The 57,671-nt window shown below is 37.8% G+C and carries 46 protein-coding genes, 1 tRNA gene and 1 rRNA gene (1 of these 48 running past the window's edge); 9 read left to right on the top strand and 39 right to left on the bottom strand.

Going from position 1 to position 57,671, the window contains the following annotated elements:
- A protein-coding gene (gene uxaC / locus J6O61_RS19110) for a glucuronate isomerase (protein ID WP_292215902.1) crosses the window boundary here: on the top strand, nucleotides 1-423 show its final stretch. 996 nt of this gene lie to the left of the window's left edge; only the last 423 of its 1,419 coding nucleotides appear in the window; the start codon falls outside the window, past its left edge; the stop codon is at nucleotides 421-423.
- A 6-nt stretch (nucleotides 424-429) separates the two neighbouring features.
- Nucleotides 430-1,452 carry a LacI family DNA-binding transcriptional regulator gene (locus J6O61_RS19105; protein WP_292215901.1) on the top strand — a complete coding sequence of 341 codons (1,023 nt, stop codon included), beginning with the start codon at nucleotides 430-432 and terminating at the stop codon, nucleotides 1,450-1,452.
- Between the two features lie 120 nt (nucleotides 1,453-1,572).
- On the opposite strand, the gene J6O61_RS19100 is transcribed toward J6O61_RS19105, so the two are convergent.
- The 3 genes from J6O61_RS19100 to mscL all read right to left on the bottom strand — a co-directional run bounded on the left by J6O61_RS19100 (nucleotide 1,573) and on the right by mscL (nucleotide 3,945).
- A complete protein-coding gene (locus J6O61_RS19100) occupies nucleotides 1,573-2,028 on the bottom strand; it encodes a DUF2798 domain-containing protein (RefSeq protein WP_330613834.1) in 456 nt (151 codons plus the stop codon).
- A 223-nt stretch (nucleotides 2,029-2,251) separates the two neighbouring features.
- Nucleotides 2,252-3,340, bottom strand: coding sequence for a tRNA 2-thiouridine(34) synthase MnmA (mnmA, locus tag J6O61_RS19095; protein WP_292215899.1), 1,089 nt, complete (start codon nucleotides 3,338-3,340; stop codon nucleotides 2,252-2,254).
- Nucleotides 3,341-3,462: 122 nt separating this feature from the next.
- Nucleotides 3,463-3,945 (bottom strand): large conductance mechanosensitive channel protein MscL, encoded by a 483-nt coding sequence (mscL, locus tag J6O61_RS19090; protein ID WP_292215898.1) that lies wholly within the window; start codon nucleotides 3,943-3,945, stop codon nucleotides 3,463-3,465.
- A 213-nt stretch (nucleotides 3,946-4,158) separates the two neighbouring features.
- Between mscL and J6O61_RS19085 the strand changes: the two genes are divergently transcribed.
- A tRNA-Gly gene (locus tag J6O61_RS19085) sits at nucleotides 4,159-4,229 on the top strand.
- A gap of 151 nt (nucleotides 4,230-4,380) precedes the next feature.
- Here the strand turns inward: J6O61_RS19085 and J6O61_RS19080 are convergent.
- From J6O61_RS19080 to J6O61_RS19020, 13 genes are all read right to left on the bottom strand, one after another.
- Nucleotides 4,381-6,876 carry an ABC transporter substrate-binding protein gene (locus tag J6O61_RS19080; RefSeq protein ID WP_292215897.1) on the bottom strand — a complete coding sequence of 832 codons (2,496 nt, stop codon included), beginning with the start codon at nucleotides 6,874-6,876 and terminating at the stop codon, nucleotides 4,381-4,383.
- Nucleotides 6,877-6,889: 13 nt separating this feature from the next.
- A complete protein-coding gene (locus J6O61_RS19075) occupies nucleotides 6,890-8,161 on the bottom strand; it encodes an ABC transporter permease (RefSeq protein WP_292215896.1) in 1,272 nt (423 codons plus the stop codon).
- Complete coding sequence (locus J6O61_RS19070; RefSeq protein WP_292215895.1) at nucleotides 8,161-9,759, bottom strand: HlyD family efflux transporter periplasmic adaptor subunit; 1,599 nt, start codon at nucleotides 9,757-9,759, stop codon at nucleotides 8,161-8,163. Before J6O61_RS19070 ends, J6O61_RS19075 begins: the two co-directional genes overlap by 1 nt.
- A gap of 25 nt (nucleotides 9,760-9,784) precedes the next feature.
- A complete protein-coding gene (locus J6O61_RS19065) occupies nucleotides 9,785-10,699 on the bottom strand; it encodes a carbohydrate ABC transporter permease (RefSeq protein WP_330613833.1) in 915 nt (304 codons plus the stop codon).
- 6 nt (nucleotides 10,700-10,705) lie between these two features.
- Entirely contained in the window at nucleotides 10,706-11,608 is a 903-nt protein-coding gene (locus J6O61_RS19060; protein ID WP_292215894.1) for a carbohydrate ABC transporter permease, read from the bottom strand.
- Between the two features lie 24 nt (nucleotides 11,609-11,632).
- Complete coding sequence (locus J6O61_RS19055) at nucleotides 11,633-13,801, bottom strand: DUF6449 domain-containing protein (RefSeq protein ID WP_292215893.1); 2,169 nt, start codon at nucleotides 13,799-13,801, stop codon at nucleotides 11,633-11,635.
- A complete protein-coding gene (locus J6O61_RS19050) occupies nucleotides 13,773-14,678 on the bottom strand; it encodes an ABC transporter ATP-binding protein (RefSeq protein ID WP_292215892.1) in 906 nt (301 codons plus the stop codon). Before J6O61_RS19050 ends, J6O61_RS19055 begins: the two co-directional genes overlap by 29 nt.
- Nucleotides 14,671-15,066, bottom strand: a complete 396-nt coding sequence (locus J6O61_RS19045; RefSeq protein WP_292215891.1) for a GntR family transcriptional regulator — start codon at nucleotides 15,064-15,066, stop codon at nucleotides 14,671-14,673. The genes J6O61_RS19050 and J6O61_RS19045 overlap by 8 nt, the downstream gene beginning before the upstream one ends.
- Nucleotides 15,067-15,166: 100 nt before the next feature.
- Nucleotides 15,167-15,409 carry a GIY-YIG nuclease family protein gene (locus J6O61_RS19040; RefSeq protein WP_292215890.1) on the bottom strand — a complete coding sequence of 81 codons (243 nt, stop codon included), beginning with the start codon at nucleotides 15,407-15,409 and terminating at the stop codon, nucleotides 15,167-15,169.
- Nucleotides 15,410-15,646 (bottom strand): hypothetical protein, encoded by a 237-nt coding sequence (locus J6O61_RS19035; RefSeq protein WP_292215889.1) that lies wholly within the window; start codon nucleotides 15,644-15,646, stop codon nucleotides 15,410-15,412.
- Nucleotides 15,647-15,770: 124 nt separating this feature from the next.
- Nucleotides 15,771-17,213 carry an APC family permease gene (locus J6O61_RS19030; RefSeq protein ID WP_292215888.1) on the bottom strand — a complete coding sequence of 481 codons (1,443 nt, stop codon included), beginning with the start codon at nucleotides 17,211-17,213 and terminating at the stop codon, nucleotides 15,771-15,773.
- A 118-nt stretch (nucleotides 17,214-17,331) separates the two neighbouring features.
- A complete protein-coding gene (locus tag J6O61_RS19025; protein ID WP_022773504.1) occupies nucleotides 17,332-17,598 on the bottom strand; it encodes a hypothetical protein in 267 nt (88 codons plus the stop codon).
- A 14-nt stretch (nucleotides 17,599-17,612) separates the two neighbouring features.
- On the bottom strand, nucleotides 17,613-19,994 hold the full coding sequence (locus J6O61_RS19020; RefSeq protein WP_292215887.1) for a helix-turn-helix transcriptional regulator: 2,382 nt from the start codon (nucleotides 19,992-19,994) through the stop codon (nucleotides 17,613-17,615).
- Nucleotides 19,995-20,195: 201 nt separating this feature from the next.
- On the opposite strand from J6O61_RS19020, the gene J6O61_RS19015 reads away from it, so the two are divergent.
- Nucleotides 20,196-21,755 carry an ABC-F family ATP-binding cassette domain-containing protein gene (locus J6O61_RS19015; protein WP_292215886.1) on the top strand — a complete coding sequence of 520 codons (1,560 nt, stop codon included), beginning with the start codon at nucleotides 20,196-20,198 and terminating at the stop codon, nucleotides 21,753-21,755.
- A gap of 49 nt (nucleotides 21,756-21,804) precedes the next feature.
- On the opposite strand, the gene J6O61_RS19010 is transcribed toward J6O61_RS19015, so the two are convergent.
- On the bottom strand, nucleotides 21,805-23,304 hold the full coding sequence (locus J6O61_RS19010) for a tagaturonate reductase (protein WP_292215885.1): 1,500 nt from the start codon (nucleotides 23,302-23,304) through the stop codon (nucleotides 21,805-21,807).
- A gap of 193 nt (nucleotides 23,305-23,497) precedes the next feature.
- On the opposite strand from J6O61_RS19010, the gene J6O61_RS19005 reads away from it, so the two are divergent.
- On the top strand, nucleotides 23,498-24,301 hold the full coding sequence (locus J6O61_RS19005; protein ID WP_292215884.1) for an alpha/beta fold hydrolase: 804 nt from the start codon (nucleotides 23,498-23,500) through the stop codon (nucleotides 24,299-24,301).
- Nucleotides 24,302-24,424: 123 nt separating this feature from the next.
- Nucleotides 24,425-26,209 carry an Rqc2 family fibronectin-binding protein gene (locus J6O61_RS19000; protein WP_292215883.1) on the top strand — a complete coding sequence of 595 codons (1,785 nt, stop codon included), beginning with the start codon at nucleotides 24,425-24,427 and terminating at the stop codon, nucleotides 26,207-26,209.
- 134 nt (nucleotides 26,210-26,343) lie between these two features.
- On the opposite strand, the gene J6O61_RS18995 is transcribed toward J6O61_RS19000, so the two are convergent.
- The 10 genes from J6O61_RS18995 to J6O61_RS18950 all read right to left on the bottom strand — a co-directional run bounded on the left by J6O61_RS18995 (nucleotide 26,344) and on the right by J6O61_RS18950 (nucleotide 39,398).
- Nucleotides 26,344-27,270: a DUF2156 domain-containing protein gene (locus tag J6O61_RS18995; RefSeq protein ID WP_292215882.1), complete on the bottom strand. Its 927-nt coding sequence runs from the start codon at nucleotides 27,268-27,270 to the stop codon at nucleotides 26,344-26,346.
- A gap of 186 nt (nucleotides 27,271-27,456) precedes the next feature.
- Nucleotides 27,457-29,181, bottom strand: a complete 1,725-nt coding sequence (locus tag J6O61_RS18990) for a hypothetical protein (protein WP_292215881.1) — start codon at nucleotides 29,179-29,181, stop codon at nucleotides 27,457-27,459.
- A gap of 267 nt (nucleotides 29,182-29,448) precedes the next feature.
- Entirely contained in the window at nucleotides 29,449-30,495 is a 1,047-nt protein-coding gene (locus J6O61_RS18985) for a M42 family metallopeptidase (protein WP_292215880.1), read from the bottom strand.
- A gap of 98 nt (nucleotides 30,496-30,593) precedes the next feature.
- Nucleotides 30,594-32,255 carry a putative polysaccharide biosynthesis protein gene (locus J6O61_RS18980; RefSeq protein WP_292215879.1) on the bottom strand — a complete coding sequence of 554 codons (1,662 nt, stop codon included), beginning with the start codon at nucleotides 32,253-32,255 and terminating at the stop codon, nucleotides 30,594-30,596.
- 8 nt (nucleotides 32,256-32,263) lie between these two features.
- The gene (glgA, locus tag J6O61_RS18975; protein ID WP_292215878.1) at nucleotides 32,264-33,709 is read right to left on the bottom strand and encodes a glycogen synthase GlgA; all 1,446 of its coding nucleotides are present in this window, start codon (nucleotides 33,707-33,709) and stop codon (nucleotides 32,264-32,266) included.
- Nucleotides 33,709-34,803, bottom strand: coding sequence for a tryptophan--tRNA ligase (gene trpS / locus J6O61_RS18970; RefSeq protein ID WP_292215877.1), 1,095 nt, complete (start codon nucleotides 34,801-34,803; stop codon nucleotides 33,709-33,711). Before trpS ends, glgA begins: the two co-directional genes overlap by 1 nt.
- An 86-nt stretch (nucleotides 34,804-34,889) precedes the next feature.
- Nucleotides 34,890-36,068, bottom strand: coding sequence for a cobalt-precorrin-5B (C(1))-methyltransferase (locus J6O61_RS18965; RefSeq protein WP_292215876.1), 1,179 nt, complete (start codon nucleotides 36,066-36,068; stop codon nucleotides 34,890-34,892).
- Between the two features lie 268 nt (nucleotides 36,069-36,336).
- Nucleotides 36,337-36,648, bottom strand: a complete 312-nt coding sequence (locus J6O61_RS18960; RefSeq protein ID WP_292215875.1) for a hypothetical protein — start codon at nucleotides 36,646-36,648, stop codon at nucleotides 36,337-36,339.
- Nucleotides 36,649-36,951: 303 nt separating this feature from the next.
- Nucleotides 36,952-38,751 (bottom strand): C1 family peptidase, encoded by a 1,800-nt coding sequence (locus tag J6O61_RS18955; protein WP_292215874.1) that lies wholly within the window; start codon nucleotides 38,749-38,751, stop codon nucleotides 36,952-36,954.
- A 14-nt stretch (nucleotides 38,752-38,765) separates the two neighbouring features.
- A complete protein-coding gene (locus J6O61_RS18950) occupies nucleotides 38,766-39,398 on the bottom strand; it encodes a C39 family peptidase (RefSeq protein ID WP_292215873.1) in 633 nt (210 codons plus the stop codon).
- Between the two features lie 245 nt (nucleotides 39,399-39,643).
- Between J6O61_RS18950 and J6O61_RS18945 the strand changes: the two genes are divergently transcribed.
- Nucleotides 39,644-40,957, top strand: a complete 1,314-nt coding sequence (locus J6O61_RS18945; RefSeq protein ID WP_292215872.1) for a putative bifunctional diguanylate cyclase/phosphodiesterase — start codon at nucleotides 39,644-39,646, stop codon at nucleotides 40,955-40,957.
- A gap of 84 nt (nucleotides 40,958-41,041) precedes the next feature.
- On the opposite strand, the gene J6O61_RS18940 is transcribed toward J6O61_RS18945, so the two are convergent.
- Entirely contained in the window at nucleotides 41,042-42,148 is a 1,107-nt protein-coding gene (locus tag J6O61_RS18940; protein ID WP_292215871.1) for a cation diffusion facilitator family transporter, read from the bottom strand.
- A 132-nt stretch (nucleotides 42,149-42,280) separates the two neighbouring features.
- Between J6O61_RS18940 and J6O61_RS18935 the strand changes: the two genes are divergently transcribed.
- Both J6O61_RS18935 and J6O61_RS18930 read left to right on the top strand, forming a co-directional pair.
- A complete protein-coding gene (locus tag J6O61_RS18935; RefSeq protein ID WP_292215870.1) occupies nucleotides 42,281-44,155 on the top strand; it encodes a TaqI-like C-terminal specificity domain-containing protein in 1,875 nt (624 codons plus the stop codon).
- A gap of 97 nt (nucleotides 44,156-44,252) precedes the next feature.
- A complete protein-coding gene (locus J6O61_RS18930) occupies nucleotides 44,253-45,281 on the top strand; it encodes a 3-deoxy-7-phosphoheptulonate synthase (RefSeq protein WP_292215869.1) in 1,029 nt (342 codons plus the stop codon).
- 110 nt (nucleotides 45,282-45,391) lie between these two features.
- On the opposite strand, the gene J6O61_RS18925 is transcribed toward J6O61_RS18930, so the two are convergent.
- The 11 genes from J6O61_RS18925 to J6O61_RS18875 all read right to left on the bottom strand — a co-directional run.
- Nucleotides 45,392-46,702 (bottom strand): aminotransferase, encoded by a 1,311-nt coding sequence (locus J6O61_RS18925; protein WP_292215868.1) that lies wholly within the window; start codon nucleotides 46,700-46,702, stop codon nucleotides 45,392-45,394.
- A gap of 25 nt (nucleotides 46,703-46,727) precedes the next feature.
- Nucleotides 46,728-47,621, bottom strand: a complete 894-nt coding sequence (locus J6O61_RS18920) for a tyrosine-type recombinase/integrase (RefSeq protein WP_292215867.1) — start codon at nucleotides 47,619-47,621, stop codon at nucleotides 46,728-46,730.
- 82 nt (nucleotides 47,622-47,703) lie between these two features.
- Nucleotides 47,704-49,422: a DUF6020 family protein gene (locus tag J6O61_RS18915; protein ID WP_292215866.1), complete on the bottom strand. Its 1,719-nt coding sequence runs from the start codon at nucleotides 49,420-49,422 to the stop codon at nucleotides 47,704-47,706.
- Nucleotides 49,423-50,712, bottom strand: a complete 1,290-nt coding sequence (locus J6O61_RS18910; protein ID WP_292215908.1) for a diaminopimelate decarboxylase — start codon at nucleotides 50,710-50,712, stop codon at nucleotides 49,423-49,425.
- Between the two features lie 77 nt (nucleotides 50,713-50,789).
- Nucleotides 50,790-51,467, bottom strand: a complete 678-nt coding sequence (locus J6O61_RS18905; RefSeq protein WP_292215865.1) for a uracil-DNA glycosylase — start codon at nucleotides 51,465-51,467, stop codon at nucleotides 50,790-50,792.
- Nucleotides 51,468-51,489: 22 nt separating this feature from the next.
- Nucleotides 51,490-52,251 (bottom strand): imidazole glycerol phosphate synthase subunit HisF, encoded by a 762-nt coding sequence (hisF, locus tag J6O61_RS18900; RefSeq protein WP_292215864.1) that lies wholly within the window; start codon nucleotides 52,249-52,251, stop codon nucleotides 51,490-51,492.
- A gap of 11 nt (nucleotides 52,252-52,262) precedes the next feature.
- The gene (gene hisH, locus J6O61_RS18895) at nucleotides 52,263-52,880 is read right to left on the bottom strand and encodes an imidazole glycerol phosphate synthase subunit HisH (protein ID WP_292215863.1); all 618 of its coding nucleotides are present in this window, start codon (nucleotides 52,878-52,880) and stop codon (nucleotides 52,263-52,265) included.
- 44 nt (nucleotides 52,881-52,924) lie between these two features.
- Nucleotides 52,925-55,246, bottom strand: a complete 2,322-nt coding sequence (locus tag J6O61_RS18890; RefSeq protein ID WP_292215862.1) for a hypothetical protein — start codon at nucleotides 55,244-55,246, stop codon at nucleotides 52,925-52,927.
- A complete protein-coding gene (locus J6O61_RS18885; RefSeq protein WP_292215861.1) occupies nucleotides 55,243-56,061 on the bottom strand; it encodes a hypothetical protein in 819 nt (272 codons plus the stop codon). Before J6O61_RS18885 ends, J6O61_RS18890 begins: the two co-directional genes overlap by 4 nt.
- 129 nt (nucleotides 56,062-56,190) lie before the next feature.
- Complete coding sequence (locus tag J6O61_RS18880; protein ID WP_292215860.1) at nucleotides 56,191-57,096, bottom strand: chemotaxis protein; 906 nt, start codon at nucleotides 57,094-57,096, stop codon at nucleotides 56,191-56,193.
- A 434-nt stretch (nucleotides 57,097-57,530) separates the two neighbouring features.
- Nucleotides 57,531-57,671: ribosomal RNA gene (locus J6O61_RS18875) — 23S ribosomal RNA — on the bottom strand; the annotation flags it as partial.

Here is a 57,671-nt window from a genome sequence, read left to right as displayed (position 1 = left end):
CTCAATGCTCTTCATGTAAAGAACTCTCTTCCAAAGACTATTCTTTACAGTCTCAACCCAAGTGATAACAAAATCATCAACACTACTCTTAATGCATTTAATGAAGGTCCTGTTGTTGCCAAAATTCAGCAGGGACGCGCTTGGTGGTTTAACGATACAAAGCTTGGTATGGAGCAGCAGCTTGAATCAGTTGCAGAGTCAGGAAATCTTTCCGGTTTCGTTGGAATGCTTACAGATTCAAGAAGCTTTACTTCCTACACAAGACATGATTATTTCCGCAGAATACTTTGCAATTATCTTGGAAGCCTTGTTGAGAACGGTGAATATCCGGAATCAGATCTTGATATTCTTGGCGAGATTGCTGCTGATATCTCCTACAACAACGCTGTAAGATATTTCAAATTTCCATTAGAAACGAGATAAACTTTTATGAGTAACCAGATGACTATTTATGACATATCCAAAAAGGCCGGTGTATCTATTGCTACCGTTTCTAGAGTTTTAAATGGAAGCACCAATGTTAAACCGAAAACCCGAAAAAAGGTCATGGATATAATTGAACAATATGGTTATAAGCCCAATGCATTTGCAAGAGGTCTTGGCCTTAACTCAATGAAGACTATCGGTATTCTCTGTGCAGATGCTTCAGACCTTTATTTGGCCAAAGCTTTATACTATATTGAACAGAACCTTAGAGAAAACGGTTATAATTCTGTTCTTTGCTGTACAGGATATGAGATGGATTCAAGAAAAGATTCTCTCAATCTCCTACTTTCACAGCATGTTGACAGTGTCGTAATGGTCGGATCAAACTTTATCATGAATAATCCTGAGGACAACCAGTATGTGAACGAAGCTGCCGCTTCTGTTCCCATTATGCTGCTCAATGCCGATTATGACTGCAATAATGTGTATTGTACCTTATGTGATGATCACAAAGCTACTCAGGATGCTACAGAAAAGATGCTTAATGCAGGACTTAAAAATATTTTGTATCTTTACAACAGCAATTCATATTCAGGTTTGAAAAAACTGGCAGGATATCAGAATGCTCTTCTATCTCATGATATCCCGGTAAAAAAAGAGCTGCTTCAGTGTTTCAAAGGATCCAACGAAGATATAGACGGTGTTAAGAATTTTATCGATAAGCTTTATAATAAAGGCGTAAAATTTGACGGAATAATAGCAAGCGATGATTTTCTTGCTGTCGGAGCCATGAATTTTGCAAGAGCCAACAAGATTAAGGTTCCAAGTGAGCTTCAGATCATTGGCTATAATAATTCAATTCTGACACATTGTTCCGAGCCGCCAATTTCTTCTATCGACAATCGTCTTGAAGATATGTGCATACAACTTGTTAAGACCCTTATCGGAACTCTTTCACAAAGTGAAATGCCACAAAAAACTATTTTTTCCGGTGAACTTATTGAAAGAGGTTCCACAAAACTATAATAAATAAAAAATATCCTCCTTATAGCCTAAAAACTATAGGGAGGATATTTTTACTACTGATGCACCGGATAATAAATACCCGATGCATCATTGATAATTATTTTCGTTGTACCGGAAATATTAAGCTGCCTTTTGAGCTTTTTTAATATTGTCCTTAAAAAATGTCTTCATAATAAATCCAAATACATTTCTTACAAATGGTCCTGCAAAGAAAATCTGCCAGCAAAGCGCCATTGGGAAATTAAAAGCTGTAGTCTGAAGCCATACACTTACAAATTCACTTCCTGCATTCTTAAAAAGAATTGTAGCTGCAAGACTCATAAGTGGGCACATAAGGCAAACAGACATTGATGAAATTGCAAGTATCATCATAATCATAGGATCTTTACCCGGAGTTACAAACCTGAAAGCAAGAATCTGCGCAAGTTTTCCTACAAATAAAAGTTCAAGTACAACAGCTATAGGCCACATAATAATAATTTCTCCAAATGCAGCAAGGAAAACAAAGTTCTGAAGTCCTCCTACACTTAGTGATATGTTGTAAACTATCATGGCATAAACCATGACAAATGCCATTAAGGCAGTAAAAAACACATCCTGTAATTTGCTCTGTGGTAACATAAAAAGGGTTCCTCTCTTTCTTAAATAGGGAAGACCTCCGTGTTGTTCGTTATCATCTGGCAAAGGATGTGCGTTTCCAATAATACCTTGAAATCTTCTATTATATTTTTTCAGCAAGTTCAGATTATAACAGATTCCAAGGTATTATGTAAGTATTTTTTGTCATAAAATTTATTCATTATTCATTGGAAATTATTCCACCGCCCAAAACATAGTCGCCATCATATAAAACAGCTGACTGCCCGGGAGTTATGGCTCTTTGCGGTTCATCAAAGGTAAATACCGCACTTCCATCATCCTTTATAATACATACTCCCGGCTGCTCCTTATGTCTGTATCTTATCTTGGCGCTGCACCTAAACTCGCCCTTTGGTGGTTCGCCGGTAATCCAGTGAAAATCTCTGATATTTACTTCTCTTTTAAACAAATCTTCATTATCTCCGAGAATAACCCGGTTTTTATTTACATCAAGTTTGGTTACATAAAGCCTCTTCTTGTCAGGAATTCCAAGTCCCCTTCTCTGCCCAATCGTATATCCTATAATTCCGTTGTGCTGACCTAATACATTACCATTTGTATCAACAAAATTGCCCTTAGGATAGTCCTTCCCCCTGTATCTTTTTATCATTGCGGCATAGTCGCCATCCGGAACAAAGCAGATATCCTGACTTTCGCTTTTATGGGATGTTACAAACTTTTTTCCTTCAGCAATTTCTCTCGCTTCTGCCTTGGTATATTCACCAAGAGGAAAGAATGTATGAGAAAGCTGCTCTTCCGATAAATCGTAAAGAACATAGCTCTGATCCTTATTTATATCTTTTGCCTTAAGAAGGTAAAAATGTCCGTCCTTTTCCTCTATTCTGGCATAGTGACCTGTCACAATATAGTCAAAGCCCATATCTCTGCCCTTTTGATATAGGATATCAAACTTAAGATATTTATTGCATCTAATACATGGGTTAGGCGTCTCGCCTCTCTCATAACTGCAAACAAAGGGTTCTATTACATTTTCTCTAAATTCAGCCTCATAATGATATATCTGATAATCTATACCAAGTCTGTCACAAACAGCCCTTGCATCCTGAGTATCGGCAAGGCTACAGCATGTATCAAATAAATCCTTGCCCACCATATCATTTTCGTAAAGTCTCATGGTGCAGCCCATGCAGTCATACCCTTTGTCTACCATAAGTGATGCAGCAACCGATGAATCAACTCCACCGCTCATTGCAATCAGTGCTTTTTTATTAAAACTAGTCTTAGACATATATTTTTCCTTATAAATATTACTTAATTGGCCTTTACTCTTTTCCTGGAAAAAAGTAAACCCTTATACTCGAAGGTACAAGGGCTACGATACTACATTTTTCAGCAAAAGACAAACATAAATTATAACTCAGATGTGCAGTGTGGGCATCTTGTCGCTTCAATGTTGATTTCACTCTTACAACGAGGGCAAATCTTCGTTGTAGCAGGCGCCTGCTCCTCTTCCTTTTTAATCTTGTTGCTTACAGAATTCATAAACTTAACAAGAAGGAATATTACAAATGCCATAAGTATAAAGTTTATGACTACTGTAATAAAAGTTCCATAGTTAAGAGTTGCTGCCCCTGCTTCCTTAGCAGCATCAAGTGTAGCGTACTGTGATCCATCAAGGCTTACAAACATGTTGTTGAAATCAATTCCGCCTGTCAGAAGACTGATTACAGGCATGATAATGTCATCTACAAGTGATGTAATGATCTTCTGGAAGGCGCCACCGATGATAACACCGACTGCCATATCCAATACATTACCACGCATGATAAATTCGCGGAATTCCCCGGCGAGGCTTTTCCCCTTGCCAGCAACTTTCTTAATATCCTCTGTCATTTGTTTTCCTCCTCCAATACCGCCAGTTTATTATCTGACTTACTCCGGTCGGATGCAGATACCGTAACTTAACAAAAAGGCTTCGAACGGTATCTTGCTCCCATACAATACCTTTTTCAGTTATAAAAAAATTATATCACTAAAAATAATGCTTAACCACTTGAAATTATCAGTTAATACGAGTAAACTAAAATAGTTGTTGGTAAACAATATGCAGGATTAGTACATCGGTAGTATATTAGCTTCCCAAGCTAAGGAGGCGGGTTCGATTCCCGTATCCTGCTTATATCAAGCGATGCAATAAAAAGGGCAAGTAAATTTTCATGTTTACATGAATAAATTTATTTGCCCTTTTTATTATACCGCGCGAAAGCGCGGATGAGGATTGCGAAGCAATCCTCATATGCATCATTTGATATAAGCTACATCGTTTGATCATGAATTTTCATTTACATATATAGACAATCTGCTTTGTATGATATTTGCCACCTCTTCGGCACTCTTCTGACCGCTAAAGAAAGCTGATGCTTCTTCCATAATAATATTATTTACATTGGCATTGTAAGTCATAGGCTCGCTTAAAGAATAAACAAAGTTCTCAACAAACTGCACATCTTCCTTGGTCAGATTTGGAAGTTTTACTTCCTGATCTCCAATCCAGTAATACTCTATTTCTTCCTGTTTATCACCATTTTCATCAGTATAGTACTTCGTCTCCATAGATTCTTTGGCTTTTTTTTCAAAAGCTGATTTTGTGACAGGGAAGTTAAATTCAATATTATTTTGGTACTCATCAAGATAGAACGTTCTAAGGAACTGCCAGATTCCATCTGTGTACTTGGATCTTGCGCTTACCGCCAGTGAAACACTTGGAAGAATTGTAGAATAGTTTTCGCCTCTTTCATTAGGGAAACCCACAAATGCCACGTCCTCTCCAAAAGTTCCGTACTTAATTCTCTTGTACTGATCAAAGCCATAGATTCCGGTGAAATAAAGTACGCCTTCATTGGTCCTGTATATTTCATCAAGGTTTTTATCCCAGATTGATTCGTCATATTCTTCAGGGAAATTCTTTGTAAACTCCAAAAGCTTTATGAAATTTTCATCTGTAAAGTTACATTTTTTATTTTCCCAATCAATGAACTTATTTCCTGAATAAGCAATTCCATAATTCATAAGTTCCTGACGATTCTGAGGTCCGCATGCAAGGTTGTATCCTGCCCCGCTTTCTTCAATAAGATTTTCAACATCATTGATTGTAAGTGTCTCTTTTCCTCCGGTACGAGACTTCTTCATAGCTACAGTTGCTATGCTAAAGCTGGGGATCATAAGATACATCTTATCGCCGGTCTTAAATGCATCAATTACATTGTCAATAAACTCTGTTCCTGAAATATCCGGATCATTCTTAATGAATGCATTCAAATCAAGAAACAGCCCCTTATTTATGAAACTGTCCACAGGAGATTCCGTATTAAATGCCATAATATCAGGCACATTTCCGGATACAACATCAAGATTAAATCTGTTGGTTCCTTCATCCCAATTATCTTCTGAATCGTAAACAGAATAGTCTACCAGTTTAATCTTGTAATCCTGATTCTCCTGATTAAACTTAACGGCGGCCTTTCTTACAGAATAGTCAATGTAAACTCCTCCCAAAGTAATAATCTGCTTATCCTTCACCTGATCTGCAGGAACCTTAACAAGTCTTTCCAGATTATAATTGTATTCAAAATCAGGTAAAACAGCCAAAAATTCAGTATCACTGATTGCTACTATGGAGCTTATTGAATAATCAGCAGAAAGATCTGAATCCACATAGTCCATTATCTTGGTAAGCTTGTCTGCTTTAAAGTCATACCCGTATATAGCTGACTCAGTGCTAATATAAAGGTCATAGCCATTACCTTCAAATACTGTCATACTGTTATAATGCTCAAGAGCTGCCGCCTTCTGACCGATCTCACCCTTTTCCAGATCAACTGGGGCAATCACATATCCATCGTTTCCATATCCTGCCAGGAATATGTCACCATTGAAACCCTTATACAGGTCAAGATAGCAATCCTTATACTCCTCAGACTTAGTGGTATCATACACAAGTTTAAAACCGTTATTTTCATCAAAAAATTCTATTCCGCGGCCGGTGTTCATCACTACGCCGTATTTATCGGAATATATCATTCCGTAAATCTGGAGGTAATCTCCCTCTGCCAGATCCTTATTAATGTCATATTTATATATAAGATTTCCTGATGCATCGAACTTTACAACATACCTCTCTTCTTCTGAGGATTCATACATACTTCCTGCGTAGCCATCACCGTCATCTGCAATCATCTTGTCATCAGTTTCCTCAGAGCTTTCGGTATTGGCATCGTCCAAAGAGTTTTCACTTAAGGCACTATCACCGGCTTCATCTTCAACTGATGAATTTTCCCTTGCCAGGTCCGAAAAGTCATCTGAAGCTTCATCAGATGCATTGTCAGTATTTTCTTCATCATCCATGATATGCATCTCATCATCTTCCCAATGATAGATTTCCTCAATTGCATAGATATTTCCATCGACATCAAAATTAAAGTGACTGTAGCTTTCTCCGTCACTATTCGGAAGATAAACCGTACTAAGCCCGGAACCGTCATAGTTAAATGAATTTACTGCGACTCCCTTATCCACAGATCCATAAAAGTCAACAGCATAAACCTTATCTCCTACAATCTTAACTGTTGAAATGTTTTTAGCATCAATATCTATTCCCAGATCCGCTATCTTAAACACATAATCCTTGGAACCTGTGGAAGCTTCATTAAGTATGCTGTCATCTGAACCGCTTTTTTCTTTTCCGCAGCCGGATAAAGTTCCAACTACCATAGTCATCGCCAAAGCTATTGTTCCGGCTTTTTTTAAAAACTTGCTTCTTTTCATAACATCTCTCCTCTCACACCATGGGCTTACCCTTATTTTCAGTCTTTCTCTGCTGTCTTTTCACCTCTATATCATATTTCTTTTCCATAAGATCATTTACCAAGCCTCTGACAGTCCATGTCTTATGTCTGTAAGCTTTTATAATAAAAATAACCAGTATTACAATTACTACTATTCTGCAAATCAGTCTTATAAATAAAAGTGTAGCCAATATATCCTCATATCCCCTTGCCAGATTCTCCCAATAAGGGAAGAATATAGCTTTACTCCACATACTTCTCGTTCCGTAGGATAAGATAACATTCAATAATGCAAAAAATGAAAATCGCTCTGTATTGTCAATTACGGTAACATAAGCATCATCAAGACCGGTGCTCTCTTTTACTATCTTGGCAACTATACCGTCTACCGGTCCCGGCATTACAACCTCATAACAATTAATGCCGCCCTTATTTGCTTTGGTTCCATCTTCTGCTATTTCTATGTTTTCAGTACGTCCGCTTAATATAGTTCCATACTTGCAAAGGCTATCATAGGAAATGTATGCAATGCCTGTCGTCTGACCTGACGCTTTTCGCATCCTTCCTTCTTCCCTTTTTACAACACCGCTTACATAATGCGGAACCCCGCCTATAGTAACCATCTGACCAACAACATCATCTGAACCAAAAAGCTGCCAGGAAAGATCCTCATCTATAACAATCCCATCCTTCATAATTGCATCAGGCATATAGTAGCTTCCGCTGACCAGTTCAAGTGGATGAAAAAGAAAGAAATCCCCCTCAGTTCCAATTGCATTTATCTTATCAGCAGTTTTATTTTCAAACGTTATTGATACGATACCCTGTGCACTAAAGCAGCTGGTATAAAGCCTTGAATCATCAGTTTCTACAGGTGTTTCAATCACTTCTTCGGAAGGCTTGTCAAGTGGCTGAGTATCAATGATAACAGGAGTATCTGATTTTTTTCCTGTGCCGGATGTGGTATCATCTTCATCATTCACAATACCGACATCGTTCATTTTTCCGTTAAGAACATACTCAAGTTTCCTGATAAAATCAGAATCTATAAGTTGATCCTCTGTAAAAAATACACTAACCTGAGTCATTTTCTTTTCGTCAGACCATCTTAAAGCGCTCGCCTGTTCAGGAAGTTTATTTATCAGTATTCTGCTGTAAACTCCCAATAAAAAGTCCAAAAGAATCAGGCAAATTACAAGTAAAAAGACTTTTCTCTTAAAAAGCTTTATTAAACTATCCTTTATCTGTAATAATCTTTTCTTCATTATTCGTTAGAAAGCCTTACCTGTTCTCCTGCCTTTACAGGTTTATTGGAAGTAGTGATAACATATTCATAATCATCAATTGCTGCTGTGATAGCAGAGTTTTTATCATCTGATGCAACGACAGTCACATCTGCTCTTGTAGCAGTATATCTGTTTCCAAGGGGTGATGATTTACTTTTTACTATGAGAACAAACTTACCATTTGTATCTGTCTTAATAGCACTGTTTGGAACTATCATGTCATAGTTCTGACTTCTCTCTCCTATGGCAAGAGAAAGATTCTGTCCCGGAGTTACTTCTGTACTCTCAATTTTGAATGTAAGAAGTTTTTTACCTGCCGGATCCTGCTTGTCATTTTTAATAGATATTAATGTAGCTTTAAAGTTCGAACTAAACTGCCATGCATTCTGCGGCTGTGCTGCGTCACCCACTTTAAGCTTTTGAGCCTGTGAATTGGTTACCGAAAAGCTTGTGGTCATGTCTTTTCCGTCAACCTGCACAACAGCAATTGTCTCATCGGCAGCCGTCGACTCACCTGCAACCTTATTTACAGAAGAAACAATTCCCGCAACAGGGCTCTTAACGGATGCACCTACTGATTCAGCTTCAAGCTTTGCAATTTTCTCTTTTTGTTCTGTTATCTTGTCTCTCTTTTGGCAAAGGGAAATCTCAACATTTATGCTCTTTAGCTGATTTTCCTTATCTTTTTCTGCCACCTTAAGAGCTGCAGCTGTCTGAGCCTTTTTCTCTGTTGACTGTGATATTTTTTGTGTATAGCTGTAACCTTGTTGAGAACTGTATGTTGAAAGCTGATTTTTATCTCTTGTAAGCTCAGCCATAAAATTCTCAAGTTCATCTACTCTGTCTGTATCACCATCATTAGCTGCTTTAGTCATATCAGAAGTTGCCTGATCAATTAAATACTGAGGAGTAATAGAATTATAATCAAGACCTGCTTTTTCATATCCCCAAAGGTTATTCAGATAGTCAAGTTCCGCTTGTGCAGCGTTATCTGCATCAAGTGCCGCATTATAAGCATCAAGAACTGAACCGACCTGTGCCTGATAAGTGTCGTAAGAAGCTGTTTTGCCATTTCTTACATTGGAGATAACAGCGCTTGAAACGTCTCCTGAAAACATCATCTGCTCATAATCAAGTTCTAACGTGTCCAGATTTTCTTTTGCTTTTATAAGTTCTTCTGATTCCTTGTCCTCTAAATAGTAAATAACATCTCCAATTTCAACATGTGTTCCTTCTTTAACAGCAACACCTGAAATCTTTCTTGTTTCTTTTACCGTGATATTATAAGGATCCTCAGCAGTAACTGTTCCGGTTCCTCTTATCTGCGGGCTTATCGAACCGCTTTCTATCTGAACCGTTGCAACCTGCGGAAGTGTGTAATTCATAATTGTATTGGAAAAAAATGTAAGGATTAACATAACAGATAAAAAGCCAATAGCGACATTTTTAACTATATCTTTCCTGTTACTCCCACTTGATAAATAAACCGAATTCCTGATTTTTCCAATTACCTTTCCCTCAGAATCAATAATCTCTCCAAGGTTTGAATCTTTTCTTTCGTCAAAATTTTCTGACATAACAAAACTCCCCTAAATAAAATATTTAACCTTTAATTCCTCCCTGGTAGGAAATTCCTTCCACCAGATAGTCCTCGCCATATAAAAATATAAGAAGCGGCGGAATAAGATATATTACAGCCACAGCAAAGGCAAGGCTTATTTCTCCCGAATTTATCTTAGAAAGAAAGACAGAAAGCGGATGAAGATCCGGATCATCCAAAAGAATAAGAGGCTGTTCAACCATATTCCAATAATCAAAAAATACAAGTATAGCAATTGACGCAATACCTCCTTTACATAATGGCATGTTGATCCTTGAAAAAATGTACCACTCATCTGCTCCGTCTATTGAAGCCGCCTCCAATACTTCCGTCGGAATCCTTCTCATAAATTTAGTCAAAAGATATACCGCAAACGGAGAAAAAAATCCCGGAAGCCATATGGACCACCTGCTTCCATATATTCCCAACGCCTTGGAAACCAGGAAATTGGGCACCAGCGTAACCTGGTATGGCATGAGCATCATAATAATATAGGCAAAAAAGATTGCTCTTTTTAATTTACCGTCATATCTTGAAAAGCCGTACGCCGCAAGGGTTGCAATTCCCAGTTGAACCACCACAATCGGAGCCACATAAATTATTGAATTCCAAAACTTAATCAGATACTGCGGACTTTTGAAAAGAACTGTAAAATACTGAGCAAACGTCACCATATCGGGAATGAATTTCAGATTCACAGTTTTTGAGATGAAAATTTTCCCTCCCTTTTCAGTGGTAGCAAATATCGAGCCATAATTGGCATTTATCTCCGATGAAGACATAAATGAATTCGTTATTGTTAATATAATAGGCATAAGGAAAACAACTGCAAAAATCAGAGCTGCCACAGTAACAACTGCGGTTTTTACGTTATCTATCCGCCTTTTCTTTTTATACATTTTCTGTAGCATATTCATGCTGTTTTACCCTTCTACATCCTTTCCGTAGTAGTTTTCAACAGCATACATGATGTAAACAAGACCTGTTACTACTATAAACATAATTATGGCCGCAGCTGACAGTTTTTGATAGTCAAGTGATGCAAACGTATTGTTCATAAAATGCTGCAGCATATAAAGCGAATCTACAGGATAATCTCCCGTCATCAGGTAAACTTCTCTAAAAACTTTAAATGAATTAATCAGAGACATTATCGTAACAAAAAGTATTGACGATGACATGTACCTGACTTTTATATACCAGAAAACCTGATATTTGGTTGCATTTTCAAGTGCCGCCACCTCCAAAAGTTCTTTGGGAATACTTGCAAGAGCCGACATAAACAAAATCATGTTGTAGCCCAGATTTTTCCATAGGAAAAGAGCTATTATAACTACCTGTGCTCTGTCTGACTTAAGCCAGTCAATCTTATCTGCTCCGAAAACCGCAGTAAAATTATTGATAAGACCGTTGTAATGAAACATAACCTGCCATATAAGAACAACCGATGCGGTCGGAACCATTAAAGGGCTCAAGAAAAAGGATCTGAAGTAGCTCTTAAAAGGAATCCTTGACTCCATTACGGCAGCCAGAAAAAGTGATAGTAAAACTGCAAGTGGAACAGCCACAAAAGAAAATTTAAGTGTGTTTATTCCCGCAAGTTTAAATGCACCGTTATTCCATACGTTTATGTAATTAGCAAAGCCAACGAAATTTTTTTGAATGGGATTATTTATCAAAGAATAATAGATGACAACTCCAAAGGGAGCCACAAAAAAAAGCATAACTCCCAATAAAGAAGGAGCTAAAAAGAGCCAGGATATAAGGCTCTTTTTCTCATTTGAAGACAGCTCCCTTTTTCTTAATCTATTTATTTTACTTTTCACCCCTGCAAAACTTTTTAACACTTCTTACTCAGTATCCTTTACAACAAATTCCGGAACTTTCCCCTTTAAGAATGAATAATATGATCCATCGCTCCCATAATAATCGGTGCCATCTGACTTTTTGGTTATTACAACACTGTATTTGGCATCTTTTTGACTATAATCATACCAATATCCATTATAGTCTGAAGTAACGATATCTTGAAGTATTTCTGACACTTCTTTGCTATTTTTTACCGGATCATAAGTAGCACTAGTAGTCATCACTTCTTCATCACGCAAGAGCTTGCCTGAATCAAAATCATCAAGGTTATAACCCGGATAATAATTATCAACTCTTATGCTGCTTATCATCTCAGGTGTAAGCTTGGGCTCAACATAGATATTATGGTCTTTGATAAGTTTCAGCAGATTTGTACTGTTCTCATAAACAGGAACAGAAACGTTTACATAATGAGCCCCATTGCTGTTAAATTCCAAACTACCAATTGGCTGATTATTTTTCAGGTATGAATAATTAGCCCCCTCTAAAATATCCTTTCTGTAAGCATCACTTATTTCAACATATGTAATGGTATCGTCAGACTTCCTTCCACCGGCAGAAACATAAGAAACACTATTGTTACCCACGTTGGAACCTGTCATTTTTCTAATTGCATCATCATCAAAGCAAATGTAATGGCCCTTTTTATACTCTTCACTTGAAACTATGCTGTCCATAAGAGTTTCGTCTGTATCATAAGGAATAAATATAGACCTGTAGATTTTTCTACCATCCTTCATCCTGTACAAAATAGAAAGGTCATATCCTTTCAAATAATATGAATCCTCGGAATAATTCTTTTTTTCCTTCATTCCGATAGCTGCAAGCTTAACAAAGGATTCCGCGTCCGTTATATACATATGTTCTTCTGAATAGCCGTCTCCAAACATGCCTCGACCGATCCACACATTATAATTGTAGTCATCCTGGAGAATAGCACAGCTTTCTACCTTTTCAGCTGATGGCACGTAAGAGTCAAATCCGATCAGGTCACCCTTAAGAACCACAAAGATTAAAACAACCAGACTCGCAGAAATGATCGTAGATGCTTTGCCCTTAGTAAATCTTCTGATATTAGCATCCAATATTACCTCTATAAAACATCCTGTAATTACAGAAGTAACAAGCATGATCACAAACATAAGAATAAAAAGTTTATCATCCCAGATATAATCATTCATAAGATAAACAAGAATTCCTGCTGCAATACCACTCATTACACTTACGATTATTTTTACAACCCATCTGAAAGGTCTGAACACAAAGCTTTTGCCTGCCATTTCAGCTTTTCTCTTTTTGCTGAAAACAAGAACGAAAATAAATGCAATTATACCTACAATAAGCGTATCAATATCATATCTTACAATATCTTTTGCAGCATCAAGCACATTCCTGCCACAAAAATAACTACTATCATTCAAGGTATTTCTAAACAGAGTTATGCATCTGTCAAACAGTGGGGATAAATATACTTCAAACGACTCACTGTAAGAAAATGTTTTAAAGAATATCTCTTTTAAACCTCTTAGCTCAGCTGCAAGTGCCAAAGATAATACAGCAAAAAATCCTGTCAAAAGAAACGCCGAAAGCATAGTACCGCTAAGCATAATAGCAAGGACAGTTACATTATAAACAGTAAAGAACAGCACTATTGATCTCAAAAATTCTATAAATACCGAAACCAGCACTGCCTTGTTTACAGCCCCCATACCGGCGGCAACGAGTAACGCCACCATCTCTACAATCGCAAAAATAAATAAAAAAGTTCCAAAAGCATTTAAATAGTTTTTCCTAAGTCGCTGGAATCTGGTGGTTGGCTGACTTAAGTAAAAATCCATCTGACTTTGATTGAAAACATAAGAAAAACCTTGAAATGCAAACGCAATGGCGACAAACACAACAAAAGCAAAGGTAATGCTGTTGATACCCATTATCATTGAAACTGCCTTATACATTTCAACCTTGAGCACAGTCTCAGACTGTCCGTACATGTTCGCGTAGTTTATGCTCCTTGAAACAAGTAATATCACACCGAAAATAAAATACCCTGCCACGAAAGGAAGTGCCACAAGTGCTGTCCAAAGAGTTCTGGTAATATATTTTTTTTGATTTTTAAGTCTTTCACTGAAGGATAAATTTCCTGATGTCATACCCCACTACCTCCGTCTCACTAATAAATATCTCTTCCAATGTAAGAGCAAGTACTTCAAAGAAAACCGGATTACCGCGCTTAAATGCCGCTTCGATCTCCTCCCTTTCACCTCGCATTGTAATAGTGTGAAGTCTTCCTCTCTTTTCATGAAGAAGAATATCTATTCCTTCAAGCGCCTTTTTTTCATCCTCATCAGAAGCAAAAACACACTGAACCTTCTGCATATTAAGCTTCATATCACTTATGTCCTCTGACAGGATAACTCCGCCCTGATGAAGAAGTCCAACATGATCGCATATATCCTCAAGTTCTCTAAGGTTGTGAGAAGCGATAACCGGTGTAAGTCCTCTGTCTTCCATTTCAGCAGCAAAAAGACTCTTAACTCCCTGCCTTACTACCGGGTCAAGACCATCAAAGGTTTCATCACAAAGAAGATATTTGGTTCCCGCACAGATTCCAAGCAGAATGGAAATCTGCTTTTTCATTCCCTTTGAAAACGTGCTGATTTTCCTCTTGGTATCAAGTCCAAAGCCTCCGCACATCTTAAAGAAACGCAGTTTGTCAAATTTCTCATAAATTCCTTCATAGTAATCTGCCATATCTTCAGGAGTACTGTTAGGTAAAAAATACTGATCATCAGAAATGTAAAAAATATCTTTTTTTACCTCGGGATTGTCATAAACAGGTCTGTTATCAACACATACTATGCCAAGATCAGGCTGAATAACTCCTGCTATAATCCTCAAAATTGTACTTTTTCCTGCCCCATTTGTACCTACAAGTCCGAAAACTTCGCCATCTAAAATGCTAAGTGAAACACGATTGACAGCTTTGATGTCGTCATAGGATTTTTCCAGATCTAGTAACTCAATCATGCCTGTTCTCCTTTATTTTCATATCATCCCCAAGTCTGGTCTTTATTTCCTTTACCAATTCCTCTATAGGTATTCCGATTTCTTTTGCCTCTACAAATAAGTCAAGTACAGCCTTAATAAGTTCTTCCTTTTTGTTAGCCATGAGCATACCGCTGCTGTCTTTAACAAAATTCCCTCTGCCTTTGACTGTATAAATGAATCCTTGTCGTTCAAGTTCAGCATACGCTTTCTGTACTGTATTGGGATTTGTAGACAATTCCATTGACAGACTTCTTACAGATGGCATCTGATCGTCAGGCTGCAAAATACCTTTAAATATCTGCACCTTGAAATTCTCAACTATCTGCTCATAGATTGGTCTGCTATCCTGATAATCAATAAGCTTCATTCTCTTCACCCGAAAATCGTACTCTAAATTAATTAAATAAAGTGTACTATGTTTACTAGTACACTTGTATTCTATAACCAAATATATGTAATTGCAATACTTATTTATTTGCCAGTTTTTCTTTTTCCAAATGGGAAAGTCTTTTTAGGTGCCACTCTCTGCTCATGGCTTCTTCTTTTGTCTGAAACTTCTCATAATAAACCAATACAACAGGTAAGCGAGCCCTTGTATATTTAGCCCCCTTACCTGCATTGTGTGTCTTTATTCTCTTTTCAAGATCATTGGTATACCCACAGTAGTATGAACCATCTGCGCATCTGACAATATATGAATAAAATTCCATTTATGCTTTCATTGTTGCAAGAAATGTTGACGCGTCCGGTGAATATCCTGCAAGCTCCCATTCATCATAAAGTTCAGCCATCCTCATGCCAGAGAAACCCTTGGAATCCATCTTTAACATTGTCCAGGCATCATCAAATTCTTTCCTTCTGGCTCTGAACTCTGCCGAGCTCTTACCTGCACCGCCATTTACTTCTGTAAGGTATTCATCATTTATCATATTCTTTTTATCAGCCATTATAGGTTCCTCCTCACATGTATTGTTCTAATTTATTATACACTTATTTATACGAGCGAAAAAATAAAATGGCAAAAAAATACTGCCAAAAATGGGCAGTATTTTTAATAGAACAAATATTTTTTTATGCAGCTTTTACACCTTGTGCTTTATCCTTTTCTCTTTTTGCAATCATAGGAAGGATAACGCCAAGAGCAGTAAGAACAAGTGGTGTAATTACGTTAAGTGCAAATGTAAACGGATCTGCATCATACATTCCAAGAATACAGCTTGCTGCTGTTACTCCAAAGCACCATATTCCAAAGAAAAGAGCCACAGTCTGATTTTTTACAAATCTGTACTCAGGATTAAACTTCTCTCCGGCCTTTCTAAGTGCAATATATGCCCAGAATACCCATAGGTAACGAAGAGGCATACAAACTGAGTTAAGCTTTGTAAGCTGCTTAAGAACTACAGCTGCACCAGGAACAAATGACTGAATAAGGATAATTGCTCCTGATAATAAAGCTACAAGCTTAATACCATTTACATAAGCGCCGGCATCATTCTTTTTAAGAAGTGCTGAAGGAATAAACTCTCTTGCGTCCTCATTGTCAAGAAGCATACGAAGAGGTGCATCAATACTGATAACAAGAGTTGAAAGCTGACCGATTGCATTACAAATAGCATAAATGATAAGAAGTGTATCACCAATGTGATAATAATTACCAAGTTTCTGGAATGCCCAGTAGCTTCCGTTTGAATTATATGCGTTAAAGCTGTCTGTGCTTGCGTTGATCTCTGCAGGATCAAACATCATACCCATTGCTACAGTTCCAAGCATCGCACAAACAACAACCATTCCTGCAAGAGTAATCATTGCTCTTGGGAAGCCCTTACTTGGGTTATCAATCTTATTAACATAAGGAGAGATCTTCTCACAACCACCTACAGCAAATACAAGAATTGAAAGTGATGTAAAGTACTTAACATTGAACTGAGGAATCAGGCTCTTAACACTAAGATCAAAATTCACAAAGCCTCCCTGCGGGTTAATTGCAGGTGCAGCAAACATCATGATGATGTAAAGAATAGACATTACAAACATACTTGTTCCTGCAAGTGTTGCAAGCTTCTTAAGCGGATTAAGTCCTCTTGAAGCAACATAACAGAAAATCAAGAGAATAGCCAATGTAACAAGCTGAACAGCAAATGTTGGGAATGAATCATATTTTTCACCATTTCTGTAAACAGCCCAGCTAAGCGCCTTAAGTCCACCTGAAGACTTAGAAGCAATATAAGTAATATGGCAAGCCCAATAAGTCCAGCCTGCATAGTAAGCAACCTTAGGGCCTGTTGTGCTAAGTACCCATGAGCTTACGCCACCGCCTGATGTTTTGAAGGCAGAACCAAGCTCACCTACCATAAGTGCATATGGCACAAAGTAAAGTGCAAACATAAGCACCCAACTGAACATTACCTGTGTGCCGTTAAAATAAAGAAAACCATTTAATACATTTCCAAAACCCCATACGGTTGAAAATGCCATGAACGCTAACGTGGTCCATTTCATACGTTTTGAATCCATTTTGTAAAACCTCCATAATATCTTTACAGCAAGATTCATATTTTACTACATTAAATCCAAAAAGTCACTATTATTTTTAACGGCATATGCAACATTTTATATTACAATATAAATATCCTTACATCCCAAACACTGAAGATTTCTGGGCTTCTGCTATAAAGTCGCCATAATCCTCAACGAATTGGGCCAATCTAAAACCTGTAGTGATCGCATCGCTTCCGGAAATCTTCGAAACAGCTTTTATCAGTTCGTCATCATCTACCACTCCCTGTTCCATAAGCTTTACAATCTCTATATCCTCTTTTTTAATTCTTTTTCTTTTGTCACGAAGGCAGACCCATAACCCACAATCACGCAACAGTTCAGTTCCTATCTTCCACCTCAATTTAGTTGTGCCTCCTAACTAATTACTCCCCGATGTATCAGGCCGAGCTGAGAAGCTTTTCTTTCCGCCTCAGCTCTACCCTTTACACCAAGTTTTCGATAAACATTTTTGTTATGCTTTTTCAGTCCATCATAAGATATTCCCAGTGTCTTACAGATATCATCTGTAGGCATTCCGGCACATAAAAGTGACAAAACCTGAAATTCACGATTTGTAAGAGCTACATTATCTCTTGGTATAAACTTCAGATAATCAGGAAAACTTGAAGCCACTTTTATGCACTCATAATAAACACAATAAGCATACTCCTCCTCAATATCTCGCAGACCTCCATCTTCACGCATTTGTTTTATAAGTGGCAGAATCGCAGCCCCCTCGATTGCTACCATCCTTACAAAATGATATTCGCTGGCTTTTTTCAGCGCATCATGAAGAACCTTTTTCCAGTAAGAATCCCCTAATCGGTAAAGTATGATTGACTTAAGTATTTCATTTTCAATCCAGTACATAGTTCTGTTGTAAGAACAGAAGTACCCGGTCATGAAGTTTGTAAGATCAAAAGCCTCCTCAAGGCGATTCTCAGCAATATAACAGCGAAGTTTGACCATCTGTCTGTATCTGTCAAACGTACTAAAAGTCACCTTCGCATCAGGAATGCTACTAATATACTCTTCTATTGAATCTCCGGATCCGGCAAAAAGAGATAACCATGTGCCAAATGCTGCGATATTTCCGGAAAGCTGATCTGCATCCTCCAGCTTTGTCTTTTCCGTAAAAGAGTCAAATATTCGCTTAGCAGATGGATACTGTCCCTCAACAAGATGCTGTCTTACCTGAATTCCAACAGAGACAAAGCACATCTCTATCTTCCCACCATGAGTTGCAGCATCAAAACCATCGTTGCATCTTGTCAAAACTTCGTATGCTGACATTGTACCTTTTTCAAATCCGCTTTCGGCAAGGCACAACGTTACCAAGCCTTTTCCAAAGTCTCCAAGTATCGTCGATACAGGTTTTCCCATAAACTTTGCTATCTGAACATCATTTTTTGACCACTCGCAAAAATCAAGTCCGCCATTCATGATAGATGGCATATTTCCGGTAGCAGAAAACTCAGGCAAGACCACATCGCCGTTTTGCATCATGGTAAATACATTTTTCATGATCCCGAGTATTCCCTTGGTTCCCCTATGCGGGAGTCCTATATCCAGATAAGCAATTCTCGCTTTGGCTTCTTTTCTCAGTTCCTTACTTATCATTTTGTCATGATATAGTTCAACCAGCTTGTCGTACCACTCTTCTGACTTTTCCGGTAAAAGAATAAGACTATACAGCATACTCATTCCTGAGATTAAAACCGGTGAATTCTTGAACTCTTCTAAAGGAAGCTCAAAATAATAGTCCTTTGTCTCAACGTAGTGTCCGATTCCCGGATGTGTATTGGCATTTTTAATAAGAAGTTCTTTTACATGCCTGGTTTCTCCGGACTTCTTGTAGAATTTAAGGGCATTGGTAATATCACCATGTATCTCATAATAATATGCCGCCCTACTGAAATTCTCATTTTTTTCTTCTGTAGACCAGGTAAGATTCTGTTTCCATCGATAGTAGCCTCTTACCTCTGGTCTTATACAATACTGACCATTCTTGTCTATACTCAGCTGCGTAGTATTTTGTCTACAATACTCTATAACCTTAAAGATATCTTTATTACCAGTCAGATACTCAGCCATCTCAAGCGTAAAAGAATCATACTGACAAACACTCATGGCAAAATAAACCATTTCTTTTGGAATATGATCAAATATCTGACCGTCCCATAAAAGATACATATCAAGCCAAACAGCTATCTTCATCTCATCCGAGTATCTGACTGCGCCTTCCATTCTCATGGAATAACTGTATACCGCTCTGGGATAGCCGTGTGATGCCTCAGCCACAAGTAAAGCATCTGCAGAATTGATCTCAACGCCTCTGTCCTCAAAAAACTCGGCAACTTCTTTCTCTCCAAAAGCAAAATCCTTCTCTTGAATGCGAATAAAGCCAAGATCCATGTTCTCTGCAGCAAGATATCCCGGAACCTGCCCTCTTGTCAGCATAATGACCTGTATACCGGACGTTCTGATAAGCTTTTTAAGATATGATATAGATTTTTCCTCAGACAACCTATGTAAGTCCTCGATGATCACAACGCTTTTTCTGATAGTATCAGGCGATGGCATCTCATTTAGTTTTCCGTTTTCACAATATAAAGTAAGTGGATTCTTCCTTCGATAATAGTATTCAACAGCAGCACTTTTTCCCCATCCGCTTGCTGCAGTCATTATTACAGGAGAAAAAAACTCCTCCGCTTTTTTCAACTTTTCATACACTTTAGGAATTTTGATATACCCCATTAGATGATTCCTCCAGTCCACATCATCCAGCTCTTTCATCCGCATTTTATTGTATAGTATATGCTTCTATGAAGAAAGTACCCCAAAGGGTACTTTTAGTGTTTTTTGTTTTTTACAATAATCTTATTTTCAATTATAATAATCGTATTGCGCTCATAAATGCGTTAATAAAATATGTAAGTTTGTCAGTGAGGATATTTTATGAGTATATTAAATGTTGAACATCTTACCCACGGCTTTGGCGACAGGGCGATCTTTGATGATGTTTCTTTCAGACTTCTCAAAGGAGAACACATCGGTCTTGTTGGAGCTAACGGCGAGGGAAAGTCAACTTTCATGAACATAATAATTGGTAAACTCATGCCGGATGCAGGCACGATTGAATGGGCCAAGAATGTTAAGGTCGGCTATCTTGATCAGCACGCTGTACTTAAAGAAGGCATGACCATCAGGGATGTCCTTTCTTCTGCCTACGAGCCTTTATACGACATGGAAAAAAGAATGAATGAGATCTGTAACGCCATGGGGGACGCAGATGAAAAGCAGCTTGAAGAATATATGGAAGAGCTTGGCACAATCCAGGATCTTTTGACCAATCACGACTTCTATCTCATCGATTCTAAGATTGAAGAGGTTTCAAGAGCTCTCGGATTTCTTGAGCTTGGTCTGGACAGAGATGTTACAGAACTTTCAGGTGGTCAGCGTACAAAGATTCTTTTAGGAAAACTTCTTTTGGAAAAGCCTGATATTCTGCTTTTAGACGAGCCCACTAACTACCTTGATGCCGAGCATATCGTATGGCTCACAAGATACCTTCAGGAATACGAGAATGCCTTTATTCTCATATCTCATGATGTTCCATTCCTCAACAACGTTGTCAACATCATCTATCACATGGATGGTCAGACACACAGTCTCGACAGATATGTAGGTGATTACGACAAGTTCATGGAAGTCTATGAAGCTAAAAAAGCTCAAAGAGAGGCAGCCTACAACCGTCAGCAGCAGGAAATCGCAGAGCTCAAGGATTTTGTTGCCAGAAACAAAGCCCGCGTAGCCACAAGAAATATGGCCATGGCCCGTCAAAAGAAACTTGATAACATGGATATCATAGAAAAAATACAGGAGAAACCAAAGCCTGAATTTTTCTTTAAAACCGCAAAGACGCCAAGCAAGTTTCTGTTTGAACTAAATGATCTTGTAATCGGCTACGATACACCTCTTTCAAAGCCTTTAACTCTTGCTATTGAGAGAAATACATTTGTAGTACTTACAGGCGCAAACGGAATCGGAAAAAGTACTCTCCTAAAGAGCATCCTTGGCATCATTCCTCCAATTTCAGGAAAGGTTACAAGAGGCGAAAATGTTGCTATAGGATATTTCGAACAGGAAATGTCTCCTAACATCGAAACAACCTGTATGGAAGAAATATGGAACGAATTCCCCGGATTTTCACAGTATGAAGTCCGCTCCGCTCTTGCAAAATGCGGTCTTACCACCAAGCATATCGAAAGTAAGTGCAAAGTCCTTTCCGGTGGTGAGCAGGCCAAGGTCCGACTCTGCAAACTCATGAACAGAGAATCTAATCTTCTGGTTCTGGACGAGCCTACTAACCATCTTGACGTAGATGCAAAGGATGAGCTCCACAGAGCACTCAAAGAATATAAAGGCACAGTTCTTATGGTCTGCCACGAGCCTGACTTCTATTCAGACCTTGCTACCGAAGTAATTGACTGCTCCAAATGGACAACAAGAGTCTGATATTATTACATAAAAAAACGCCTCGCAATGAGGCGTTTTTTATTATGTATTAAAGGCAACTAGCGTATGCTTTCTCTGCGCCTTCTGTATGAATCTTCTTAAGGTCTGCAATAACAGCATCTGTAAGACCATCAATCTTGTTAAGGTCCTGATCCCACATTTTCTCATTAGAAAGAACAGCCTTTACAAGGTCTTCTTCTGAATCATTTCTGTGATCATAGAAGAACTCAAGAGCCCATCTGTCATCACTTACTGTGTATGTATTGCCTGCCGGTCTCTTACATACAAGTCCTGCATCTGTAAGTTCCTGTACATCGTTTGAATAGAATGCGATGTATGCTGCAAGTGACATTGTAAGGCAAACAGGAAGCTTTCCATTTTTCTCAATGTACTGAAGGAATGATGGCATATTTCTAGCCTTCCACTTACTTGTTGAGTTAAGTGAAATAGACATAAGCTCATGATTAACAAAAGGATTGTTGAATCTATCCTTAACTGCAGCTGCAAACTGGTTAAGATCATTCTCATCAAGGTGGTCAACAAGTGTAGGGATAACCTCTTCGTTAAGCATCTTGTTCATGAAACCGGATACATTATCATTGTGCATACAATCACGAACAATATCAAATCCTGCAAGATAAGCACCAAGAACAAATCCTGTGTGAGCACCGTTCAGGATACGAACCTTTCTGTGCTTGTATGGCATAACATCAGGTACAACGTGAACATTTACTCCTGCTTTCTTAAATGGAAGTCTGTCCTCAAGTCCTTCCGGTCCTTCGATAATCCAAACACCAAAAATCTCTCCCACATCAATGAGTTCATCATGGTATCCGTTCTCTTCCTCAAGCTTTTCTACTTCCTTAGGATCACGGATTCTTCCCGGAACGATTCTGTCTACAAGTGTTGAGCAGAAAATATTGTCATTGTTTACCCAAGTCTTGAACTCTTCTCCAAGGTTCCACTGGTCAATGTACTGGTTAACGCACTTTAAGAGCTCTTTACCGTTGTTGTCGATAAGCTCGCATGAAAGAACAACTACACCCTTCTTACCAGCCTTAAATCTTGTGTAAAGAACCTGTGTAAGCTTTCCAGGGAAGCTGTTTGCAGGAACATCCTCAAATTTGCATGAAGGATCATATGCAATACCTGCTTCTGTTGTGTTAGATGCAATGATGTCAAGGTCATCACTTGCTGCAATTTCCATCATTCTGTCAAAATCAGCCTTATCATATGGGTTAAGGCATGAATCTACAGCTGAGATAACTCTCTTTGCATCTACCTTCTGTCCGTTCTCGCTTCCACGAAGGTAAAGTGTATAAAGACCTTCCTGCTTGTTGACAAGCTCTGTAAGTCCCTGTGCAATTGGCTGTACAAGAGCTACCTTGCCGTTAAAGCCAGCCTTTTCATTGCTGATGTCAAAGAAATAATCAACGAATGCTCTGAGGAAGTTTCCTTCACCGAACTGGAGCACCTTTACAGGCGCATCCTTAAGAACGTAACCTGTGTAGCCCGATTTTTCAAGTACATCATAGTTTAATAATTCCATTACCCATATCCTCCTAAAAATGTAAGCTCTTACATTTGTTCTAAAAATGAATTTTTACACTTATTGTTATACCACAGGAATGTAAGCGTTTACAATACCTATTTTTTCTTTTTATTTTTTATTTTCGAAATATGGAAGGTACATAAATTGTGATATGATAAAAAGTACAATAATCACGTGAGGGGAACAATAAATGGCAGAATTAAGTAAGGTTATAACACCTGATTTTTCAATGAACTTCTTCAAATTCGGCACCGGAATAAACACATTGGTTATAATTCCGGGCCTTAGTATTCAAAGCGTAATGGGAGCAGCAAATGCAGTTGAAGCCGAATATTCTTCAAGAATAAAAGACAACTTCACTATTTATGTATTCGACAGACGAGAAGCCATTCCTGAGAACTATTCTATCCACGAGATGGCCTATGACACGATAAAAGCAATCAAAGAGCTGGGGTTAAAAGACATTTCTCTGTTCGGTGCTTCTCAAGGGGGAATGATCGCGATGGTCATGGCCATTGAATATCCCGATCTTATAAAGAAGCTTGTCCTAGGCTCGACCTCTTCTCATATTAAGCCAGAACAGACCAAAGTAATTGAAAAATGGATATCTCTGGCCGAAAAAGGCGATGTTCACGCTCTATATCAGAGTTTCGCAAAAGAAATATATCCTGAAAGAATTTACGATGAATATAAAGACCTTTTTTCTGACATGAGTAATGCAGTAACTACAGCAGAGCTAAATAGATTTATAATACTTGCAAAATCAATCCTGGGCTTTGATATTTCTGATGATTTAAAAAAGATACAGTGCCCCACTTTAGCAATCGGATCTTATGAAGATGCGGTACTTGATTCCGATGCGACAATGGAAATCGCCGAGAATCTGGACTACAGACAGGATTTCAGACTTTATATGTATATCGGTTATGGACATGCTGCCTATGACACAGCTCCTGATTACAGAGACAGAATGTATAAATTCCTTATGAATTAAAACAAAAATCTGTATATTGTTTGTATGGCAAAAAAAATTAGTGTAAAATCTTATCCAAGGCTTATCTGTAGACAGAAAGTCTTGGATATTTTTAGCAAAATATATTAGCGAGGTTTTACCAAAATGGCATTTGACGGAATAACTATTGCAAACTTAACTAAAGATTTTAGCGATTACCTGGTTGGTGGTCGTATATATAAGATCGCTCAGACAGAAAGCGACGAGCTTTTTATTACTGTAAAACTTTCCTATGAAAATGCGGACAAGTATGGCATAAAGCAAAAAAGACTTGTATTGTCATCCGACGCTTCTCTTCCACTTGCCTACATGACAGATGACAATAAGAATTCTCCAATGACAGCTCCGAATTTCTGCATGCTCCTTAGAAAACACATCCAGAACGGCCGCATTGTATCAGTAACTCAGCCCGGAGGCCTCGAGAGAGTCATCCGCTTTGAAGTCGAACATCTGGATGAAATGGGCGATCTTAGGCATAAAGTTCTTTTGATCGAGATCATGGGAAAATATTCAAATATTATTTTTACGGATGAAAATAATGTAATAATTGATTCAATCAAGCACATTCCAGCATCTGTAAGCTCTGTAAGAGAGGTTCTTCCGGGAAGAGAATATTTTGTCCCTTCACAGGAAAAAATAAATCCTCTTACTACTACGGCTGATGAATTTTCCAGTGCTGTCTTAAGCAAAGGGATGCCTATTTTTAAGGCTATCTACTCAAGCTACACAGGTCTTTCGCCTATAGTATCGCAGGAAATATGCTATAGATCAGGAGTTGATGCTGATAAATCAGCAATCGCCCTTGAAGCAGCTGAAGGTGCAAAGGTCTACAGAGCTTTCGATGAAGTGATGGAACTTGTAAGATGCGGCAATTTTTCTCCTTCCATAATCTATTCGGGTGATGTGCCAAAAGAGTATGCTTCTATTCCGCTCACTATCTACGAAGCTGAGCCTTCCACCTACAGAGCATTAAATGTTTCTGATATATCTACACTAATTGAACAATACTATGCTGAAAAAAATGTCTATACAAGGATCAGACAAAAGTCTTTTGATCTCAGAAAAATTGTACAGACTGCCCTTGAAAGGAATGTTAAAAAGCTTGATCTTCAGACAAAACAGCTTAAAGACAGCGAAAAAAAAGATAAATACAGAATTTACGGAGAGCTTTTAACCGTATACGGATACAGCGCAGAGCCGGGAGCAAAAAGCATAACAGTCAACGATTACAATACCGGTGAAGATGTAACAATTTCTCTTGACCCTACTCTAACTCCAAGCCAGAATGCAAAAAAATATTTTGATAAATATACCAAGCTTAAGCGCACTGCTGAAGCTATGGATGAGCAGATAAAAGAAGTTTCTGAAGCTGTCGAGCAGCTTGAATCAATAGAAAGTGCCTTGGAAATTGCGCAAAATGAGGCTGATCTTGCTCAAATAAGAAAAGAACTTGTTGAAAGCGGCTATATCAAATCACATCCAACAGCTAAAAACGGACGAAAAGAAAAGATAACAAGTAAACCATTTCACTATATCAGCAGTGACGGATTTGATATTTATGTTGGAAAAAACAACTACCAGAACGACGAACTAACCTTTAAGACAGCAAACGGTGGTGACTGGTGGTTTCATGCAAAAAAAATAGCCGGCTCACACGTTGTTCTGATCACCGGCGGAAAAGAAGTTCCTGACAGAGCCTTCGAAGAGGCTGCTGCTCTTGCCGCATTCTATTCAAAGGGCAAAAATCAGGAAAAGGTAGAAATTGACTATTTAAAACGAAAAGATGTCAAAAAGCCCGGCGGTGCAAAACCGGGATTTGTTGTATACTACACTAACTATTCCATGGCAATTGCCCCCGACATTTCTTCGCTAAAGCTTGTAAGTGAATAATTACACTTCTTCACTAATTTAGATTTTTTACTTATAAACCACTTCAAGGCTCACTCATGATTTATGAAGCTATTACCGGATAATTCATTTAATGTACTGTTAGCTTAGACATTATTTCAGGATTATCCGGTATATCATATACATTTCTGATATACTCTGTATTTTCGTGCAAAGCCAATAGGATTATAACTTTCCTTGGCATGTCGAAGTCCCTCTAGGCCCATATCATCCTCTCTATTGACTATTTGGGCATCTTCATAAGAATTCAAAAGAAATTGCTGATTCATAACCTGATAGATACCCGGAATATCGGAATTTCCCTTCTCAATACTTACAACCACCATTTTTTCACGGCTGTTGTAAGATCCAATGGCAAAAGCCTCAAGAACTTCGTCAATAAAGATTCCACCTATTCTAAACGTTACTTTGTCACAGTTCCGCAGCATATCTATCACTCCGTCTTTCTCAATGATAAGAGTAGCTTCGCTGTCAACACCTTCCGAAAGTCTGATTTCAACCCACTTTTTCATGAACTCTTCAAGGAAATATTCATCAACACAACAAAGTGTCTTATATTCCCATCTTCCCTCGTAATCCTTCATGAATTTATTTATTAGATTTCTTTTCTTCTGAAATTTCTTTCCCGGAAGTTTTCTTAATTCTTCCGCATCATACAAATAATCCTTAAGATCAGACTCTTCTTCTACAACAAAATTATTATCATCAAAAAGATTCAGTGAATTTAGAGCCTCTTCATCAGCAAGAGCTATCCGTAATGGACTTTTTAACTCCTCATTAAAATAATCCTTTAAAAGCCCAAAATACTCTGACAGTTTTTCTTCTCTGCAATATGGCATTGCAGCAAAATATCCCTTTTCATCATGCATCAAAATTAAAGCTGCTTCATCCTCTATATAAATCTGTGTGTTATAAAGATCTTTCCAAATATACGTATCAAGTACAGTACTATCACACGTCCTATTATCCCTTAGAGAATATATCCGGGCCAATTTGGCAGATTCTTCAAATACCGGTCTATGAAATGATATTTTTCTATCCATAAAATTATTGCTCCTATAATTAAAAAGCTTAACTCACTTGCACTATTATATTGTGCACAACCTATGATAATATCAAATATCTTTGTTGTCAATATTCAATACAATTCTGCACAGAATTATAAAATACGCAACACAAAAGTGCCTCCGGAAAATATTCCGAAAGCACTTTTTTATTTTAAAGAAATATTATTTTGCAAAAATAGAATTAAGGTACATAAATCCGCAATATCCATTTTCATCAACAAGGCTGCTTACATCATATCCTGCTGGAATTGTTACAGAATAGTTTTCTGTACCGGTCTTATCCTTAGGAAAAACAATCTGAACTGATACATCAGGTCTTGTAGCAAGAGCATCAACCATTGCCTTATCAAGGCATGAGCACATAGCTGTCTCAAGGATTACTGTCGCATCCTGTGGAGCCTCTGTAACAGTCTTGATGAATGCATTCTTGTACTCAATGGCTGTAAGATTTCCGGCAGAAACCTTAACGATCTTGGTTGCTTCTACAGGCACATTTGAAGCTTCCTCTCCAATGTAAGCGCCGAGTACTGTAGGAAGCGCATTTGCTCCATTTGGAGTTACTGTAAATTTAGCAAATATAAATGGTTCTGAAGGAGCATCTGCTTCTGTGCGCGGCTCTTCATCGTTTACATTTTCATCTGTGTTTTCAGCAACTATTCTGCCGCCGATAAGATGAGCTTTAATGGTAACGCCACCCTTATTATTATCAAGAGTGATCTCATATACGCCGTTTCCAAGATCAGTTACTGTTACATTATCACCTGCTGTAACTGAATAGCCTTCCTGAACCGCAACTTTAATAGCTGAATTTACAGTCATTGTGATAATATTTGAATCATTATCTACAACCTGCTTATCTGTTACTGATGAGCTCATATATGCTGTATAATTCTTACCTGAAATATATTTAATAACATTTTCATCTTCATCATCATGCTTGATAATATACTGAATATTATTTTTAATATATTCTTCAACATCTTTGCTGATATTCTCATCTTCCGTTATTACACTGACAAGGTTTGTATCATCAGTAATCTCATATACAACGATATTAGGAAGCTTACTTGTAATATCTTCGAAAGTGTCACCACTTTTAGTTGTAACTTCAATTGCTGAATTATCCTTAGAATCTGATGTATCAGTTAAAGTTCCAAGAAGCTTTACCTGACCATTATCAGAAGATGAAGTCTCGTTAATGACAATACCATTTTCAGTATATGACACGGTTCCTTCTACAAGGACATTTGAATTATTCTGCATGTCAATAGCTGTAGAACCGGTAACATCTCCGTAAACCTTAGTGGTTGACTCTCCTTCTGCTATAATAGCAGTTTTTTCTGCTGTTACATTTCCTTCGCTGCCATCCTCAGAGGTATCACCAATAGTCATAGTGGCATTTGAGCCAGATGCTTTGATTCCATTACCGTTTGATGTAACATCACCATTGATTGTAACAGAAGAATTCTTAAAAACTTCAGCGGCACTATTAGTAGTCTCAGATTTTCCTTCTTTATCAAGTGATGTTAAATTGGGAGATGATACATCACCATTTACAGTTACTTCTCCACCATTGATAGCACCAACTGTTCTCCAATAATCAGACTGGTTCTCTACTTTACCATCCACATTTACAGTTAAATCAACATTCTCCCCATCGGCATATACAGTAGACCATGCGGTTTTGCCACTATCTGTTACTAAATCTTCCGAATATGATTCAACTATTGGATCAATTTCTTCTTCTGTCTGAATCCATGTTTCATCATTTCTTGCTGGAACAGTTGCCGGATCCCCATCCGCTGCGAATGCAGTAAGTGATGCGCCGAATACTACAGACATTGCCATAGTAACGGCTGTTAAATTGATTAGTGCTTTTTTATACATTTTTCTCCTCCAATTACTAAAAAGTACAAAAAGAATTATATAAAAACGTACAAAGTCGCACCATGTCTAAATCGGCTAAATTTTTTCCGCTATTTTGCAATAAATGAAAATTAAATTACAAAAATATTGAAATTTTTATGAAAATTTTGTTAAAATTTCATCTATATTTTTTGATTTTTTTGCGTTTCCCAAAAAGAAAACCGGCTATGTTATGCCAATCGCATAAAGCAAGCCAGTTTCCATTTTGTGCATATTGTTAAATAAAAATCAAAGAGAATACTGTATGAGAAGTCTTAAGGTATTCTCTGCACCATCACGATGGCTGCGCTCATAACCGTGAGATGCATAAACGCCGGCACCGATAAGACCGTGCTTGATATCGTTTCCTGAACGAAGGGTTGCTTCCACGTCACTACCGTAGTGAGGATAAATATCTACTGCATAATCTGCTCCGCTATCCATTGCTGCCTTTATAAGCCCCTGAACTATATCGTAGCTGTATGGTCCACCACTGTCCTTGGCACAGATAGATACCTGTTTTTCTGTACAGGTGAGGCCATCACCAACACATCCCATATCTACTGAAATTGCCTCTGTACACCCTTTAGGTACACTGCTGCTTCCGCCATGTCCTACTTCCTCAAATACAGTTATATGAGCATAAAGAGCTCTCTTAGGGATTATTTTGTTATCCTTTATATATTTCGCCAGTCCCAACAAAATGCCTACGCTGAGCTTATCATCAAGGAATCTTGATTTGATATATCCTGAATCTGTTACTCTGACATTTGGTTCAAAGCAGACAAAATCACCAACTGAAATCCCAAGTTTCTCAGTATCTTCTTTTGTCTTAACATCTTCATCCAGCACAACTTCACAATTTTCCCATGTACGCTTAGTATCGTCGTAGTCTCCATTTACATGAATAGAAGCATTATTAAGCTGGAACGTTCCTTCATATACACCGTTAAATTTTGTAACAACACGAACATTTTCAGTCTCCGCATTATTTGGGTTCATTCCGCCAAGGTTTGTAAGCTGAAGTCTGCCATTTGACTTAATGGTTGCAACCATTCCTCCAAGGGTGTCTGTATGTGCTTCCAATAAGAGACCATTCTCTTTTTCTTCTCCTGTAAGATCAACTATTACACCGCCCTTATTTGTCAGCTGTGCCTTAAAGCCAAGCTTTTCAAATTCGTTCTTTACCCAGTTTGCGGCTTCTTTAGTATATCCTGTCGGAGAATCGATGTTTAAAAGATCTGATGTCTCTTTTACTATAAAATCCGTATACTTTTTCAAGTTTTCTTTTTTCATTTAGTCTCTTCCTCCTATAGTTACCGGATTCATATCCAAATAGTGCTATTTATTGAAATTATTATAGTAAATCCGTATGTCTTTGTAATATTATCCCATCACAAGAGTTTAATTTTCTTTAAAAGTCCAGCTATAGCTGTACCCTTAGGAAATCTCTTGATGTCTTCTTCTGATGCTCCGCCTGACTTTATAAGAACTGCAAAATAAACAAATGAAGCAACAAAAACAGCAATCATCGTTGCAAATAGATTAACAAAATAATCATTGCCGACAAAAAATCCAAATAAAAGCTCAAAAAGCTCATACACTCCAAAAGCAGCAATTCCCATAGCTACAGCTGAAACTGATGGGTAAAGATATGTCTTTTTCAGGTCATAAAATACCGGAAGATGTTTATGCATCACTACATTGTTAAGTACACACATCATGAATGAATACACTACAGTCACAATACAAAGCGCAACATCTCCAAGATTCGTATATATCAATAGTACACTCAAAAGTACTGTCTGAACGATAAGTGCTACAAATGCGTTAATCACAGGGAAATTCACTTTGCCTATTCCCTGCAAAACCGCATTGGTAACAGTAGATAAAGAATAGAACACTACTGTAATAGCCAAAAATCTTAATAGCATAGATGCTTCATCAAGGGAAGCTTTTTGCGGGAAAAGAATCATCATAACAGGTCTGGCCAAAGCAAACAGTCCCACGGCACAAGGAATAGAAATCATAAGGATAATCCTTGTCACCCTCGAAACTGTACTTCCTGCCCCTTCTATGTCACCTTTTTCGAAAGTTGTTGATACTTCGGGGATCATGGCAGATGCCGCGGCACTTGCAAGAGCAATCGGAAGATTGGTGATAACCATGGCCTTTCTGTTAAAGATTCCATACATATAGGCAATTGTGCTTTCATCAACGTTCTTTACATGCATAAGGATTCTGCTAAATAATGTGGAATTAAGAAATGTCGAGATATTATAAATACAAGTGCTTAAAATAAATGGTGTAACAATCAAAAAAATCAGTTTGAAAATTTCCTGATTTGTCATTACATCATGAGTATCTTTCTGAATCCTTTTCTTGATATTATCTCTGTTGACACTATATACAAAGAGCATAAACAATAGTGCTATCAAGACTCCGGCACCGGTACCAAGAGAACTTCCTATAGCGCCATATACTGCTCTTTTGGTAGTATCTTCTGTTCCTGCGAGATTTGTAAGAAAAAATGCTCCCCCAACACTTACCAGTGCATTAAAAATCTGCTCAAGAAGCTGTGAAACAGAAGTCGGAATCATTGTCCTATGCGCCTGAAAATAACCACGAAGAACACCTAAAAAGCCAAATATAAATATCGTTGGGGCAAAAAATCTAAGGACTGTTGCTGATCTTCCGGCAACTAAGATATCTGCAGCAAAAAAAAGAATAAGACTTCCTATTCCTCCAACAACAGAAACATAAATAATTGCACATTTAAAAATTCTATGGGCATTTTTATATTCTTTTACAGCAAGTTTACCTGAAATAATCTTGGACATAGCAGATGGTATGCTATATGAAGATATAAGAAGAACGATGGTATATACCGCATAAGCTGCTGCATAATAGCCATTTCCTTCGTCGCCGATAATAGCAGCCAGCGGACTACCATATAACAGGCCGATAATTCTTGAGATTATACCTGCAATCGCAAGAATACCAGCCTGCTTAAAAAGATTCTTTTTTGAATTATTTTCGTCAATACTACTTTTCATAAATTAGGTCAAGGTCGTAGCCAATCGTACATCTCCTGATATTTTTCTGCGGAAACTTTCCAAGAGAAGTCAACTGCCATAGCTCTGTCTATCATCTTGTTCCATTCACGCTTCTGGTCATAAAATACATGCTCTGCTTCTCTTATAGTACCCAGCATCTCATGAGCGTTATAGTTCAGGAATCCAAATCCCGTACCCGTACTCTCAAACTTATTGTATGGCTCTACTGTATCAATAAGACCACCGGTCTGTCTTACAATCGGTATTGTACCATATCTGAGAGCCATTAACTGAGAGAGTCCGCATGGCTCAAATAACGAAGGCATAAGAAATACATCTGCCGCTGCATATATTTTGTGTGACATAGGTTCTGAATAATAGATATTGGCAGAAACCTTGTCATTATACTTCCAATCAAAGTGCCTGAAAGAATTCTCATACTGTTCAGAGCCGGTACCAAGAACAACCAGCTGAATTGCATCCCGGCAAAGCTCATCAAGAACGTAGTTGATAAGGTCAAATCCCTTCTGATCCGTAAGTCTTGAAACAATACCGATCATCATGCACTTATCATCTTCTTTAAGACCAAGCTCTTTTTGAAGAGCACGTTTATTCTTGACCTTTTCCTTTCGGAAATTGATCTCATTGTAGTTATAAGGAATATATTTGTCAGTGGCTGGGTTAAATTCATCATAATCAATTCCGTTTACAATGCCCCTTAAATCCCCTGCTCGTGCACGAAGAAGGCCATCCAGCTCCTCTCCGTAAAACTGAGTTTTTATCTCTTCAGCATATGCCTTACTAACTGTAGTGATTGCATCTGAATAAACAATACCACCCTTAAGAAGATTAGCATCTTTATACAACCCAAGCTTATCAGGTGAGAAATAGTAATCAGGAAGTCCGGTTATATCCTGAACAGTCTTGATATCCCATTTTCCCTGGAACTTAAGGTTATGAATTGTCATGATTGCTTTGATTCCTCTGTAGAATTCACTACCCTGGAACCTTTCTTTTAAATAAACAGGCACAAGACCTGTCTGCCAGTCATGACAATGGATGATATCAGGTCTAAAATCAATTACAGGCAAAATTGAAAGAGCTGCTTTGGAAAAGAAAGCAAACTTCTCAATTTCAAATATTACATCATCTCCATAAGGCCGCATTCCATTAAAATAGAATTCGTTATCAATGAAATAATACTTAATTCCATCAACCTCTGCCTTAAATATACCAACATACTCATTTTTCCAATGAAAATCCATATAAAAGTTGGATATATACTCCATCTTCTCTTTCATCTGTTGGTTTATACATTTGTATAACGGCAATACTACACGGACATCAAAGTATCTCTTATCAATATTCTTGGGAAGTGATCCGACAACGTCTGCCAAACCACCGGTTTTGATAAAAGGTACACCTTCAGAAGCTACAAATAATATGTTCTTCATTAGTCAACTGTCTCCTCATATTTTGCAGATTGCATAGCTATAAGTTCTTTATCGTCAAAGTAGTTGATTTTCATTGCTTCTTTTACGTCAGCAAGTGTCTGAGCCGCAACTTCTTCAGCTACTTCGCTTCCCTTTTTAAGAACATCGTACACATATGGAATGTCTTTCTGGAATTCTTTTCTTCTGTTCCTGATAGGCTCAAGCTCAGCCTGAATAACATTGTTTAAAAACTTTTTAACCTTAACATCTCCAAGACCGCCTTTAGCATAATGGTCTTTCATTTCCTGAAGACACGAATACTCAGGAGCAAATTCAGCAAAATGTTCATCCCTGGCAAAAGCATCAAGATAGATAAACACAGGATTACCTTCAACCTGTCCGGGATCCTCAACTCTGATGTGATTAGGATCTGTAAACATGCTCATTACCTTTTTCTTGATAGAATCGGGCTCTTCCGAAAGGTATATGCAGTTACCAAGTGATTTACTCATTTTGGCTTTGCCATCAATACCGGGAAGACGAAGGCATGCTGCATTATCAGGTAAAAGAATCTCCGGCTCAACAAGTGCTTCGCCGTAAACCGAATTAAACTTTCTTACAATTTCCTTGCACTGTTCAAGCATTGGCTCCTGATCCTCTCCAACAGGAACTGTTGTAGCCTTAAAAGCTGTGATATCAGCTGCCTGACTGATAGGGTATGTAAAGAATCCAACAGGAATGCTTGTTCCAAAATTTCTCATCTGAAGTTCCGACTTAACAGTAGGGTTTCTCTGAAGTCTTGAAACTGTTACCAGATTCATATAATAAAAAGTAAGCTCTGTAAGCTCTGGTATCTGTGACTGTATAAACAGCGTTGATTTTGCAGGATCAAGTCCGACTGACAAATAATCAAGCGCCACTTCTATAATATTCTGACGAACCTTCTCCGGATTGTCAGCATTGTCCGTAAGTGCCTGAGCATCAGCAATCATGATAAAAATCTTGTCGAAATCCCCCGAGTTCTGAAGCTCTACTCTTCTACGAAGTGATCCTACATAATGTCCGACATGGAGCTTACCTGTAGGACGATCCCCAGTTAAAATAATCTTACTCATTTCAAAAAATATCTCCTCGCAAAACTAATATCTCTTTTAGTACAATATACGATTTTAAACGTATCTCGCCGTATTCCTATAATACATTATTTTAGCTTTAGTGACAATGCGTATTGTTCCTGTGAAACCTTTGTTAAAACATTTTTTGTATCTAAAGTCTGACCAAGAAGACCAAACTCTTTTGAAAAAAGAGCCACCCCAAATCGCATCTTTCCGCGGCTTCTGTTTTTCACGTTGTCATGGATTGCTCCCATGATGCTGCCAAGAACCTTGTCTCTGATTCCCCAGCTCGTCAAAAGAGCCAGTATTTCATCGGTTGTATCGCATTTCATTACTGTTCTTACCTGACTTGACATGCCACCGACTATAGCGGTATGAGCTGCAAATATCTCTCTTCTTCCGTCAGACGAAAATGAATTGGTGTTCATGATTCCTGCAGCCAGCTTGACAAGCTTACCTGCATTTCCAACAAGTAAAAGATTTTCAACTCCGGATTCCAGTGCAATATCTATCGCATCTCCCGGATAATTATAACATCTGACTGCTGTTGTGAGAGGTATATGAAGGCTTTCTCTAATCTTATCGGCACAATAGTCCCCGGGACTTATAAGAATACTCTTTACACCGGCCGTGGTCTGAAATTTTATCTGTTTTTCAATAGATAAAATAATATCTCTTTGATGGATCTTGGAAATAGTTCCATAATCGCCCACTATAGAAATTCCACCCATGAAAGTATTCTGACCTGTTGAGAGTTTGGCTGCAATCATCATACCCGACGGACAGCTTACAGTAATAAGAAGAAGCTGAGCTCCATCGGAAACCTCACAGGCTTCTGCAACTGCGTCAAAAATAAGTTTTCTGGAGCCATGTTCAATCAGCGCCTGTCCCCTTAAAACGTCGTCCGTGTCATAGGCTGCGCTTGCAATTCCTTCACCGCCGCACATAAACAAATTGCCATACCTGATATCAATATGAGCATTCTCACTCACATTATAAAAATCAGATATACGGGAAACCGTTACATAAATTTCAGCTTTATCCTTTGTATTAGGAGCCACTCCATCTTCCATAACAGCATAAAAACAAGCCTGTCTGTCATTGCATGAATTTTCATCCTTAAAAACAGGAATTCTTCGGGAGTTTCCGCCATGATTTATCGTTACAAAATCATAGTTTATCCTAAAAAGCAAGCAAACTGCTGCAGCTCTCGCAGCTGCAGCAGCACAATCACCTGAAGTTAACATATTTAAAGGTTTATCCATAGACATTACCCCTCTTATATAATGATAATACTTCAAGATAAAATAAACTATATTTCGTTAGCAAATTATTTATTATTTCGATTTACTTTATTTTTAATTTATAAATCGTACACATTTTGTCCAAATTTAGCATTTAATATATATCCTATCAGAAGAAAAACTTCTGACTCCCCCAACAAAACTTTTTTCATACCGGGTCGATCGGCTCCCCACTGGTCGACCCCTCCTCCCAAAAATAATCCACCTCAAGGGTGGTTATTTTTTTGTCTTAAGCTGTGAGAGCTTCTGATTCTTTATTCTTTTCTGCTTCTTCATCTAAAGCTTCATGATTATCATCAGTTCCGATCATGTCAGACTTTCTTGGTGCTCTGACTCCGAAACTTCCTGTGTATCTTATGTCTTTAAGAAGTTTTTTTACATTCTTTATTGTTTTATTTATGTCATCAGCACTGACACAAATCACAGTCGGAACTCCGCTTCCGTTAAATTCAACGCGAAGTCCTGAGTCTTTTAATGTTTTAAAAGCCTTTAACTTGTCTGTTGTACTGATCTCTTCGAGTTCTTTTTCATTTTTTGCCATATCTTGTACCTCACTTTTTACTAAACACAATATAACACAATTTATATTTTATTTCAAACGTCTGTTCTAACACTTTTGCACAATTTTATGCTTTTTATTTCGTTGATTTTTTATATCAAAATACTGTTAAGATTTCGCTTACTCCACCGATATATGTATTGAGAATAAAAATTCTCACTCCCCCAACAAAACTTTTTTCATACCGGGGCTGCTAATCTCCCCAATTAGCAGCCCTCCTCCCAAAAAAATCTTGTGAAGCAAAAAGAGACGATTCCCTCGTCTCTCTTTTGTTGTCCCAATACTTTATCTGTTATTTGTATAGGCTTTTACAAAAAAATCCTTGTCTGTTTCAATCTCCATATACATCCCATCATCCGATATGTAATAAGACTTCCCACTGGCTTCATAATGATTATGAACAGCGCCCAACAGATCATTCCATTCATCATAATTTGACTCACTCACATAATCATCTGCTTTTTCAAAGACAAGTCTTCCTTTTGTATATGGTTTTATCAATATAAAGAATTTATCATTTTCATTCAGTTCAACAGGATCATCAAATTCAAAGGTATGATATCCTCCACTGATTGAAGACATTTTTTGAGAATAATCAGGCTCTTGCAGTAAAGATAAATCAATCCCCTTTTCATCAGACTTTGGATTTACGAACACTTCCACTTCATACTGCTGATATGTTTCAAGAGCCATTAATCCTATGGCTTTAAGTTCTTCATCGCCTTTTGCTTCATACATCATACCATAGGGATTTCCGGCAGAAGTCAAAGCATATATATAGTTCTTTTCATCTTCAATGGCATCTACGAGATTAGTGATAAAACCTGCTGCCTGATAGTTGTTATCATACCATCTCTCCGTTCCCGGCAGCGCTACGCTGTAAGCTGCCACATTGCCGGAACATGCTGTTTCATCATAGTAAGACAGATAAAAATAGCCATTTTCTCCTGAGCCTTTTCCCCAACTGTTTTTACAAATCCAAGCACCATCTCCCGGCGGCGTCTTTCCAAAATTTGAAGACGAATAACCATCGTCCCAGCCTACTATCAAGACCTCGTGATTAGCAGTAGGAACTACACTTCCGTCAAAATATGAATATAAATTCTTATCATGGTTTTTCCAATAGATACTATCCGCATTTACTCCAACCGAAACTGCCCCATGTTCAGCTATCATGCGCTTAACATAATCTCTGTTCTGACCTGATGCAAGAATCTGTCCGACATCCTGAACATGGTATTCACTATCAAAAGCATCAGATGGCGTTTCATTATTATCTTTAAACAAAAATTCCTTGCCATACATGCTTTTAAAAGAATTAACGTCTTTTTCGGATACAGGTCCCTTCCAGGCGGTCAAAAGGCTTATACAATAATTGGTAACACCTCCTACCGCAACATATCCGGTATCATAATCAAATATCCATGCCCCTTCCTCATTATCGGAATTGACTAGTTCTCTGTAATCACCGGATATATCACCGGCCCTTTGGGTGTCAGATTTGTGAAGATTATAGTAAGACAGATGCTTCTCTGATAAATCTATATCCTCATAGCCAATATTTTCACTATGCTTTAATATATCGCTTTCAATAGCTCCCAAAGCAGCATAAGTCCAACACAGCGATGAATATCCCTGATCTTCCGTTTCCGTAACAAAGCATTTACCATAAACGTCCCTCGAATCATACTTTTGAGGTATTTCTTCCATAGAAAAGGTGGATATATCTGTCGGAATTACATTCTGATATTCTTCATTACTGTAAAAAGCTCCTTCATCTCCATCTGCTATAGTAACTGCCTCAGGAATCATTATCTGCCTTACCTTGTCTACATGAACAGAAGTCGGATTATTGTCCCCGCCTCCTACAACAGATTCCTGCAACCCAGGTGCTGAAGTCGATTTTTTCCTAACTTCATTTGAAGCTAAAAGACTTCCGTCAACAGCACTTAAATCTTCATCATAAATACTGCCGCCGCCATCTCTTCTTGATGGATTCGAAGGCTTGACCGTACCTATAACAGCCCACGCAATAACCACAATCACAACAGTTATGACCGTAATAACAATTACTTTCTTTTTCAATTTATCCCCTCATTTCATTTAACAACAATTGTGTTAAAAGAACCAAAAACAGATTGCGTAAAATCTCTTGAAAATGCCTCATAATCTATATAATGATAGCCGCTCTTCCAGCCATCTATCACCCTTAACATTGGATATTCTTTTCCTTTAACACGCCAGATACTGTACCCTACTACCACAATGGTATGATCCCTGTAAAAGCCTCTGGCAATATTCATAATAACAGGTCTGCCGTTTGATATTTCCTCTTTTACCTGTTTTTCAAAGCTAAAAACATAAACTCCTCTGCACTTGGCCTTTACTCCAAAATATTGGAACGATTCCTTTGCTATTCCGGAAATGAAAAAAGGAATGGTTCCTCTTTTATCGGTATATCCGTAGCTTTCTGCTATTTCTTCAACAATCTTATATGTTTTTGAAATATCATCATAAATTCCGGGAACAAGTCCTTTTTTTCCATAATAATCAAGGACCCTTGTAACAGCCACAACAGAGCAGTTTCTGGTGACTCTCCCGCTTATCTGAGCCATTGATCTGCTATTCATTACAATGGATCTTCCTCTTTTTACAAAAACACCTTTTTCTCCATACTTTTCGACAAAATATTTTGATATATTTGTAATTCCGCCGTAGGGTATTTTTTTCATACGCATTTCCTCATTAATAACAATATAGCGTATTTTAGTATCAAAACCAAGTGCTCCTGTTTTCAGATAATTGTATGCATTTTGCAGGATTTATTCAGAAAATATCACAACAATCAACTTTAAATTTTAGTTAAAATTCTCAATCATATCATTAAATTGTGATTTTTTTGCGAACTTTATGATTTTTGTGTTTTTTGTATGTATAATTAAGAAAAAATAACGCAAAGGAGTGGACAAGTGTTTTTATGATTGGAAGAGTAAAAAGACCCACCGCCCTAGATCCTTTGACAGGGCTCTATTCAAAAGAGCATTTTTTTTCAAAAGCAACTGAGTATGACAAATCTCATCCAAATCAGGGTGTCGATGCAATTGTACTTAATTATAATAAATTTCATTTGATCAACGAATTGTATGGTCGCGGTTTTGGTGATAAAGTTCTCTGTGCAATTGGGGATTGCATAAACAGAACTGCCCACGAACATAATGGTATAGCCTGCAGATACGATGCAGATATCTTTTATATGTACATAAATCATCAGGATAACTATGATTTTCTCATATCCCAGGTATCAACAGAACTTGCTTCTATTATGAACACTCCTGATACCAGAATCAGAATAGGTATTTACCCTGACACATCAATGGCTGCTTCTCTGCAGCAGAGATTCGACAGAGCAATTCAGGCCTGCAATTCGGTAGCAAAAAAAGGCCGCGGAACTTCCTATGAGATATATGATGAAAAAATGCATAAAAGAGAACTCTATGAGGCGATGTTGCTTGACAGTATAGGCGAAGCTCTCAATGAGAATCAGTTCAAGCTCGTATTCCAGCCCAAATATGATATTCATGGTGATGAACCAAGGCTCTCCAGTGCTGAAGTTTTAATCAGATGGCAGCATCCTGACTTCGGAGACGTAAGGCCGGATTTTTTTATTCCTTTGTTTGAAGAAAACGGACTTATAAGACAGCTCGACCGCTATGTATGGAAGGAAGCAGCCAGACAAATCCGTATCTGGAAGGAAGAATTTGGCTACACTATTCCGGTTTCAGTCAACGTCTCAAGAGTTGATATATTTGATCTTGACCTTTTATCTTACCTTCAAAAGATTGTGCAGGAAAACGGAATCGACACCAAAGATTTGCATTTAGAGATAACTGAGACGGCATACACAGATAACGTAGATCAGATAGTCGCTGTTGTAAAAGAGCTCCAGAAAGCCGGATTCATGGTAGAAATGGATGATTTTGGCAAAGGATATTCATCTTTTAATATGCTTACTACTCTGCCTCTTGATGCCCTTAAACTGGATATAGGTTTTATCAAGGATATTGCAGAAAACAACAAGGAAATGAGTCTCCTTGACTGCGTTCTTAGAATCGCCAAGCTTTTAAATCTTACTGTTATTGCTGAAGGTGTTGAAAATGCCAAGCAATACCTGCTCCTAAAAAATGCAGGTTGTGATGAAATACAGGGATACTACTTCTCAAAACCCCTTGACTCAGGAGCTTTTGAATCACTGCTTCAGAAAAAAAACATATCCTTAGCGGAGCGTTTTTAATACCATAGGAAAGCAATTTCCTATGATATTAAAAAGCCGGCCACAGGCTGTTATCAAAACAGTTTCATTGGCCGGTTTTATTCATTAATCGGAAAAATCGTAGTCAAGAGCTATCTGTGCATCATAGCCCGGATACAGCTTTTCTACTTTTTCTTTTACCTGACTTATAAGACCTTTCTTATCCTTTTCTTTAAAAGAAACTACAAGATCAAAAGTAATCTTCTTTTCCTCTTCATCCAGATACAATCCGTGCATCTGCAGCGCATTGGGATAATCCTTTATAATCTCATTTACATTCGTTCGTATCTCTGTTGCCTTTTCGCTGCTGGTATTCAGAGAATATATTGAAATACCTGAAATATAAATCCCCGTGTCACTAAGGACTTTACTTGCAATCTTTCTTTCAAGTTTATCTATCTGAGGAACAGTTATATCATCCGGAATCTCAATATGGGCTGAACCAACAAGCTTTTGATTGCCATAGTCATGAATGAGAAGGTCATATACACCATTAACCTCCGGAAAAGAATTTATGGAGTTTTTAACAGACCTTGAGATATCAGTTGAAATCCTTGCTCCAAGTATCTCTCCTATAGTCTCTTTCAAAGTTTCAAATCCGGTTTTTATAATCATAAATGCTATTACTATTCCAACAAAGGCTTCAATACTAAATCCCGTGGTTATAAAGATAATCGCAGCCAAAAGGGTTGATGCCGAAATAATAGAATCATTTAATGCATCTTTCCCCGATGCAACAAGGGAATCTGATTCCAGCTTTTCTCCTGACTTCTTGGTATAAAGCCCTAAAAGTATCTTTACTATTATGGCAGCAGTTACTATTACAAGCGAAGCTGTGCCGTAATCAGGCTTGTCCGGATTAATGATTTTTTGAACCGATTCTATAAGAGATGTTATTCCCGCATAGAGAATGATCACTCCAATGACCATAGTAGAAAGATACTCTATTCTGCCATAGCCATATGGGTGTTCTTTATCAGGCTCTTTTGCAGATAACCATGCCCCAATTATGGTAATAAGTGATGAAAGTGCATCACTTAGATTATTTACAGCATCCATAGTTATGGCAATTGAATTAGATATTATTCCTACAAAAGCTTTAAAAATTGCCAAAAAAACATTTGCTATAATTCCGACTATACTGGTCTGCACTATCTTTTTTGTTCTATCCATGAATTCCTCCCTGATAATGTAATATAGATTTTATTATTCTCCGCTATCAATTTATACACTTAAGATTATATTCCATGATTTTACTACTTTCAAACTATTGCAAAAGAGCCTAAATTCTTCGATAATGTCCTCATGGGTAAAGAAAACATGACAATAAGAGAAGTAAGTGAATACTTTAATATATCTCAAGCCACAGTAAGAAACTGGATCAGGCTTGGTAAAATCTGCCTTAAAGACGATGAATACAAAAAATATGTATCTTTTGAAGAAGTAAAACGTATCACCAATGATATTGAAAAAACACATAAGCTGACTTCCCGTAGGAATAAGAGTAAAAACAGTTCTAATTATATTCCCAGAAAATATATATCTTCTGCTTCACCAAACATGAAAACAATAATCCGATTATTGGAGTTTGCCAAAGGCAAAAATATTCCGATAGATGAAGTTATTGACTATTATGCCAAAAGCTTCATGACACAGCTGTCTCTCCCTGCATTTGTAGTAAATGCGCTTTCAATAACCAACAATAACACCTGTGATCATGCATACGATTTTTCTGAATTTCCTTTAATATTCATTTCTTCTGAAGACACACTTGGATTTATATACATATCCCTCAGACGCCTTCAGGATAAAAAAGCAACAGGATCATACTACACTCCATTCTTTGCTGTAGATCTTTTGCTTAGCTTCCTTCCTGATGAAAAAAAAAGCATCTGTGATCCGGCTTGCGGAACAGGGAACTTTCTTTTAAGGCTTCCGGATTCTTACCCGCTTGAGTTTATTCATGGCCTTGACATAGATGAGATGGCGGTAAAAATTGCAAGAATCAACATCGCTTTAAAATATAAAGTCAGTACCCGGAAACAACTTAAAACCATAACCGATAACATTATTACCGCGGATTATCTATTAGGGAATGAAATTTATTGCAAAACCGATTACATAATCGGAAATCCTCCCTGGGGCAGTATTTTTTCAAAAGATAAGCTCACAACCTTAAAAGAAAAATATGAATGCGCCATAGGTTCCGGCAAACCGGAATCCTTTGATCTTTTCATCGAAAAAGCAATAAAAAATATGCATTCAGAGGGCTCCGTGATTTTTCTTTTGCCGGAGACTCTTCTGGGCGCCGAATATCATCAGAAAATACGTCATGTCATAGAAAAAAATGCGCACATATCTGCAATTATTTATCTGGGAGAAATATTCGACAACGTGCAGTGTCCCTGCATTATACTTAAAATCACTGGGAAAACCACATCAAAAATAGTGGTCAGGCACTTCAAAAAAACTGCCGGAGAAGAGCTGAATCTCTGTTCATCTTATGAGGCATCTTCTGAGAGAATAAACGAAAAAAGTTTTCATATTCTTTCAGGCAATGAAGCATACAAAATAACAGAGAAAATTCTGTCGGTTTCTCATTTTACATTAAAGGATCAGGCAGATTTTGCCTTAGGGATCGTAACGGGATCAAACAAAGAATTCTTATCTGATAAAAAGCTTTCCGGATATGAAGAAATTCTGAAAGGCTCAGATATCAATAAGTATTACTGTAACACTCCCAAAAACTATATACAGTTTACTCCGGAAAAATTTCAACAGGTTGCTCCTATTTCTGTTTATCGGGCAAAAGAAAAACTCTTTTACAGATTTATTGCGAATGAGCCGGTGTTTTCATATGATACCAAAGGAACTCTTTCACTAAACAGCGCAAATATTCTTATTCCTAAAGTACCGGGCTATTCTGCTTTATATATTATGGCTATATTAAATTCTGACGTAATGGCTTTTTACTACAGAAACACCTTTAGAAACATGAAAGTACTAAGGTCCGCCATAGAAAAGCTCCCCATTGCATACAGCAATGAAGCTACAATGAAAAGTATAGAAGAACTTGCATATGAAATATCAGAAAATACCACCGACCGTGCAATGGGCATTAGGGAAATTAATGAAAAAATACGAAGGCTCTACGGAGTTAGCGAAGATGATATAATGTAAAAGCGCATAAAAATAGGAAAAATCAGTTTACTTTTACAGTTTAAAGTGATATAGTATGTCATGCGTGATTGAAAAAGCTTAGATGGAGGAATTATAAATGTCTTTTGAATACATTCAGAAACTCCCTACGCCTGACGAGATCAGGGATGAGTTTCCATTAACAAAAGAACTTGCAAAGTTAAAGAAAGAACGTGATCAGCAGATTGCTGATGTTTTCACAGGAAAAAGCGATAAGTTCCTTGTCATTGTCGGACCTTGTTCAGCAGACAATGAGGATGCTGTTTGTGACTACGTAACAAGACTTGGTAAGGTTAATGAAAAGGTAAAGGATAAGCTGATTCTCATACCTAGAATCTACACAAACAAGCCCCGTACCACAGGTGAAGGCTACAAGGGAATCACTTCTCAGCCGGATCCCGAAGGCAAAACCGATTTCCATGCAGGTCTTATAGCCATGAGGCACATGCAGATCAAGGCTATTGAAGAATCCGGTTTAACTGCAGCTGATGAAATGCTCTATCCCGAAAACTGGGGTTATGTAGCCGACATACTCTCTTATGTTGCCATCGGAGCCCGTTCTGTTGAAGATCAGGAGCACCGTATGACAGCCAGCGGATTTGATGTTCCTGCCGGAATGAAGAATCCAACCAGTGGCACATTCAGCGTAATGCTTAACTCAGTATATGCAGCTCAGCAGTCACATTCTTTTGTCTACAGAGGATATGAAGTAACTACCAACGGTAATCCGCTTGCTCACTGTGTGCTTCGCGGTTCAAGCAACAAGCATGGTCAGTCACTTCCTAACTATCACTATGAAGACTTAAGCCTTTTACTTAAACTCTATGAACAGCGTGAAATTGTTAATCCTGCCGCTATTATTGATGCTAATCACAACAACTCAAACAAACAGTACAAAGAACAGATTAGAATTGTGAAAGAAGTTCTTCACTCAAGAAATCTTAATTCCGACATCAAAAATCTTGTTAAGGGTGTCATGATTGAAAGCTATATAGAAGAAGGAAACCAGAAAATCGGCGATGGAATCTACGGAAAATCCATTACAGATCCATGCCTTGGCTGGCCTGATACAGAAAGACTTCTCCTTGAAATAGCTGAGCTTGCCTGATAACAAGCCCTGATGATTCAAAGATACATCGTAAAATTATCTGCTACAAATAAAAAGAGCTTTGACTTGTTCAAGATAAAAAACAAGTCAAAGCTCTTTTTTTATGATCTTTATGCCATTTCTTTAAGAAGCTTATCGATTGCAACGATACGGACACAAACTGTGAATACGCTCATTGCAAGCTTCAAATCTGCAAGTGACGGGAATGTAGGTGCAATACGGATATTGCTGTCGTGAGGATCCTTTCCGTATGGATAAGTTGCTCCTGCCTTTGTCATCGTTACACCGGCTTTTTTCGCCCTGTCTACAATAGCCTTGGCACATCCATCAGGAGCATCAAAGCTGATAAAATATCCGCCCTTTGGATTTGTCCATGAACCTATTCCCACAGGCTCCAAATCTCTCTCCAAAGCTTCAATTACTGCTTCAAACTTTGGTCTTATGATTGCAGCATGTTTTTTCATATGTGCCTTGATTCCGGCTATATCACCAAAGAAGCGAACATGTCTTAACTGGTTAACCTTGTCATGACCGATTGTCTGGTATGTCAGCTGAGCTTTAATCTCTTCAAGGTTATTGAGCGAGGTTGCAATTGCTGCTATTCCACTTCCGGGGAATGTAATCTTTGAAGTTGATGAGAACTTATATACAAGGTCCGGACTTCCTGCCTTCTTACACTCTTCAAGTATCTCAATAAGATAATCCTGGCTTCCGTCATATAAATGATGTACTCCATAGGCATTGTCCCAGAAAATACGGAAATCTCTTGCTGCAGGGCGGAGACGTGCAAATCTTCTTACAGTCTCATCAGAATAAGAATATCCCTGTGGGTTTGAATATTTAGGAACACACCATATACCTTTAATGGACTCATCATCCTTTACAAGTCTTTCTACTTCATCCATATCAGGACCTGTCGGAGTCATCTGAACAGGAATCATCTCAATTCCAAAATACTCAGTAATGGCAAAATGTCTGTCATACCCGGGAACAGGACAAAGGAACTTTACCTTATCAAGCTTACACCACGGAGTATTTCCCATAATACCGTGTGTATATGCTCTTGAAACTGTATCATACATAACATTAAGAGAAGAATTACCATAGATGATAATATTTTCAGGCTTATTCTCCATCATTGCTCCGATAAGAACCTTAGCCTCATGTATGCCATCCAAAACACCGTAATTACGGCAGTCTGTTCCGTCTTCACAAGAAAGATCCGCATCAGAATTAAGAGCATCCATCATTCCCATAGAAAGATCCAACTGCTCTCTGCATGGCTTTCCTCTGGACATATTCAGATTAAGTCCCATATCCTGAAACTTTTTATACTCTGTTTTAAGCCTTGCTCTTTCCTGCTCAAGCTCCTGCTTGCTCATTTCAGAATACTTTTTTGTCTGAACTTTACTTGCTGCCATTTTTTTCTCCTTCATTAACACTTAATCAATTTCTTATTCTAGCCCATTCATATGGGTCATTAACTTGTTCATCTTTGGAAATATACTGTGAAATAGTATTGCTGTCTGCATATCCCATTAGCTCCTGAACAGAACTAATGTCCGCTCCATTTTCTACCAAATGTGCTGCAAAAGAATGCCGTAACGTAAAGAGTGTAATATCAGAATCAACACCGGCTTTTCTGACGTATGTTTTAATTAGTTTCCATAGTCCCTGCCTGCTGATGGATGTTCCATTGCAATTGACAAAAACATACCCCTCGTCCTTCAGATTTCCCAGAAGCTCTTTTCTTGCATCTAAAAGATAGTCATGTAAAGCTGTTTTTGCCTTTCTGCCATAGGGAATAAGTCTGAGCCTTGGATCAGAACTGCTCCTTGGAAGACGCAGGCATCCTATTCCCAAATCCACATCAGAAAGCTTGAGATTAACCATTTCCGAAGCCTTTAATCCCGTTGCATATAAAAGTTCCAAAATAGCACGATCTCTTTTCCCTTTAGCATCATCCGAAAATTTCTGAGCAAAAAGCCCTTCTATTTCAACTGTAGAAAGAATTCGAGGAGGATTTTTCTCAACATGAGGACTCTTTAATATTTCCGCAGGATTATCTTCTATATTCCCATTCTCAACCATATATCTGAAAAAGGCTTTCATGGAAGTATAATGCCTGGTTATGGATGCAGGGGCAAAATGTTCATCCTTTAAACTATTTGCATAGTCAGCTATTTTATCCTCTGTAATGTCGCCGACTTCATCAATACCCTGCTCATGCATGTAAGAAGCCATACGCTCAAGATCTCTCTTATATGAAAGACAGGTATTTTTACTGGTTTTCTTAACATTATTCAGATGTTCTACAAACTCATTAATCTGTTGATTCATATTTTCTGATCTCAATGTGTTTAATTGGATAATTGTATACAAATATGCACTTAAGTTATGATACTACACAAAATCCGTGGAATCAAGCATGATTTGAAGAATTAGCACGGCTGATTAAAAGCGGCCACACAAGTGCCAATGAATATGCATATCTGAATTCCAGATTTGGTGCAGCTATTAAAAGAGTTCCCAGCATAAAGAGTAAAAGCCACATTTCCGGTACTTTAATTTTTTTCTTTATACTCACAAAGAGCGTTGCAAAAAGTATCCATGAGTAGGTTCCAATGCTCCAAAACATCCCATAGATTGGAATAAATCCTCCAAGCTTAATAACGATTTCTTTTAGCTTAACTACTACCTTGCCACCGATTTGAGGCATCCAGACAAGACCATAATCATTGCCCATGATTCCATCAATATCACCAACTGCATATGAAAAATCAGGATATATATATCCGCCCAAAAGGTCTATCCAGGCACTGACATAATCGCCAAAATATCTTACCATTAGCCCAGCCCATAGCTTAAAGTATTCAAACTTATTCTCTTCAAGATATTTAACGTTTCCCGCTCTTACAAGTTCTTTAATATTATCTGCATAATCCGGAGCATAAAGTTCATGAATATATGTGGTATCTATGACCATATCAACAAGTTCCTGCTCCTTTGCGGTAAGTGTTCTGTCATTTACAAGCACCCTTGCAATCTGCGCAATAGGAACAGACAAAGATTCCACAAAATCAGGTCTTTCTACACCAAATAAGTCAAAAACAGGTCCCTTTATTATGCTAACGATGATAAGTACTGTAAAAACAGAAACAAGCACCATCTTTATATTTTTTCTGAAAGCATAAACACAGACTGCTGACCAAAGAATAAATGCAATCCATGCGTTAGATCTAAACAAAGAAAACAAAACGCCCAAGACTATAAAACCAATCCACGAGCCTCTCCCATTTACCAGTTCAATTATCATGCACACAAAAAGAATTGTCAGTGCAGCAAATGGAATGTCCTTCCAAATAGTGACGGCAAATACTGCATTAAACGGAACCAACGCAAAAAATATAATTGCAATCATCTCTAAAAACAGATTCTTTTTACCTGACAGAATCCTTATTTCCATAACAAGTACGGAAAGACTTATCGAAAAGAAAATCATCTGAAAAACAGTATAAAAGCTAATAGCCTTTACGACATTGCCTGTTACCAAAAAGCCAATATTAAAAAAAAGTTTTATCAAAAGCGTATGAACAATCGGATGATGATTGGAATATGGCCTAAGCCCTGCTATTTGCTCGTATTGGACTAAAGAGTCTGCAGTCATTATCCCAGGAAATTCATAAAGAAAGTATGGAAGCCAGAAAAACATACAACTAAAAAAGCAAAGCAAAAACACTTTCAAGGGAGTATTGAACACGTTACAGTACTTTGTTTTTATTGCTTCGAGATACTTATTATCAGAAATTGCCTTAGTTTTTTCATCTTTAGATTCAGCAGAAAATATAACCTTAAGGATAATATAAAAAAGACAGACAAGCCCGCCAAAAAGTATGGTCATTGACCCTAATCTAAATAATGCACTATCGAATCCGGCAGTTACTTTTGTCTTTAAAAAAAATGAAATTATCGCTGATGATACAGTCGAAACCATAAGTACAGGAAGTACTTTTTTTCCTGTTATAGCAGATTTTTTATTTAATAAATAAAGACACGCAAAAAGAACTACCGTTAGAGGATTTCTAACGGTAATTCCTAAAATCAACTGAAGTGACCAACATGAAAAGAATGCTAAAAGCACTTAATTTCCCCCGTCCATTATCTTGTATAATTTCTCCATAACACCAAGACAATCAAATGTTGCAAAATAATCCCTAGGTGTCTCGGCTCTTCTTATAAGCTTAACGCTTCCGTCCTGCTTAAGTAAAAGCTCTGCGCTCTTAAGCTTACCATTATAATTATATCCCATTGAATAACCATGAGCACCGGTATCATGAATAAAAAGATAGTCTCCCATTTCAATTTCCGGAAGTGATCTTTCAATTGCAAATTTATCATTGTTTTCACAAAGAGAGCCTGTAACATCATATACATGATCTAACGGAGCATCTTCTTTTCCCAAAACCGTAATATGATGGTATGCACCGTACATAGCAGGCCTCATAAGGTTAACCGCACAGGCATCAACTCCTATGTATTCCTTATAGATATGCTTTTCATGAATAGCCTTGGTTACAAGAGCTCCGTATGGTGCCAGCATAAAGCGCCCCATCTCTGTATATATAGAAGTATCACCCATCCCTGCAGGAACAAGTATTTTTTCAAACTGCTCCTTTACTCCATCTCCGATAGCCTTAATATCATTACCTTCCTGATCCGGCTTATATGGAACACCAACACCGCCTGAAAGATTTATAAATGAAAGGGCAATGCCTGTTTTTTCTTTTATCTCTACGGCAAGTTCAAAAAGCTGCCCTGCAAGCATAGGATAATACTCGTTTGTAACTGTATTACTTGCAAGAAAAGCATGGATTCCGAATTTCTTTGCACCTTTTTCCTTTAAGATTGTATAAGCCTTGATAATCTGATCCTTGGTCATTCCATATTTGGAATCTCCGGGGTTATCCATGATTCCATTACTCATCTGAAAAACTCCGCCGGGATTATATCTGCAAGAAATGGTTTCCGGAATTTTACCAATGGCTTTTTCCAAAAAATCAATATGGGTAAAATCATCCAAATTAATTATCGCACCAATCTTATTGGCATAGACAAATTCTTCAGCAGGCGTGTCATTTGAAGAAAACATGATATCACTACCCTTAGCTTCAACTGCTTCACTTAACATAAGCTCTGTCTTGGAAGAACAATCAAAACCACAGCCCTGTTCCTTAAGTATCTGCATAAGTATAGGATTAGGAGTTGCCTTTACGGCAAAGTACTCTTTAAATCCCTTATTCCATGAAAATGCATCATATACAGCTTTTGCATTGTTTATTATTCCTTTTTCATCATAGATGTGAAAAGGCGTAGGATATTTCTTTACAATATCTTCTACCTGGGCCTTAGTTACGAATGGTTTTTTCATAATATTAGTCCTCCGCAAAATAATAATTCTCCATCACTTTAACATGGTAATGTACAAAAACGCAAGGATTATTATTCAGCTTAAATATCTTCTATTTGCCAATCAATTGGTTTAATACCGTTTTTAAGTAAAAACTCGTTACACTTGCTAAAATGCTTGCATCCAAAGAATCCCCGATATGCCGATAAAGGGCTTGGATGAGGAGCTTCAAGTATTAAATGCTTTGGATTGTTAAGCATAACTTTTTTGGACTGGGCAGGTCTTCCCCAAAGCATAAATACAACAGGTTCATCCTTTTCATTAACCGCTTTTATTATTGCATCTGTAAACTTTTCCCAGCCTTTTCCCTGATGAGAATTGGCTTCATGAGCCCTGACAGTAAGCACCGTATTAAGTAAAAGAACTCCCTGATCAGCCCATTTTTTCAGATAACCGTTATTGGGAATTTTACAGCCAAGGTCATCATTCAGCTCTTTATAAATATTTACCAGTGAAGGTGGTGTATCTGCCTTTCCCGGCAATACCGAAAACGAAAGGCCATGAGCCTGTCCGGGTTCATGATAGGGGTCCTGTCCAAGGATCAAAACCTTAACATCCTTAAGTGGTGTCAAATGAAGTGCATTAAAAATATCATCTGAAGGTGGGTATACCACATGCGTTTCGTACTCTTTTTTTACAAAAGAAAACAAACTTTTATAATAGTCTTTTGAAAACTCTCCGGAAAGTGCCGGAAGCCAGTCATTAGAAATCATTGCCATAGCTAAAGCCTCTCAAAAACATTTATAATCTGACAGGAACATTCTTTTTCTTAAGGTACTCTTTTACCTCTTTTATTTCCAGTTCCTTATAGTGGAATAATGATGCTGCCAGAGCGGCATCTGCTCCGCCAACTGTAAGGGCATCATAAAAATGTGACAGCTCTCCTGCGCCGCCGGATGCAATTACAGGAACATTCACAGCTTCTGAAATTTTCTTTGTAAGCTCAATGTCAAAACCTGCCTTAGTACCATCGCAGTCCATACTTGTCAAAAGAATCTCACCGGCACCAAGGTCAACTACCTTTTTAGCCCATTCTATCACATCAAGACCTGTATCAATCCTTCCGCCATGCTTATATATATTCCATCCGCTTCCGTCATCTCTTTTTTTGGCATCAATAGCCACAACAACACACTGACTTCCAAATTTGTCAGCAGCTTCAGCAATAAGCTCCGGCCTGTCAATAGCTGCAGAATTCATAGAAACCTTGTCTGCACCTTCTCTTAAAATAGCTTTTACATCCTCTACTGTTCTTATACCACCTCCAACAGTAAACGGAATAAAAACTTTTTTGGCAACTTCTCTGACCATATCTGCCACGGTTGCCCTTCTCTCATTGGAAGCCGTGATATCAAGAAAGACCAGTTCATCGGCTCCTGCTTTTGAATAAGCCTCTCCGACAGACACCGGATCTCCTGCATCCTTTAAATTCACGAAATTTATTCCCTTTACTACTCTTCCGTTATTAACATCAAGACAAGGGATGATTCTTTTTGTAAGCATAGGCGCCTCTCTTATACATTAAGGAAATTTGAAAGTATCTGCATTCCGACATCTGAACTTTTTTCAGGATGAAACTGACATGCAAAAACATTACCACTCTCTACCGAAGCATCAATAGTCACGCTATAATCTGTTGTTGCAGTTACTTCATCTCTGTTTTGAGCTCGTAAAAAATATGAATGAACAAAGTAAACATAAGCATTTTCATCAATCCCTCTGAACAAACGTCCCTTTTTGGGGAAAGATAAACTGTTCCAGCCTATTTGAGGAATCTTATAATTATTCCCAATACTGTCCGTTTCAGGAATTCTGTTTATTGTTCCACGCAAAATGCCCAGGCCACGAACTCCTTCCGACTCCATACTGGAGTCAAATAAAAGCTGTAAGCCCAGGCATATACCCATAAAAGGTGTCTCTTTTGAAACAACGGTTTTAATTGTCTCTTCAAGACCATATTCATTTATTTTATTCATTGCATCACCAAAAGCACCTACCCCGGGTAAGACAACGTGATCTGCCCTGTAGATTTCTTTGGGATCTCTGGTAACTATTGTATCCGCACCAAGATAATCAAACGCTTTCTCTACACTTTTAATGTTACCAGCATCATAATCAATAATAGCTACCATCAAGCATCAAACTCCTTCCGAGATATCCGATGCTTTCAAGTGTATCATGATTCTAAGGTTCCGACAATCTCCATTATTCGGATAGTGTAATCTCTTTCTTTCTTTATCGAATTTATTTCTATTACATCCTGATCCTCAAGTCCGTAATTTACAGATAATAATGATTCAATGCTTTCATAAACACTTTGAACTTGAATTTCAACACCATATTTAGCAGCTTCCGCAAGTAGCTCCTCCTGATTTCTCATGGCCATAAGGAGCATATCAAGCGCCTCTTCTTCCATGTTCATGGCAATATAGTTCTCATATCCGTTTAAATATCTTTCTGCCCATGCAAGCACTCTTGACTGCTCATAAATATTATTTTGTTCTTCAGTACGCTCTTTTCCATATAAAAGCTTATAGGCTGTTGTATATTCTCTCTGTCTGTATGCGTTAGAAGCTCTGGTAGATGTAACTCTGTCCGGTATAACCATCGAAGGGATTACAAATAATATTCCCAGTGATGCAGCAAAAATAGCACATATTGCAACCTTCTTTGGTGCAATCGCTTTTTCGGGAACTCCCGGATCTTTAGGAGGCTTTGGCTTCTTTTCCTTCTTTGGTTTTGGAGGCTTTTCCTTCTTTGGAGGTTTTTCCTTCTTGGGTTTTTCCTTTTTAGGTTTCTTTTCTTTTTTCTTCTTTTCCTTTTTAGACTTACCTTCATTACCAAGTTCATTAAGAACCTGCTGATTTTCTTCAGTCAGACTGGCAAGACCTTCAGTAATCACTTCTTCATCTTCTTTGGTGAGAGCCTTAAATAAGCGTGCAAAAAAGCCTTCCTTCTTTTCTTTTTTCTTTTTTCCCTTTTTTCCGGTTTCCTCATCTTCAGAATTTTCTTCGTCGCTGCTTATATCAGGTTCTATAGCCAGATCGCCAAGTGATGGTTCTGAATCATCTTCACCTGTTTCCTCGGTAAGGGCATCTAAAATTTCTTCTTTAGGTATTTCAGAATCTTCCGGTCTTCCTGCTTCTTCATCCAAATGAGCCGTATTTTCGATATCCTCAACTTCATCATTGGCAAGACTGTTCATCAATGCATCAAGATCCGGTATTGCAACATCTCCTTCACCTGAACTGCCATCTGCAGATGTTGCACTTCCCTTGGTATTTTCAACCTGGGCAACTTCACCCTCTGCAAAATCTGAACTGCTTTCAGAACTTAAAAGATCATCAAGGCTTGCTTCAAGGTCATCAAGATTAAAATCATCATCAGAAACCTCTTCAAAGCCATTGCTCTCCGGACTTTTAGTCTGTATTGCTTCCAATGATATATCTCCTTCAGGCTTTGTAACTGAAGATGCATCATTTCCCATTGTAGATTCTACCTCCTCATTGACAGTTTCTTCCATAGTAGACTCTTCAGGCTCTTTAACTGCTTCTTCTACAGGCTCCGAATCATTATTTCCATCATCAACAGCTCTGTCATCCATCACCTCAGGTATGTCAAGCATAGCTTTCATCTGTGCCAGATCAATTTCATCAGCACTTTCACTATTTGAATCAACACCTTTTTCCTGTGTAGCTTCCTCGGATAAAGCTCCATCCATTGCAGCTTCAAGATCCTCTAATGATAACTCATCAACATTGATATCATCAGCTTCCTGCATATTATCAAGAGCATTCGCAAGACTGATTTCTGAATCAGACTCAGGCTCGGTTAGGCTACTACCTGTTGCCTCATCTAATAAATCTGTCAATATTTCTTCAGGAGTTTCAGCAGCATCTGATTCAACTTCATTTTCCAAAGTTCTTTCCAATTCCTCCGGAAGCATCACCTCCGGAGCCATTTCCAAAAGAGAGTCATTCTCCGCTGACTCATCTATAATAGGAGTCCTTTGAGTAACAGGGGGCGGTTGTTCTACGTCCCCTTCTGCAGTACTATTCTCTTCATTATCATTATCATCGGAAAATTTACCACTTTGTGCCTCTGCATCCATCCTTTCAGCATCGGCAATAGCTTCATCAAGAGCTATTTCTTCAGGATCCCGGACATCATCTGCTGTCGGATCGGTGCCAACTGTAAAAGTTGGAATTCCGGAATCTGTCGGCATACTAATATTTTCCAAAAGATCTGCCATCTTCTCATCAACAAGTTCATTTCTATCAAGTTTATCCAATAAGTTTCCAATATCACTTAAATCTTTATTTGTACCACCTGAGTTACTTACAAGCGCAGCAATATCCCCTGCATCACCTTCCCCCGGCAATGTAGAGTCTTTTCGGCCTCCCTGGGTTGACATTCTGCTAAGAGCAGACCGAGGATTATCACTTGACCTGGCTGAATTAAGCAAGCTGTCAAGATACTCTTCATTGTTGGCATTCATATTCCTTTACTCTCCTGCAAAATATAGTTAACAGAATTCATCTGTATAGAATCCGTTTTGTCTTGTATTTCCGGGGTTCGTTGATAAAGCTTTTCGTGAACCCTTATCATACGCGCTTTATTATTGATAAAAGCAACTTTTTCAAATGGCCACCTGATTACTGTAGGGTAATCAAGACCTACACCTAATTCTAGCAATAACAGCTTTGAATTAAGCGTATCAGTTAAAAACTTCATATACGAAGTCCAATTATCCTGATATGCACTTTCATTGTATTTAATAGAACGATATTCTTTTCTTTTTTGATTCAAATATAGCATTTTATCATTTATAAAAGGCTGTAAAAATGTATCGTGTTCGTCAAACTCGCCTTCATTTTCCATAATAATGCCATGAATCTTATTAACAAGCCCCATAAACTCAGAAGTTTTGTCTGAAAGCCTCAACGTATCATCAATATCCGAAGTCTGCAAATACATATAAGTTCCGCATGGATAGACACTCCTTGATGGATCAAATCCATACATAAGAGCATCCTGTAAAAATATATCTGCAACCAGAAAATATTTTTTATCACCGATTATATTTCTAAGGGCTTTATATGCGTTCTCAATCTTAGTATCTGTCTGATAATAGGCATATTCATATTCAATAACCGGTAATAACCAGCTATGTTCCTCATCTCTACAATAAGTCAATAACTTGTTATATCTTTCGTCTCTTGCAAGTCCTTTACTTACCCAATTCCACTCATTTCCTATTCCTATCACAATGCTATCAAAGCTTTGTATATAACCGGCCAAATTTTGGATCATTTACGCACCACCTGTTGTCTTAGATAGTAATTCTTAACTACCCATTATATTAAAATACTCCCTTTGCAGAACAGTCATTGAAAACGTGTTTCATAACTGAGAGGCAAAGGGAGTTATAGTCAGTTAATATTAGCTTGCGCTTGAAGCATTAACAAGTTCATCTATTACACTTACAAGATTACCAATCTCAGGTTTTGACAACTGTCTGTCAGCTCCTAAAGATTCACCTTTTCTCCTCATTTCTTCATTAACAAGTGATGAGAAAATAATAAGTGGAATATCTTTCGTAGCATCATCACTCTTTACAAGTTTCGTTAATCTGTGCCCATCCATGATAGGCATCTCTATATCAGTAATGATGCACTTAATATTGTTAAGCTCATTCCTATCTTTGCATGCCTTGATATAGTCGTATGCAAGCTTACCATTTTCAAAATGTCTGACATTATTATAACCTGCTTTATTAAGTGAATCTACAATAAGCTTATTAAGAAGCTGTGAGTCTTCTGCAAGAACAATCGGCACTTCATTTCTTGGACGAGGTCCAATATCTGAAAGAGCATCCATATTAAGTCCTGTATTAGGATTGATATCAGATACAATTTTTTCAAAGTCGAGAATAATAATCAGCTGATTATCAAACTTGATGATACCTGTTGAAATACTCTCTTCAGCCTTGGAAATAGTTGCATTAGGCTTAATAATATCAGCCCATGAAACCCTATGGATACCTACAACAGAATCAACATGGAATGCTATATCCAATTTATTGAAGTTTGTTATAATAAACAATCCACCTGCTTTTGATGCGCCACGCTGCAAGCAGTTTCTCAAATCAATTGCAGTAATCATAGTATCACGTGGCATAAATATACCTTCTATACTAGGATGTGCATTTGGTACCGGAGTAACCTCCTGATACACAATAATTTCTTTGATCTTTGCAACGTTTATGCCATAGCAATGATCATCGATTTTAAACTCAAGTACTTCTAGTTCATTGTTACCACTTTCAAGCAGGATTTTTGATTCCATTCTCTCACCTCTCGTAATAAATTAGTAAAAAAAGTGAAGTTATAAAATTGAAAAAATAACATTAAACCGATTGAAAATTATTTAAATATCCTCATTTAGTATAGCATAGTTTTCTGAAAATAAATATAAAAAAACAAAAAAGACGGCTATTTGACCGTCTTTTAAGAATTCATTTATAAGTTTTTTATACTTTTAGTTTTTCTTTAAAATTTGTACCTTCTTCACTACCGAAAATGGACTCGAAATAACCTCGTCTCAATTTTCGGTATGTGTGTCGTTAAATTCAAAACTACTTCATTAAACGACACAACACGAACACTGATTTATCTAAATCCTATCTATACTATCTATCGAAGTTATGCCTCAGTTGCTTTGCAACTTCACCATAACACGCTCGAACTAGCTTCGTAAATACCTCAGCAAGTTCTCACAGCTTGGATAAGCCCTCGACCTATTAGTACACATCAGCTCAACACGTTACCATGCTTACACCTTGTGCCTATCTAACCTCGTACTCTACAAGGGGTCTTACTGCTAAAAGCAGGGATATCTCATCTTGAGGGGGGCTTCACGCT

Origin of the sequence: Butyrivibrio sp. (assembly GCF_017635265.1) — a bacterium.
GTDB lineage: Bacteria > Bacillota > Clostridia > Lachnospirales > Lachnospiraceae > Butyrivibrio.
The sequence above is the reverse complement of the archived record's forward strand: the minus strand, read 5'-3'. Positions and strand labels throughout refer to the sequence as shown.

Coding starts and splice junctions, on each gene's coding strand:
- J6O61_RS19040 (WP_292215890.1), bottom strand. CDS start 15,409: ATGGAATTTTATTCATATATTGTCAGATGCGCAGATGGTTCATACTAC.
- J6O61_RS19030 (WP_292215888.1), bottom strand. CDS start 17,213: ATGGATTCAAAACGTATGAAATGGACCACGTTAGCGTTCATGGCATTT.
- J6O61_RS18990 (WP_292215881.1), bottom strand. CDS start 29,181: ATGTATAAAAAAGCACTAATCAATTTAACAGCCGTTACTATGGCAATG.
- J6O61_RS18995 (WP_292215882.1), bottom strand. CDS start 27,270: ATGGATAGAAAAATATCATTTCATAGACCGGTATTTGAAGAATCTGCC.
- J6O61_RS19065 (WP_330613833.1), bottom strand. CDS start 10,699: ATGAATATGCTACAGAAAATGTATAAAAAGAAAAGGCGGATAGATAAC.
- J6O61_RS19100 (WP_330613834.1), bottom strand. CDS start 2,028: ATGGCATTTGTCATGGTTTATGCCATGATAGTTTACAACATATCACTA.
- J6O61_RS18930 (WP_292215869.1), top strand. CDS start 44,253: ATGTCTTTTGAATACATTCAGAAACTCCCTACGCCTGACGAGATCAGG.
- mnmA (WP_292215899.1), bottom strand. CDS start 3,340: ATGTCTAAGACTAGTTTTAATAAAAAAGCACTGATTGCAATGAGCGGT.
- J6O61_RS18940 (WP_292215871.1), bottom strand. CDS start 42,148: ATGGATAGAACAAAAAAGATAGTGCAGACCAGTATAGTCGGAATTATA.
- J6O61_RS18950 (WP_292215873.1), bottom strand. CDS start 39,398: ATGAAAAAAATACCCTACGGCGGAATTACAAATATATCAAAATATTTT.
- J6O61_RS19050 (WP_292215892.1), bottom strand. CDS start 14,678: ATGATTGAGTTACTAGATCTGGAAAAATCCTATGACGACATCAAAGCT.
- J6O61_RS18985 (WP_292215880.1), bottom strand. CDS start 30,495: ATGAAAAAAGAAAACTTGAAAAAGTATACGGATTTTATAGTAAAAGAG.
- J6O61_RS18880 (WP_292215860.1), bottom strand. CDS start 57,096: ATGGAATCAAAAATCCTGCTTGAAAGTGGTAACAATGAACTAGAAGTA.
- J6O61_RS19045 (WP_292215891.1), bottom strand. CDS start 15,066: ATGAAGCTTATTGATTATCAGGATAGCAGACCAATCTATGAGCAGATA.
- J6O61_RS18945 (WP_292215872.1), top strand. CDS start 39,644: ATGATTGGAAGAGTAAAAAGACCCACCGCCCTAGATCCTTTGACAGGG.
- J6O61_RS19070 (WP_292215895.1), bottom strand. CDS start 9,759: ATGTCAGAAAATTTTGACGAAAGAAAAGATTCAAACCTTGGAGAGATT.
- glgA (WP_292215878.1), bottom strand. CDS start 33,709: ATGAAGAACATATTATTTGTAGCTTCTGAAGGTGTACCTTTTATCAAA.
- J6O61_RS19000 (WP_292215883.1), top strand. CDS start 24,425: ATGGCATTTGACGGAATAACTATTGCAAACTTAACTAAAGATTTTAGC.
- mscL (WP_292215898.1), bottom strand. CDS start 3,945: ATGACAGAGGATATTAAGAAAGTTGCTGGCAAGGGGAAAAGCCTCGCC.
- J6O61_RS18935 (WP_292215870.1), top strand. CDS start 42,281: ATGGGTAAAGAAAACATGACAATAAGAGAAGTAAGTGAATACTTTAAT.
- J6O61_RS19080 (WP_292215897.1), bottom strand. CDS start 6,876: ATGAAAAGAAGCAAGTTTTTAAAAAAAGCCGGAACAATAGCTTTGGCG.
- J6O61_RS18965 (WP_292215876.1), bottom strand. CDS start 36,068: ATGGATAAACCTTTAAATATGTTAACTTCAGGTGATTGTGCTGCTGCA.
- J6O61_RS18905 (WP_292215865.1), bottom strand. CDS start 51,467: ATGGCAATGATTTCTAATGACTGGCTTCCGGCACTTTCCGGAGAGTTT.
- J6O61_RS19005 (WP_292215884.1), top strand. CDS start 23,498: ATGGCAGAATTAAGTAAGGTTATAACACCTGATTTTTCAATGAACTTC.
- J6O61_RS18960 (WP_292215875.1), bottom strand. CDS start 36,648: ATGGCAAAAAATGAAAAAGAACTCGAAGAGATCAGTACAACAGACAAG.
- hisH (WP_292215863.1), bottom strand. CDS start 52,880: ATGGTAGCTATTATTGATTATGATGCTGGTAACATTAAAAGTGTAGAG.
- J6O61_RS19035 (WP_292215889.1), bottom strand. CDS start 15,646: ATGGCTGATAAAAAGAATATGATAAATGATGAATACCTTACAGAAGTA.
- trpS (WP_292215877.1), bottom strand. CDS start 34,803: ATGAGTAAGATTATTTTAACTGGGGATCGTCCTACAGGTAAGCTCCAT.
- J6O61_RS19055 (WP_292215893.1), bottom strand. CDS start 13,801: ATGACATCAGGAAATTTATCCTTCAGTGAAAGACTTAAAAATCAAAAA.
- J6O61_RS19075 (WP_292215896.1), bottom strand. CDS start 8,161: ATGAAGAAAAGATTATTACAGATAAAGGATAGTTTAATAAAGCTTTTT.
- hisF (WP_292215864.1), bottom strand. CDS start 52,251: ATGCTTACAAAAAGAATCATCCCTTGTCTTGATGTTAATAACGGAAGA.
- J6O61_RS18890 (WP_292215862.1), bottom strand. CDS start 55,246: ATGAATGCCAACAATGAAGAGTATCTTGACAGCTTGCTTAATTCAGCC.
- J6O61_RS19015 (WP_292215886.1), top strand. CDS start 20,196: ATGAGTATATTAAATGTTGAACATCTTACCCACGGCTTTGGCGACAGG.
- J6O61_RS19010 (WP_292215885.1), bottom strand. CDS start 23,304: ATGGAATTATTAAACTATGATGTACTTGAAAAATCGGGCTACACAGGT.
- J6O61_RS18980 (WP_292215879.1), bottom strand. CDS start 32,255: ATGAAAAGTAGTATTGACGAAAATAATTCAAAAAAGAATCTTTTTAAG.
- J6O61_RS19020 (WP_292215887.1), bottom strand. CDS start 19,994: ATGGGGTATATCAAAATTCCTAAAGTGTATGAAAAGTTGAAAAAAGCG.
- J6O61_RS19105 (WP_292215901.1), top strand. CDS start 430: ATGAGTAACCAGATGACTATTTATGACATATCCAAAAAGGCCGGTGTA.
- J6O61_RS18920 (WP_292215867.1), bottom strand. CDS start 47,621: ATGAATCAACAGATTAATGAGTTTGTAGAACATCTGAATAATGTTAAG.
- J6O61_RS18885 (WP_292215861.1), bottom strand. CDS start 56,061: ATGATCCAAAATTTGGCCGGTTATATACAAAGCTTTGATAGCATTGTG.
- J6O61_RS18925 (WP_292215868.1), bottom strand. CDS start 46,702: ATGGCAGCAAGTAAAGTTCAGACAAAAAAGTATTCTGAAATGAGCAAG.